Annotated in this window: 48 protein-coding genes and 1 pseudogene; 11 read left to right on the top strand and 38 right to left on the bottom strand. The window is 56.1% G+C overall.

The genetic code is table 11. The features are described 5' to 3' along the window. The 3 genes from ACIOVB_RS16950 to greB all read left to right on the top strand — a co-directional run. Positions 1 to 649: ABC transporter ATP-binding protein (locus ACIOVB_RS16950; RefSeq protein WP_401269589.1), on the top strand; the 649-nt coding region annotated here is incomplete at its 5' end. Beyond that, the gene (locus tag ACIOVB_RS16945) at positions 649 to 3,153 is read left to right on the top strand and encodes an ABC transporter permease (protein ID WP_187677686.1); all 2,505 of its coding nucleotides are present in this window, start codon (positions 649 to 651) and stop codon (positions 3,151 to 3,153) included. The genes ACIOVB_RS16950 and ACIOVB_RS16945, both read left to right, overlap by 1 nt. Before the next feature lie 34 nt (positions 3,154 to 3,187). Beyond that, complete coding sequence (greB, locus tag ACIOVB_RS16940; RefSeq protein ID WP_305439016.1) at positions 3,188 to 3,685, top strand: transcription elongation factor GreB; 498 nt, start codon at positions 3,188 to 3,190, stop codon at positions 3,683 to 3,685. Between the two features lie 6 nt (positions 3,686 to 3,691). On the opposite strand, the gene ACIOVB_RS16935 is transcribed toward greB, so the two are convergent. From ACIOVB_RS16935 to ACIOVB_RS16925, 3 genes are all read right to left on the bottom strand, one after another. Then, the gene (locus ACIOVB_RS16935) at positions 3,692 to 4,000 is read right to left on the bottom strand and encodes a class I SAM-dependent methyltransferase (protein WP_305439018.1); all 309 of its coding nucleotides are present in this window, start codon (positions 3,998 to 4,000) and stop codon (positions 3,692 to 3,694) included. A 249-nt stretch (positions 4,001 to 4,249) separates the two neighbouring features. Beyond that, positions 4,250 to 4,684 carry a DoxX family protein gene (locus tag ACIOVB_RS16930; protein ID WP_187677689.1) on the bottom strand — a complete coding sequence of 145 codons (435 nt, stop codon included), beginning with the start codon at positions 4,682 to 4,684 and terminating at the stop codon, positions 4,250 to 4,252. Positions 4,685 to 4,792: 108 nt separating this feature from the next. After that, complete coding sequence (locus ACIOVB_RS16925; protein ID WP_187677690.1) at positions 4,793 to 6,214, bottom strand: transglycosylase SLT domain-containing protein; 1,422 nt, start codon at positions 6,212 to 6,214, stop codon at positions 4,793 to 4,795. 235 nt (positions 6,215 to 6,449) lie between these two features. Between ACIOVB_RS16925 and ACIOVB_RS16920 the strand changes: the two genes are divergently transcribed. The 3 genes from ACIOVB_RS16920 (at position 6,450) to ACIOVB_RS16910 (ending at position 9,400) form a co-directional block, all read left to right on the top strand. Further along, complete coding sequence (locus ACIOVB_RS16920; protein WP_401269584.1) at positions 6,450 to 7,259, top strand: TatD family hydrolase; 810 nt, start codon at positions 6,450 to 6,452, stop codon at positions 7,257 to 7,259. Positions 7,260 to 7,360: 101 nt separating this feature from the next. Then, positions 7,361 to 8,842 (top strand): methyl-accepting chemotaxis protein, encoded by a 1,482-nt coding sequence (locus ACIOVB_RS16915; RefSeq protein ID WP_401269581.1) that lies wholly within the window; start codon positions 7,361 to 7,363, stop codon positions 8,840 to 8,842. A 192-nt stretch (positions 8,843 to 9,034) separates the two neighbouring features. Next, a complete protein-coding gene (locus ACIOVB_RS16910; protein WP_401269579.1) occupies positions 9,035 to 9,400 on the top strand; it encodes a terminase in 366 nt (121 codons plus the stop codon). Between the two features lies 1 nt (position 9,401). On the opposite strand, the gene ACIOVB_RS16905 is transcribed toward ACIOVB_RS16910, so the two are convergent. The 4 genes and pseudogenes from ACIOVB_RS16905 to ACIOVB_RS16890 form a co-directional block, all read right to left on the bottom strand. Next, the gene (locus ACIOVB_RS16905) at positions 9,402 to 10,196 is read right to left on the bottom strand and encodes an acyl-CoA thioesterase (protein ID WP_401269576.1); all 795 of its coding nucleotides are present in this window, start codon (positions 10,194 to 10,196) and stop codon (positions 9,402 to 9,404) included. Positions 10,197 to 10,323: 127 nt separating this feature from the next. Then, positions 10,324 to 10,419 (bottom strand): annotated as a pseudogene (locus ACIOVB_RS16900) (metal ABC transporter ATP-binding protein); the annotation flags it as partial. Positions 10,420 to 10,435: 16 nt separating this feature from the next. Further along, the gene (locus tag ACIOVB_RS16895) at positions 10,436 to 11,200 is read right to left on the bottom strand and encodes a CHAD domain-containing protein (RefSeq protein ID WP_187677694.1); all 765 of its coding nucleotides are present in this window, start codon (positions 11,198 to 11,200) and stop codon (positions 10,436 to 10,438) included. A gap of 79 nt (positions 11,201 to 11,279) precedes the next feature. Beyond that, positions 11,280 to 11,558 (bottom strand): hypothetical protein, encoded by a 279-nt coding sequence (locus ACIOVB_RS16890; protein ID WP_401269573.1) that lies wholly within the window; start codon positions 11,556 to 11,558, stop codon positions 11,280 to 11,282. Between the two features lie 215 nt (positions 11,559 to 11,773). On the opposite strand from ACIOVB_RS16890, the gene ACIOVB_RS16885 reads away from it, so the two are divergent. Next, entirely contained in the window at positions 11,774 to 12,826 is a 1,053-nt protein-coding gene (locus ACIOVB_RS16885) for a patatin-like phospholipase family protein (RefSeq protein ID WP_187677696.1), read from the top strand. A 70-nt stretch (positions 12,827 to 12,896) separates the two neighbouring features. On the opposite strand, the gene ACIOVB_RS16880 is transcribed toward ACIOVB_RS16885, so the two are convergent. From ACIOVB_RS16880 to kdpF, 6 genes are all read right to left on the bottom strand, one after another. Beyond that, positions 12,897 to 13,595, bottom strand: a complete 699-nt coding sequence (locus ACIOVB_RS16880; protein WP_187677697.1) for a response regulator — start codon at positions 13,593 to 13,595, stop codon at positions 12,897 to 12,899. Between the two features lie 48 nt (positions 13,596 to 13,643). Then, on the bottom strand, positions 13,644 to 16,295 hold the full coding sequence (locus tag ACIOVB_RS16875) for a DUF4118 domain-containing protein (protein WP_401269570.1): 2,652 nt from the start codon (positions 16,293 to 16,295) through the stop codon (positions 13,644 to 13,646). A 130-nt stretch (positions 16,296 to 16,425) separates the two neighbouring features. Beyond that, positions 16,426 to 16,971: a potassium-transporting ATPase subunit KdpC gene (kdpC, locus tag ACIOVB_RS16870; protein WP_401269568.1), complete on the bottom strand. Its 546-nt coding sequence runs from the start codon at positions 16,969 to 16,971 to the stop codon at positions 16,426 to 16,428. 229 nt (positions 16,972 to 17,200) lie between these two features. Then, a complete protein-coding gene (kdpB, locus tag ACIOVB_RS16865; RefSeq protein ID WP_401269564.1) occupies positions 17,201 to 19,258 on the bottom strand; it encodes a potassium-transporting ATPase subunit KdpB in 2,058 nt (685 codons plus the stop codon). A 24-nt stretch (positions 19,259 to 19,282) separates the two neighbouring features. After that, positions 19,283 to 20,977 (bottom strand): potassium-transporting ATPase subunit KdpA, encoded by a 1,695-nt coding sequence (gene kdpA, locus ACIOVB_RS16860; RefSeq protein ID WP_401269561.1) that lies wholly within the window; start codon positions 20,975 to 20,977, stop codon positions 19,283 to 19,285. A gap of 8 nt (positions 20,978 to 20,985) precedes the next feature. Further along, positions 20,986 to 21,075 carry a K(+)-transporting ATPase subunit F gene (gene kdpF, locus ACIOVB_RS16855; protein WP_007899818.1) on the bottom strand — a complete coding sequence of 30 codons (90 nt, stop codon included), beginning with the start codon at positions 21,073 to 21,075 and terminating at the stop codon, positions 20,986 to 20,988. 400 nt (positions 21,076 to 21,475) lie between these two features. On the opposite strand from kdpF, the gene eat reads away from it, so the two are divergent. From eat to ACIOVB_RS16840, 3 genes are all read left to right on the top strand, one after another. Then, a complete protein-coding gene (gene eat, locus ACIOVB_RS16850) occupies positions 21,476 to 22,840 on the top strand; it encodes an ethanolamine permease (protein WP_401269558.1) in 1,365 nt (454 codons plus the stop codon). Between the two features lie 129 nt (positions 22,841 to 22,969). After that, complete coding sequence (locus tag ACIOVB_RS16845; protein ID WP_401269557.1) at positions 22,970 to 23,137, top strand: DUF2897 family protein; 168 nt, start codon at positions 22,970 to 22,972, stop codon at positions 23,135 to 23,137. Between the two features lie 136 nt (positions 23,138 to 23,273). Continuing rightward, a complete protein-coding gene (locus tag ACIOVB_RS16840) occupies positions 23,274 to 23,831 on the top strand; it encodes a TetR/AcrR family transcriptional regulator (protein ID WP_401269597.1) in 558 nt (185 codons plus the stop codon). On the opposite strand, the gene fabF is transcribed toward ACIOVB_RS16840, so the two are convergent. From fabF to ACIOVB_RS16820, 4 genes are all read right to left on the bottom strand, one after another. After that, on the bottom strand, positions 23,828 to 25,102 hold the full coding sequence (gene fabF, locus ACIOVB_RS16835) for a beta-ketoacyl-ACP synthase II (protein WP_401269555.1): 1,275 nt from the start codon (positions 25,100 to 25,102) through the stop codon (positions 23,828 to 23,830). The two genes, ACIOVB_RS16840 and fabF, sit on opposite strands and share 4 nt — an antisense overlap. Positions 25,103 to 25,134: 32 nt before the next feature. After that, complete coding sequence (locus tag ACIOVB_RS16830; RefSeq protein WP_401269552.1) at positions 25,135 to 25,929, bottom strand: SDR family NAD(P)-dependent oxidoreductase; 795 nt, start codon at positions 25,927 to 25,929, stop codon at positions 25,135 to 25,137. 210 nt (positions 25,930 to 26,139) lie between these two features. Continuing rightward, entirely contained in the window at positions 26,140 to 26,475 is a 336-nt protein-coding gene (locus tag ACIOVB_RS16825; protein WP_401269549.1) for a ComEA family DNA-binding protein, read from the bottom strand. A 110-nt stretch (positions 26,476 to 26,585) separates the two neighbouring features. Continuing rightward, positions 26,586 to 28,595: a polysaccharide biosynthesis protein gene (locus tag ACIOVB_RS16820; protein ID WP_401269546.1), complete on the bottom strand. Its 2,010-nt coding sequence runs from the start codon at positions 28,593 to 28,595 to the stop codon at positions 26,586 to 26,588. A 274-nt stretch (positions 28,596 to 28,869) separates the two neighbouring features. Between ACIOVB_RS16820 and ACIOVB_RS16815 the strand changes: the two genes are divergently transcribed. Next, entirely contained in the window at positions 28,870 to 29,865 is a 996-nt protein-coding gene (locus ACIOVB_RS16815) for a glycosyltransferase family 2 protein (RefSeq protein ID WP_401269544.1), read from the top strand. Positions 29,866 to 29,894: 29 nt separating this feature from the next. On the opposite strand, the gene ACIOVB_RS16810 is transcribed toward ACIOVB_RS16815, so the two are convergent. From ACIOVB_RS16810 to ACIOVB_RS16710, 21 genes are all read right to left on the bottom strand, one after another. Then, entirely contained in the window at positions 29,895 to 30,830 is a 936-nt protein-coding gene (locus tag ACIOVB_RS16810; protein WP_401269541.1) for a glycosyltransferase, read from the bottom strand. 138 nt (positions 30,831 to 30,968) lie between these two features. Continuing rightward, positions 30,969 to 32,195 (bottom strand): hypothetical protein, encoded by a 1,227-nt coding sequence (locus ACIOVB_RS16805; RefSeq protein WP_401269539.1) that lies wholly within the window; start codon positions 32,193 to 32,195, stop codon positions 30,969 to 30,971. Then, positions 32,170 to 33,570: an MBOAT family O-acyltransferase gene (locus tag ACIOVB_RS16800; RefSeq protein WP_401269537.1), complete on the bottom strand. Its 1,401-nt coding sequence runs from the start codon at positions 33,568 to 33,570 to the stop codon at positions 32,170 to 32,172. The genes ACIOVB_RS16805 and ACIOVB_RS16800 overlap by 26 nt, the downstream gene beginning before the upstream one ends. A 72-nt stretch (positions 33,571 to 33,642) precedes the next feature. After that, complete coding sequence (locus tag ACIOVB_RS16795; RefSeq protein ID WP_401269534.1) at positions 33,643 to 34,773, bottom strand: glycosyltransferase; 1,131 nt, start codon at positions 34,771 to 34,773, stop codon at positions 33,643 to 33,645. Next, the gene (locus tag ACIOVB_RS16790) at positions 34,770 to 35,717 is read right to left on the bottom strand and encodes a glycosyltransferase (protein WP_401269532.1); all 948 of its coding nucleotides are present in this window, start codon (positions 35,715 to 35,717) and stop codon (positions 34,770 to 34,772) included. Before ACIOVB_RS16790 ends, ACIOVB_RS16795 begins: the two co-directional genes overlap by 4 nt. A 12-nt stretch (positions 35,718 to 35,729) precedes the next feature. Further along, positions 35,730 to 36,824 carry an NAD-dependent epimerase/dehydratase family protein gene (locus ACIOVB_RS16785; protein ID WP_401269530.1) on the bottom strand — a complete coding sequence of 365 codons (1,095 nt, stop codon included), beginning with the start codon at positions 36,822 to 36,824 and terminating at the stop codon, positions 35,730 to 35,732. After that, positions 36,821 to 39,301 carry a glycosyltransferase gene (locus ACIOVB_RS16780; RefSeq protein WP_401269527.1) on the bottom strand — a complete coding sequence of 827 codons (2,481 nt, stop codon included), beginning with the start codon at positions 39,299 to 39,301 and terminating at the stop codon, positions 36,821 to 36,823. The genes ACIOVB_RS16785 and ACIOVB_RS16780 overlap by 4 nt, the downstream gene beginning before the upstream one ends. A gap of 364 nt (positions 39,302 to 39,665) precedes the next feature. Then, positions 39,666 to 40,289: a hypothetical protein gene (locus tag ACIOVB_RS16775; RefSeq protein ID WP_401269524.1), complete on the bottom strand. Its 624-nt coding sequence runs from the start codon at positions 40,287 to 40,289 to the stop codon at positions 39,666 to 39,668. Next, positions 40,289 to 41,053: a class I SAM-dependent methyltransferase gene (locus tag ACIOVB_RS16770; RefSeq protein ID WP_401269521.1), complete on the bottom strand. Its 765-nt coding sequence runs from the start codon at positions 41,051 to 41,053 to the stop codon at positions 40,289 to 40,291. The genes ACIOVB_RS16775 and ACIOVB_RS16770 overlap by 1 nt, the downstream gene beginning before the upstream one ends. Positions 41,054 to 41,055: 2 nt before the next feature. Continuing rightward, entirely contained in the window at positions 41,056 to 42,246 is a 1,191-nt protein-coding gene (locus ACIOVB_RS16765; protein ID WP_401269518.1) for an ABC transporter ATP-binding protein, read from the bottom strand. After that, positions 42,236 to 43,021: an ABC transporter permease gene (locus ACIOVB_RS16760; protein WP_401269516.1), complete on the bottom strand. Its 786-nt coding sequence runs from the start codon at positions 43,019 to 43,021 to the stop codon at positions 42,236 to 42,238. Before ACIOVB_RS16760 ends, ACIOVB_RS16765 begins: the two co-directional genes overlap by 11 nt. A 333-nt stretch (positions 43,022 to 43,354) precedes the next feature. Beyond that, positions 43,355 to 44,353 carry a glycosyltransferase family 4 protein gene (locus ACIOVB_RS16755; protein WP_401269594.1) on the bottom strand — a complete coding sequence of 333 codons (999 nt, stop codon included), beginning with the start codon at positions 44,351 to 44,353 and terminating at the stop codon, positions 43,355 to 43,357. Then, positions 44,353 to 45,315 (bottom strand): UDP-glucose 4-epimerase family protein, encoded by a 963-nt coding sequence (locus ACIOVB_RS16750; protein ID WP_401269514.1) that lies wholly within the window; start codon positions 45,313 to 45,315, stop codon positions 44,353 to 44,355. Before ACIOVB_RS16750 ends, ACIOVB_RS16755 begins: the two co-directional genes overlap by 1 nt. Beyond that, the gene (locus tag ACIOVB_RS16745) at positions 45,312 to 46,235 is read right to left on the bottom strand and encodes a glycosyltransferase (RefSeq protein ID WP_401269511.1); all 924 of its coding nucleotides are present in this window, start codon (positions 46,233 to 46,235) and stop codon (positions 45,312 to 45,314) included. The genes ACIOVB_RS16750 and ACIOVB_RS16745 overlap by 4 nt, the downstream gene beginning before the upstream one ends. Positions 46,236 to 46,291: 56 nt before the next feature. Next, positions 46,292 to 47,182, bottom strand: coding sequence for a glucose-1-phosphate thymidylyltransferase RfbA (gene rfbA, locus ACIOVB_RS16740; protein WP_401269509.1), 891 nt, complete (start codon positions 47,180 to 47,182; stop codon positions 46,292 to 46,294). After that, a complete protein-coding gene (rfbD, locus tag ACIOVB_RS16735; protein WP_401269506.1) occupies positions 47,179 to 48,072 on the bottom strand; it encodes a dTDP-4-dehydrorhamnose reductase in 894 nt (297 codons plus the stop codon). Before rfbD ends, rfbA begins: the two co-directional genes overlap by 4 nt. Then, the gene (rfbB, locus tag ACIOVB_RS16730) at positions 48,069 to 49,145 is read right to left on the bottom strand and encodes a dTDP-glucose 4,6-dehydratase (protein ID WP_401269592.1); all 1,077 of its coding nucleotides are present in this window, start codon (positions 49,143 to 49,145) and stop codon (positions 48,069 to 48,071) included. The genes rfbD and rfbB overlap by 4 nt, the downstream gene beginning before the upstream one ends. A gap of 226 nt (positions 49,146 to 49,371) precedes the next feature. Continuing rightward, complete coding sequence (locus tag ACIOVB_RS16725; protein WP_401269504.1) at positions 49,372 to 49,611, bottom strand: LapA family protein; 240 nt, start codon at positions 49,609 to 49,611, stop codon at positions 49,372 to 49,374. Between the two features lie 27 nt (positions 49,612 to 49,638). Next, entirely contained in the window at positions 49,639 to 49,935 is a 297-nt protein-coding gene (gene ihfB, locus ACIOVB_RS16720) for an integration host factor subunit beta (RefSeq protein WP_003189779.1), read from the bottom strand. A 142-nt stretch (positions 49,936 to 50,077) separates the two neighbouring features. Then, a complete protein-coding gene (locus ACIOVB_RS16715) occupies positions 50,078 to 50,356 on the bottom strand; it encodes a hypothetical protein (RefSeq protein ID WP_401269502.1) in 279 nt (92 codons plus the stop codon). A 205-nt stretch (positions 50,357 to 50,561) separates the two neighbouring features. After that, on the bottom strand, positions 50,562 to 50,904 hold a 343-nt coding region (locus ACIOVB_RS16710; RefSeq protein ID WP_401269499.1), incomplete at its 5' end, for a S1 RNA-binding domain-containing protein.

The raw sequence follows: 50,904 nt of genomic DNA, 5'->3' as shown, positions 1-50,904 counted from the left end.
CAAAGTGGGTCCCAGCGCGGAAGGTGAACTGACTATCCTGCACGAACTCAGCCTGGAACTGAACAAGGGCGACAGCCTGGCCATCGTCGGCGCGTCCGGTTCCGGCAAATCCACCCTCCTCGGCCTGCTCGCCGGACTCGATTTGCCTAGCAGCGGCGAAGTCATTCTCGCCGGCCAGGCGTTAAGCAATCTCGATGAAGACCAGCGCGCGCGCATTCGCGCCGAGCATGTGGGTTTCGTTTTTCAATCGTTCCAGTTGCTCGACAGTCTCAACGCGCTGGAAAACGTCATGCTGCCGCTGGAACTCGATGGCCGCAAAGACGCCCGCGAGCGCGCCACCGAGTTGCTTAAGCGGGTTGGCCTCGGCCAGCGTCTGACGCATTCACCGCGCCAGCTCTCCGGTGGCGAGCAACAACGCGTGGCGATTGCCCGGGCGTTTGCCGCCGAGCCTGACGTGCTGTTCGCCGACGAACCAACCGGCAACCTCGACAGCCACACCGGCGAACGCATCAGCGACCTGCTGTTCGAATTGAACAAGGAACGCGGCACCACTCTGGTGCTGGTGACCCATGACGAACGCCTGGCGCATCGCTGCCGGCGCCTGATCCGTCTTGAAGCCGGGCTGTTGGTCGCCCCTCTGGAGCCTTGATGGCACGCCTGCCGCTGTTGCGTCTGTTCAGTCTCGCCATTCGCCAACTCATGCGCGATGCCCGCGCCGGAGAATTGCGGGTGTTGTTCTTCGCTCTGGTGGTAGCGGTGGCGGCGAGTACCGCCATCGGTTACTTCGGAGCCCGCCTCAACGGCGCGATGATGTTGCGCGCCACTGAGTTTCTTGGCGCCGATCTGGTTCTGGAAGGCAGCTCGCCGGCCCGAGAGGAACAGATCAGGAGCGGTACCGAGTTGCGCCTGAACCACGCGCAAGTGGTGGAATTTTCCAGCGTCATCGCCACCGACAACGCCATTCAGTTGTCGAGTATCAAAGCGGTCGATCGCGCCTACCCATTGCGTGGCGAACTGAAGAGCGCTCCGGCGCCATTCGCCACTGAGGAGCCCGGCGGCGAACCACAACCCGGTGAAGCCTGGGTCGAGGCACGTCTGCTGACCGCGCTGGATCTGAAGATCGGCGACAGCATCGATGTCGGCATGAAGACGTTGAAGCTGACACGGGTGCTGACCTATGAACCGGATCGCGCCGGTAACTTCTATAGCCTCACACCCCGAGTGATGATCAACCTCGACGACCTCGTCGCGACCGGCGTGGTGCAGCCCGGCAGCCGGGTGAGCTATCGCGAACTGTGGCGCGGCGAACCGCAAGCGCTGGAAACCTATCGGCAGTTGATCAAACCCGGACTCGCGGCAAATCAGCGAATTCAAGACGCCCGCGACGGCAACCGGCAGATTGGCGGTGCGCTGGGCAAAGCCGAGCGTTATCTGAACATGGCCAGTCTGGTCGCGGTGTTGTTGGCCGGGGTCGCGGTCGCGCTTTCGGCAAACCGCTTCGCCAGCCGCCGCTTCGATGCCAGCGCTTTGCTGCGCTGCCTCGGTTTGTCACGCCGGGAAACCATGGTGCTGTTCAGTTTGCAGCTGACTGTCCTCGGATTGCTCGCCAGCCTCAGCGGTGCCTTGCTGGGCTGGCTCGCGCAACTGGGTTTGTTTGCATTGCTGAACGACCTGCTGCCGAGTGATGTGCCACCGGGCGGTCTGTTTCCAGCGATCGCCGGGATCGGCACCGGGCTGGTAGCGCTGGCAGGGTTCGCCCTGCCGCCACTTGCCGCGCTGGGTCGAGTGCCGCCGCTGCGAGTATTGCGCCGCGACATGTTGCCAATCCCGTCGAGCACCTGGATGGTTTACGGTGCCGCATTGGGCGCGCTCGGCCTGATCATGTGGCGCCTGAGCCTGGACTTGCTACTGACGTTTGCCCTGCTGGGCGGCGGTGTCGTGGCGGCAGTCATTCTTGGTGGATTGCTGCTGTTGCTGCTGAACAGCTTGCGCCGCCTGTTGGCCCGGGCTTCCTTGCCGTGGCGTCTTGGCCTCGGCCAATTGTTGCGCCATCCGTTGGCGGCTGCCGGCCAAGCGTTGGCGTTCGGTCTGATCTTGCTGTCCATGGCATTGATCGCGCTGTTGCGTGGCGAACTGCTCGACACCTGGCAGAACCAATTGCCGAAAAACGCACCGAACTACTTCGCTCTGAACATCCTGCCCGCGGACAAACAGGCCTTTACGGATCACCTGATCAAAGTCTCGGCTCAAGCGGCGCCGTTGTACCCGGTAGTGCCGGGCCGGTTGATCAGCATCAACGGCGACCCCGTACAGCAAATCGTCAGCAAGGATTCGGCGGGTGACCGCGCAGTTCAACGGGATCTGAGCCTGACTTGGGCTGCTGACTTGCCCGCTGGCAATAAACTGACTGCCGGCTCATGGTGGAGCTCGCAACCGTCGGACGAAGTACCGGGCGTGTCGGTGGAAGGCAAAGTCGCCGAGAGCCTCAAACTCAAACTCGGCGATCACATGGTGTTCAACGTCGGTGGAGTCAACCGTGAAGCAAAAGTCACCAGCCTGCGCGAGATCAACTGGGACAACTTCCAGCCGAACTTCTTCATGATCTTCCAGCCCGGCACTCTGAAGGATCTGCCGGCTACCTACCTCACCAGCTTCTATCTGGCCCCCGGACACGACCAGCAGATAGTCGAACTGTCGCGCACCTTCCCGGCTGTGACCATCCTTCAAGTCGAAGCCCTTCTTGAACAGCTGCGTAGCATCCTCGCCCAGGTCACCCTGGCCGTGGAATATGTGTTGCTGTTTGTTTTGGCGGCGGGGATGGCCGTGTTGTTTTCCGGATTGCAGGCGACGCTGGATGAGCGCATTCGCCAAGGCGCGCTCTTGCGTGCGCTGGGGGCGGAGCGGCAATTGCTGATCAAGGCACGGCGCATCGAGTTCGGCTTGCTTGGCGCGGTCAGCGGTTTGCTCGCGGCCATTGGTTCGGAAGTGGTGAGTCTGGTGCTGTATCGCTACGCATTCGATCTGCCGTGGCACCCGCATCCGTGGCTGCTGGTGCTGCCGCTGATTGGCGCAGCGCTGATTGGCGGCGCCGGCGTGTTCGGCACGCGCAGGGCGCTCAATGCAAGTCCGCTGACAGTATTGCGCGAGGGTTGATAGACTCCAGCCGTCTCTCTCACAAGAAGTTGCCATGAGCCGTTATCGCCCTCCCCGCACCGCCGGCACCGCGCTGATCACCCCAGAAGGTGAAGCGCGGATGCGCGCCGAATTCCATGAGCTGTGGCATGTGCGCCGTCCGCAGGTGACGCAATCGGTCAGCGAGGCGGCGGCTCAGGGTGATCGCTCGGAGAACGCCGAGTACACCTACGGCAAAAAGATGCTGCGCGAAATCGACAGTCGCGTGCGCTTTCTCACCAAACGCCTGGAAGCGCTCAAGGTTGTCAGCGAAAAACCCAGCGATCCGAACAAGGTTTACTTCGGCGCGTGGGTGACCATCGAAAACGAGGAAGGCAAGCAGTCGCGCTACCGCATCGTCGGCCCGGATGAACTGGATCTGAAGCTGGGCCTGATCAGCATCGATTCACCTCTGGCGCGCGCCTTGATCGGCAAGGCGCTGGATGCCGAAGTGCGCGTGCAGACGCCGACCGGCGAGCAATTCGTGTACATCGTGGCGATCGATTATCCGTAATCGGGATCAGCGACGAGTAATCAATCCCTGCCGCGCGACGCGGATCAGTTGCTTGATCATTTGCGGGGCGTCTTCCTGGCTGGGCGCCTGAATCACGGCCAGATCGAAACTGTCACTGGCAAAACGCGCCAGCGACTCACCGTCTTCAACAAACTGGATCAAAAACGCGGCAGGACCGCCGCTGCGCCGTGGCCAGCCATCGAGATAACGCAACAGCGTCGGCTGATGTTTACCGCCAAGGAGGATTTTTGGATTGCGCTGGGTGATATGTGCCGTGATCGGCGCGGGACGTGCTGGAGGGCGTAGTGCATTCATCGTGTCGTGTCTCAGCCTCAAAAAGTCTGCATGGCAGGTGAGAGGCAACACCGAACCAGCGCTTTAGCGGTATTTCGAAGCCCTGTTCCGGCTTCTGACGGCAACTGTTGAAGTCACCTGGCGCCCCGCAAGTAGCTGTTTAAATCGGCGCATGAGCAACATCCTAGAGAACGTGACCGATCAGTGTCAAGAATCGGCAGCAACAAAAAAGGCCCGCACAATGCGGGCCTTTTGCTTGAGCCAGAGCGGTCAACCGGCGATGGCGCGGTCCACCGAGAGCTTGCCGGCACCTTCGATCAATACCGCGAGGCTGCCACCGAGCAGTGCCAGGGCGAACTCGTAACCGTTGTTGGCCATGAACAGACCGTTGCTGATGTGCACGGTGAAGATCGCCACCAGCGACAGGAAGGTCAGACCCAATGCCGCCGGGCGAACCAGCAGGCCGATGATCAAGGCCAGACCGGCGAAGAACTCGGTACCACCGGCCAGTGTGGCCATCAGATAGCCCGGGGTCAAACCGATGCTTTCCATGTACTGCGCGGTGCCGGCCAGACCGTAGCCACCGAACATGCCGAAGAGTTTCTGCGCACCGTGAGCGGCGAAGATCACGCCGACCGCAATGCGCAGAATGGTCAGGCCGTAACCGGCGCGGGTAAACAGTACCTTGTTGATCAGAGTGCTCATTGTGTATTCCTTGTTTGGCGAGAAGTGTGTGTTGGTTGGCCGCTATATTAATCAGTTAATTTTATGTTAAAAGCGCAAATAATGCGCCATAACAATCAATTTATTTGATCATTTGCGTGAGACAACTTTCTGTCCCCGGGGCTCCAACGACTCTCGCTCCCGGTCGAACGCCAAGTAATACTTGTTCACGCTATTAACATAGCTGACGGCGCCCATTCCCACCTGCTCCATGGCAATGCGCTCGACCTGAAAAAACCACTGATTGGGATTCAGCCCCCGCCGCCGCGCTTCGGCACGCATGCCTTGCACCCGCTCCGGGCCGATGTTGTAGGCCGCCAGCGTGAAGGCCATGCGTTCGCGCTCATTGAGCTTGGGACTGCTGAAAAACTTGCGACGGATCATTGCCAGGTACTTGGCCCCGGCCTGCACGTTCGCATCAAGATTCTGGATGTTATTCACGCCGACCCGTTGCGCCGCGGATGGGGTGATTTGCATCAGCCCGGTCGGGCCGCTACCACTGCGGGCATTGGGTTGCAGGGCGGATTCCTTGAAAGCCAGTGCGGCCAGGTTCAGCCAGTCCATGTTTTGCGCTTCGGCATGTTTCTGCAGGGTTGGCCGCAGCTTTTCCAGACGCTGGCGATCGGCCTTGGCCAATGGATAGTGAACTTGATAGAGACGGCGATAGATGCGCAGAAACGCTGCGTCTTCGTTCGAAGGCTTTTTGTAACCCGTCAGGAAGCGATCAATGCTCGCCCGCAGCATCGACGCATCACGGCGCACAAACCAGTACTCCTCGCCGGGCTCGCTGATCATCAACTGCCGATCAAAGCGCAGCTTGGGCAGGATCTTGCCCCAGCGTTCGGCAATCGGTTGCTCGACGATGGTCAGGTGGAAGATCCCGCCCTGGACCATTTCCAGTACATCTTCGACGGCGAGCGTCGGATCGACCCATTCGATGTTGATCGGTGCCAGTTTGTGCAGCGCCAGTTTCTGGTTGATCTGACTGACCGCGTCCCCTGCTGCACTGCCGGTTGGCAACGCGAGGGTTTTCCCGGAAAGTTGCTCAACCTTTGTGTAGCGCCGCTCGCCCTTGATCCCGACCAGCACTAACGGAACATTGCTGGCAATCGGCTCACTGCTGACCACCGCATAACCCGGTTGCAGTTGCAGTAATTCGCCAGGCGCAACCAGATCCCCCTCGCCGCGCTGCAAGGCGCCGAGCAGTTGATCCTTGGCTTTGGGAATGATCTTGAGGGTGACTTCCTGACCGTCACGGGCGTGGCCATTGAGGTATTGCTCGAAGGCGCGCAGGCGATGGTATTCGACGCCGATGGCCTGACCCTGGACTTCGCCGGAGCTGTTACGGCTCTGGTTGACCAGTACGCGCAACACCCGGCTGCTGCGAATCTCCGAAAGGTCGCGCACTTTCGCCGCCGGCACGGCTTGCAACGGCCCGGGCAAGCGCGCAACCGCCGTCATCGGCAGCAGCAACGATCCACACAACAGCAACAAAACCGAGGGACGAATCATCCACTCTCCGGAAAGAATGCGGGGTGAATTCACCATTGAACGGTCGAAATCACCGACGAAAACAGAGCGCCTGAGCGCTGATAAAGTGCGAGAGACTGGCACAGTGATGGCCATTACGCCAACACGAGCGGTCTCGCGGCCTCAACAGACAGTCATAAGCCGTTGTAGTTCTTGGCTTTTCTTATGAATCTACAGCTCTGGTATGCTTCCCGGCCTTCGGCCCGAGGTAGCAACCATGCAACTCATCGATATCGGCGTCAACCTGACCAACCCAAGTTTCGCCGACAAACACCAGGCCGTGCTCGACCGCGCCTACGCCGCCGGGGTCTGCCAACTGGTGCTGACTGGCACCAGCGTCGAAGGCAGCGAACAGGCTCTGGAGTTGTGCCAGCAACTGGATGAGAGCGGCCAACGACTGTTCGCCACTGCCGGAATTCACCCGCATTCGGCCAGTGACTGGAACGCTGACAGCGCCAGACGTCTGCGCAGTTTGCTGAGCGAATCGAATGTGGTCGCGGTGGGTGAATGCGGACTGGATTTCAACCGTGATTTCTCGCCGCGCCTGCAGCAGGAAAAAGTCCTCGAAGAACATCTGGCGCTGGCCGTTGAGTTGCAATTGCCTGTGTTTCTGCATGAGCGCGATGCCAGTCAGCGCCTGCTGGAGATTTTAAAGGACTTCCGCGATCAACTGCCCGCCGCCGTGGTGCATTGCTTTACGGGCGAGCAAAAGGCGTTGTTCAGCTACCTCGATCTGGATCTGCACATCGGTATTACCGGCTGGATCTGCGACGAGCGCCGGGGCACGCATTTGCATCCGCTGGTCAAGGAGATCAAGCGCGGACGACTGATGCTGGAAAGCGATGCGCCGTATCTGCTGCCACGCACGCTGAGGCCGAAGCCGAAGAACGGGCGCAATGAGCCGGCGTACCTGACTGAAGTGCTGCGCGAAGTGGCGTTGCATCGGGGCGAGACCGAGGAAGATCTGGCGGTGCATACCACCGTGTGCGCCCGCGCGTTCTATGGCCTCCCCGATCTTCCAGTGTAGGACTACGTTGCCTGTTGACCCATATCAAGTTCTTCCTCGTTGCATAGCGGCACAATGCTGGCACCTTGCCAATGCTTTTTCCGCTATCAGAGAAAACCTCCATGGGTGCCTGGCTTAGCAATATCTCGCTGAAATACAAATTCTGGGCGGTCAATGCGGTCGCCTTCGTCACCACCCTGCTGCTGGTGTTGTACGCCGTGCAACTCGAACAGCAGGCTCGCAGCCACGCCGCACAAGCCTCGGCGCAAGCCCAGGCGCAATTGCTCAAGGTTTGGCCGGCCGGGGCGGTGCTGCCCAAGACTGATCAGGTGCTGACGTTTAAACGCGGCGAAGCCCCACGTCTCAATGACCAACCTCTGCTGGAGATCACCGACAGTAACGGCTGGAACGAGATCAATCACCTGCCACTGTTCGGCGATAACCCGCTGATGGGCGCCGAAGTGTTCAGCCGTGCCGACGGCCAACAAGTAGCGGTCATCGCTTATGGACCAAGCCTGACGCAAGTGTTCGGCGAGCGTTTTGCCAATTATGCGGTGGCGGTATTTATCCTGATGTTGGCGATGCTCGGCGCCTCGCAACTGCTGATCCGCTTCCTGCTCAGCCAACTCAACACGCTCAAGGACGTAATGCTGCACGTCGAGAAAAGCGGCGACTTGTCGGCCCGTGTGCCACTGGCCGGCAAGGACGAAGTCGGGCAGATGGCCAATGCGTTCAACGCCATGCAAGCGGGTTATCAGCGAGTGGTGACTACCGTCGCCAACACCGCACGGCAACTGGATATCGGTGCGGCGCGCCTGGCGAAGAGCATGAACGAAGTGCGTCACGGCATGCTCGGCCAGCAAAGCGAAACTGATCAGGCCGCCACCGCGATCAACGAGATGACCGCCACCGTTTACCACATCGCCCAACACGCTGGCGCCACCCGCGATTTATCACAGACCGCCGACGGCCTGGCCGGCAGCGGTCAGCAGGTAGTTGCGCGGGTGCAGCATTCGATTGCCGGGCTGTCCAGCGGCGTGCAGCAAACCGCCGAGATGATTCAACGGCTGGCCGAAGACAGTCAGAAGATCAACGGTGTGGTCAGCGTGATTCACAGCATCGCCGAGCAGACCAACCTGCTGGCACTCAACGCCGCCATCGAAGCGGCGCGGGCCGGCGAAATGGGCCGGGGTTTTGCGGTGGTCGCCGATGAAGTGCGCAATCTTGCCAAGCGAGTGCAGACGTCGACCGATGAGATAACCACCATGGTCTCGGCGTTGCAGGCCGGCACCCGCGATGCGGTGGATTTCATGCAGGAGAGTTCGTACAAGGCCGACGACTGCGTGCAGCAGGCGCAGGAGGCTGGTGAGGCGCTGGCGGAAATCACCGGAGCGGTGGCGCAGATGCGCGAGAGCAACACACAGATTGCCGTGGCGGCGGAGCAACAGAGTCAGGTGGCCGAGGAAATGAATCGCGCAGTGGTGAGTATTCGCGATGTGACCGAGAACACCGTGCAGCAGACGGTGGATTCGGCGACGACCAGTAATGAGCTGGCGACGTTGGCTGGGGAATTGAGCAAGGCCATAGGGCAGTTGAAACTCTGAAGATCAAAAGATCGCAGCCTTCGGCAGCTCATACATTGGAATGCGAACCTGGAGCTGCCGAAGGCCGCGATCTTTTTGGACAATCACACCTATCACACCTATCACACCTATAGCCAACCTTGATTCGCCGCCCTCCCCGACCCGGCCTATTCTTCACACCATGTGTTCAACATGGATCGAGGAGTAGTCAACATGGGCAAACGTCACCCCAACCTTCCCGCGTGGCAATGGCGCGCGTACCCGAACAACCACCAGCATCCGACCAATCTGGTATTGCACCTGATTGCCGTGCCGCTGTTTATCGTCGCGTTTCTGCTGATCGTGTCCGGGGTGTTCAGCCTGAGCCTGGCCAGTGTGGCCATCGGTGTGATCGGTATCGTCGCGGCGCTGGGGTTGCAGCGCCACGGTCACCGCCTGGAGGTGCAAGCCTCCGAGCCGTTCAGTGATCGCAAAGATGCGGTGTCACGCCTGCTGGTCGAGCAGTTTCTGACCTTTCCGCGTTTCTTCCTCAGCGGCGGTTGGTGGCGCGCCTGGGTTGAGCGCCACCGTCGACACTGACTCAGGCAAAGATCGTGACGGTCTGGCGACTCATGGCGATCAGCTCTCCTTCAGCGCTCCAAAGCTTGGCGGCAGCATGGCCGTAGCCGTCGACGGCGTACTCGGTTTCAACCCGATATTTGCACCAGTCCAGCGTGCTCACATCGCGCAACGGCTGAACGAATTCGATAGTCCAGGTCAGCGTACTGCCCGCTGCCACTTTCTTCAGGTGCGGCAACAGTGACGGCGGCCAGGCATCCACCAGTGCCAGAATGTGCGACTCAGTGACCGGCTCTTCTTTCACGTCCCCACGCAAACGCACCCAACCACCCATATCACGCGACGTGTTGCCCGTAAATGGCAGTCCGCCCATACTCCAGCGCATTGCCAAATGGCGCATGAACTCCGGGGTCACACCTTTGATATACGGCAGTTCCTGACAATCGTCCCAAGGCTTCATCTCGGGAGCAGGAAACGCTGGCATAGCCACTTCCGATGGGCGCGAGGCGCCAAAACTGCCTTGCACCAGTGTAACCACCTGACCATTCTGCATCGCCCGGCCCATCACTTGGCTGACGGCTTTGCCTTCACGCAACACGTCGACCTCAAAACTCACCGGCACTTCTGGCTCGACCGGGCCGACAAAGGTGATCGCCAGCGAACGCACCGGGCGATCCGCCGGCACCCTGGCGCGCATGGCTTCGTATTGCAGCGCGGCGACCAGGCCACCGAAACTGGCGCGGCCCTGCGCCCATTCGGCGGGAATGTTCAGCTCCGGTTGGCGGCGGACGGCATCGAGCAAATCGCAAAAGCGCATGGCAACCTCAAAAAGCGAAAAGTGAATGCGAGGATCTTAACCAGCCCTGCGAAGCGCCGCAGCGTCTATTCCGGTCAAATGGGCTGACAGATAGGCCTTACGCCAATTTCAAACCAAATGAAAACCACTGTGGGAGCGAGCCTGCTCGCGAATGCGGTGGGTCAGACAACAATGATGTCGACTGACATGACCTCTTCGCGAGCAGGCTCGCTCCCACAGGGATTCAGGGCGATTCGAGATTATTTGAAGCAACTGGAGCTGAGCTTTTCCAAGACCCGATCCGCTTTGGTTTCAGCCTTGACCATGGTCGCCTGCCACGTCGCGACACACGGCTGCAGATCTGTTTCCAGCTCAGCCCGAGCCAGCCACTGCCAGCAATCGTGCCAGTCGCCCAACGCACCTTGTGCCGACTTCAAGCGCTCCAGCGCCGGCTTCGGTAAGCGATCCAGTTCGGGATAGGCCTCGATGCCGTAACGCACACGCTTGATCAGCAGACGCAGGCGATGCCGGTCGTGGGCTGGATCGTGCAGTGCCTCATCGAGTTTCTGCCATTGCTTGCCGAGGCGTTTTTCGATGCGCTTATCCAGCCCTTTGAGCAAACCCTGACGCTGGGACGCACGCAGGAAACGCGGGAAAGCGTCGAGGATCATCAGCAGCGAAACCACCTCGTGACTCGCCGCCAGCGCTGGATAGGCTTCGGCCATTTGCGCCATGCGTTTTTGCGCAGCTTCGGGTTGAGCATGCTGGAGCAGATACGCCGCCAGCACTTCGCGATCGCGCCACGGCGTAGTCAGTTGGCCGACCGCCGACGCCGCGCCTTCCAGTTGCTCGACACCCGGCAAACCGCGCAACGGCCGCAACAGACTGCGCAGCCGCCGCACCGTGGTGCGCAGATCATGCAGCGCCTCGGGATCTGTGCGCGCTGTCATTCGCGCCTGACAGGCCAGCAGCCGCACTTCCAGGCTCAGGACATGAGCCACCAACCGGTCAACCAACGCAGACATCACTTGCTCCTGATTCAAATGGCTTCAGAGATGAGTCTGCAACTTCGCAGCCTCAGCCCGCTTGCGCTATGTCAGCAGCTTAGCGACCGGCGCGAGATTCGCGAATGTAGAAACGCGCCTTCTCGGCCTTGCTCGCGCAACCTTCGAAACCTTCGAATTGCTGCTGGGTCTTGGCTGCCGTCAGCAACGACAAGGCTTTGGAATAACTGACAGTGCCGGCAAAGCCTTCGGCCTTGGCCAGGTCCAGCTCATGCCACGCAGTGTCGAGCTGGCTGCCGCAACTGTCACGGTAGGCGGTTTTACCGGCGCAACCGGCCAATGCCAGGGCCATCAACGGCACACAGATCCAGGCTTTCATCACTTACACCTCAAAATAGGTCAACAGTCGTGCAGGTAAGACGGTCGGGCGGCGAAAAAGTGCCTTGCCCCTGCCTGAATCTGCGGTGGCAAGAGGATAGCGCCGAGCGGCCATGGAGTATCGAAAAAACGACGTCACCGGCGCACAGGGCGACCTTGGCGATTGAGCCGTCCGCTCGATGGGTGCATTGTGCAACCTTGTCGGGAGGAAGTTTGATGAAAAAGCGTGTCGCACTGGTGCTGGGTTCCGGAGGTGCCCGGGGCTACGCCCATATCGGCGTCATTGAAGAACTGGAACGCCGCGGTTACGACATCGCCTGTATTGCCGGTTGTTCGATGGGCGCGGTAGTCGGCGGAATCTATGCCGCCGGCAAGCTCGATGAATACCGCAACTGGATCGAAAGCCTGGATTATCTCGACGTGCTGCGCCTGGTGGACGTGAGTTTCCGTCTCGGCGCCATTCGTGGCGAAAAGGTCTTCGGGCAGATCCGCAAAATCGTAGGCGATATCAACATTGAGGATCTGCGCATCCCCTACACAGCGGTCGCCGCCGACCTCACCAACCAACAGGAAATCTGGTTTCAGGAAGGCTGCCTGCATCAAGCCATGCGCGCCTCGGCGGCGATTCCCAGCCTCTTCACTCCAGTGATGCAAGGCAACCGGATGCTGGTCGACGGCGGCATTCTCAACCCGCTGCCGATTGTGCCAGTGGTGTCGAGCCACTGTGATCTGATCATTGCGGTCAATCTCAACTCGACCAACCAGCGGCATTACAAATTGCCAGTGATCCAGCGCCCGCCAGCCTTTCGTTCACGCTTCGACAGCCTGATCAGTTCGCTCGGTTCGAAGATGCCGTTCCGTCGCACCCAGGCCGAACAATTACTGCGCCTGGAACAGGAAGCCCTGAGGGCCGAAGCGGCGGCCATCAATCCGTGGCTCGAAGGCGCCGAGCCTGAAGCCCAGCAACCCGCCGCCGCCCCCGAACGCGAAGGCGAAGGCGCACCGAAATCCGCCACCGGCTCGTTCATCATCGATAACGTCGGCCCGGCCTCTTTGCTGGACTTGATCAACCAGAGTTTCGAGGTGATGCAGACCTCGCTGGCGCAGTACAAGATTGCCGGGTATCCACCGGACATCCTGATCAACGTGCCGAAGCGGGTGTGCCGGTTTTTCGAGTTTTACAAAGCGCCGGAATTGATCGCGCTGGGGCGGGAGATTGCTCGGGATACGCTGGATCGGTATGAGAGTGAGCAGAGCAGGGAGCCCTGAAGATCACGGCTGACTGATATGGCCTCATCGCTGGCAAGCCAGCGATAGCGTCAGTCTGGTCGACACAAGACTAAAGGCTGTTCTCGCTAATCAGCCGATACCCAACCCCCGCTTCCGTCACGATAAACCGCGGCCGGGTCGGATCATCCGCCAGTTTCTGACGCAAGTGCCCCACCACAATCCGCAAGTAGTGGCTGTCCTCGGTATGCGTCGGCCCCCAGATATCCTTGAGCAATTGCTGCTGGGTGATCACCCGCCCCGGATGCCGCGCCAGTTGCGCCAGCACGGCGTATTCCTTGCGGGTCAGCGCCACTTCGACGCCATCGAGCAGTACCCGCCGATAAGCCAGATCGACCGTCAGCGGGCCGAAATTCAGCGCCGCCTGTTGCGCCTCTCCCGCCGGCGCCTGACGCAACAACGCGCGCACCCGCGCAAGAAACTCCTGAATGCCGAACGGCTTGGTCACGTAATCATTGGCACCGCCATCCAGCGCTTGGACTTTCTGCCCTTCGCTGGCGCGCACCGACAGCACCAGCACCGGCGCCGTGGCCCACTCGCGAAACTCGCGCAGCACTTGCTGGCCGTCCATGTCCGGCAGACCCAGGTCGAGCACCAGTAGATCCGGTTTGTTCAGCGCCGCCTGGGCCAGGCCTTCGGCCCCCGTGCCAGCCTCCAGCACCTTGTAGCCTTGTGAAGCGAGGCTGATGCGCAGGAATTTGCGGATCTGCGGTTCGTCGTCGATGACCAAAATGGTCGCGGTCTGGCTCATGAATTCACATCAACAGAAAAGATTGGCAGGAGAGTAGCGCAGTCAGAATCAAGCTTCATCGTCCATCCCCGGTTGCGCCTGCAACGGCAGGTGCAAGGTGATGCAGGTGCCGCGCCCGTCGATGCCGTCGGCGACACTGATGCGCCCGCCGTGAGCGCCGACCATGCCCTGACAGATCGCCAGCCCCAGACCGGTGCCCTGGCCGCCGCGATCGCCCCGTGCAGCGGTGTAGAACATGTCGAAAATCTTCGCCCGCTCGTCTTCCGGAATCCCGGGGCCTTCATCGCTGACCGAGAAGAAAATCTCTTCGTCATTGGCACCTGCGCTCAGTTCCAAGCGCCCGTGGGCGGGTGAGAAGCGCGCGGCGTTTTCCAGCACATTGACCAGCGCCTGCTCGATCAACGCCGCATGCACGAACAGCAACGGCAACTCCGCCGGCACATCGGTAGTGACCTGCAACGGCGCCAGCACCGCGCGCAGACGATTGAGCGAACTGCCAACGATGTCGGCTGGCGACACCCAGTCCCGCGCCAGCTTCAGCGCGCCGTGGCCGAGGCGAGTCATGTCGAGCAGGTTCTGGATGTAGCGGTCGAGGCGCTCGGCTTCATCGCGGGTGCCTTCGAGCAGTTCACGACGATCCTCCAGCGGGATCGCTTCGCCCAAGGCCAACAGGCTGTCGATGCTGCCGCGCATCGACGTCAGCGGCGTGCGCAAATCATGGGATACCGAGGCCAGCAAGGCGCTGCGCAATTGCTCGGTTTCGCCGTGCAGGCGCGCAGCCTCCAGATCATCCGCCAGTTGCGCACGGGCCAGCGCTTGCGCCAACGGCTGACTCAACGCCGTGAGCAAGCGACGGCGCTGGCCGCTCAAGGTCTGGCCTTCTTTGGCGCAGACGCCGAGCAAGGCCAACGGCCCGTCCTCGACGGAAAGCGGCCACCACCACCAACGCCCGAACGGCAAGGTGCCGGTGCCCATGCCGGCCGGTTGATCGTGCTGCCAGGCCCAATCAGCGGCAGCACGTTCAGACTCGGTGAACTCCAGCGGCCCGCCGGTCTCGACTTTCCAGCCGCCCTGCCCGTCGCGGTTGAGCAGGCACAGCTGCAAATCGCTCCAGCCGTTGAGGTGTTGCGCAGCGGCGCTGACCACGGCTTGGCGGTCGGTGGCGGCAGTGAGTTTGCGCGACAGATCGAGCAGTTCGGTGGTCTCTTCCTGAGTATCGCGCAGCGCCTGCAACTGCCGGCGCTGACGTGCCGCGAGGTTACCGGTGAGCGCCGCCATCAGCAGGAAGAACAGCAAGGTCAGCACGTCTTCTTCACGCTGGATGGCGAAGGAAAAATTCGGCGGGATGAACAAAAAGTCGTAGGTCAGAAACGACAACGCCGCACACGCCAGCGCCGGGCCGAGGCTGCTGCGCACCGCCACCAGCAACACCGCCGCGAGGAACACCAGCGAGATGTTCGGCAGCGGTAACACACTCGACACCGCCCACGCCAAAGCGGTGGCCAACAACGTGGCGACCAGCGCCAGCGCATAGTCGAACCACACCAGCGTCGGCGCTGATCGTTGGCGCGGCTGATGCTGCTCTTGATCGCTGTCGAGGACGTTGATTTCCAGACCGTGGGCCTGACGCAGCAACCGTGCAGCCAGACCGCCACCGAACAGGCGACGACGCAGACCCGGCCGGGATTGCCCGACCAGCACCAGACTCGCGCGACGTTCGGCGGCATGCTGGATCAGGGTTTTTGCCACCTCACCGGCGCGCAGCAACACCACTTCGCCGCCAAGGCGCTCGGCCAGTTGCTGGGCGCTTTGCAGGCGCAGACGCGATTGCTCGTCGCGCACCGTGCCGTTGTCGACGTGTACCAGACTCCACGGCAGATGGCGCCGTTGGGCAACGCGACTGGCGTGACGCACCAGGCGCTCGGCGTGGGCATCGCCATCAACCCCGACCAGCAAACGACCGCGCACGGCTGGCGCGGCTTGGCCGAGTTGGCGATAGCCTTGGGCGAGGTCGTTATCGACTTGCGCCGCCGCGGTTTGCATGGCCAGCTCGCGCAGTGCGGTGAGGTTGGTCTGGGTGAAAAATGCATCGATGGCCGCCCGGGCCTGCTCCGGCACGTAGACCTTGCCTTCGCGCAGACGCTCTAGCAGTTCGCGCGGCGGCAGGTCGATCAGCAGCAGTTCGTAGGCTTCTTGCAGCACCCAGTCCGGCAGGGTTTCGCGTACTTGCACGCCGGTAATGCCGCGCACTTGATCGTTGAGGCTTTCCAGATGCTGGACGTTGACGGTGGTGAACACGTCGATGCCAGCGGCGAGCAGTTCCTGAATATCTTGCCAACGTTTGGCGTGACGGCTGCCGGGGGCGTTGCTGTGGGCCAGTTCATCAACCAGCACCAGTTTTGGCTTGGCGGCGAGGATGCCGTCGAGGTCCATTTCTTCAAGCATCACGCCACGGTATTCCGAGCGCACCAACGGCTGCTGCGGCAGACCGCCGAGCAGTGCTTCGGTCTCGGCACGGCCATGGGTTTCGACGACACCAGCAATGACTTTCACGCCTTGGCGCAGTTGGGTGTGCGCGGCCTGGAGCATGGCGTAGGTCTTGCCGACGCCGGGCGCGGCACCGAGGAAAACCTTGAGCCGGCCACGGCCGTCGCGGGACAGGTCTGCTAACAGCGCGTCGGCGCGGCCGGAATCGCTCATGCTTGATGCTCTCTCTTCCTGATAGTTATGCGGTGTTCTTTCGGCCCTCTTCGCGAGCAGGCTCGCTCCCACATTTGGAACGCGTACAGCTGTGGGAGCGAGCCTGCTCGCGAATGGCCGCGCCGCCGATTCAGAGTTTTTCCAGTGCCATGTTCAGCTCCAGCACATTCACCACTGGCGGCCCTACCAGCGGCTGTTCGATATGTGCATCAAGCAACTGCTGCACGGTCGACACCGGCAGATTGCGTGCGGCTGCAACTCGCGCCAGTTGATAGGCAATTGCCGCCGGTGGCAAGTGCGGATCGAGGCCGCTGCCGGAGGTGGTCAGCAACGCCAACGGCACCGGGCCTTGCCCAGGAACTTGCAGTTTGTTGGCTTCGTCGATCACTCGCGTGGCGAGTGCCGGGTTGCTTGGCGCCAGGTTGCTTGCGCTGCTGGACACGGTAGCAAATGCGCCCGCCGAAGGACGCGGATGGAACCACGCATCGCCGACGAAATCCTGTGCGATCAGGGATGAGCCGCGGACTTTGCCGGCGGCGTCCTGGACCAGACTGCCATTGGCTTGAGCGGGGAACGCGACTTGCGCGACGCCAGTGACTACCAGTGGGTAGGCGACGCCGGTGACCAGGGTCATCAGCACCAGCAGGCTCAGGGCCGGACGTATCATTGTGGACATTTCAAAATCCTCTAATTCGTTGGGCAAACTTTTGCGGGGTGTCAGGGAAATCTTTCCCCCTCACCCCAGCCCTCTCCCCCAGGGGAGCGAGGGGGAAAGGGAGCCGATCTTTTTTCAGTTCAAAACCTGAGTTCGGCTCGATTTTTCAGGTCGGTGTACCTCAAACATTCAACTCGATCAGTCCCCTCTCCCCCTGGGAGAGGGTTAGGGTGAGGGGCTCTTCACAGCCTCAAACCAGATGCAACGCCGTGAGCAACATATCGATCGCCTTGATACCCACGAACGGCACCAGAATCCCGCCCACGCCATAGATCAACAGATTACGGCGCAACAACGCCGCCGCACTCGCCGCCTGCACTCGCACACCGCGCAGGGCCAATGGAATCAGCACCACGATGATCAAAGCGTTGAACACAATGGCCGACAGAATCGCGCTCTGCGGACTGGTCAACTGCATGATGTTCAGCACGCCCAGTTGCGGATAAATCGAGGCGAACAGCGCTGGCAGGATCGCGAAGTATTTGGCCACGTCGTTGGCGATGGAAAAGGTCGTCAGCGCACCGCGAGTCACCAGCAATTCCTTGCCGATCTGCACCACGTCCAGCAGCTTGGTCGGGTCGCTGTCGAGATCGACCATGTTGGCTGCTTCACGCGCGGCCTGTGTGCCGTCGTTCATCGCCATACCGACGTCAGCCTGAGCCAGTGCCGGGGCGTCGTTGGCGCCGTCGCCGCACATGGCGACCAGGCGACCGTCGTTTTGCTCGTGACGAATACGGGCGAGTTTTTTCTCCGGGGTCGCTTCAGCCAGCACGTCATCCACGCCTGCTTCAGCGGCGATGGCGGCAGCGGTCAGCGGGTTGTCGCCGGTAACCATTACCGTGCGAATCCCCAGCTTGCGCAGTTCGGCAAAACGCTCGCGAATACCAGGTTTCACCACGTCCTTGAGGTGGATCGCACCGAGCAGTTTGCCGTCGACGCAGACCAGCAACGGTGTGCCACCGCTCTGGGCGATCTTGTCGATTTCTCGCGACAACGCCGGGGCGAGATCGGAGCGTTTTTGGCCGATGAAACTCAGCAGCGAATCCACTGCACCTTTGCGATAAACGCGGCCCTGATAGTCGACACCGGACAAGCGGGTTTCAGCGCTGAACGGCACGGCAGTCAGGGTTTCCGGCGACGGCTCGGGCTGCGGATGCAGACCGCGCAGGTACTCGACGATCGACTTACCCTCAGCAGTATCGTCAGCCAGCGAGGCGAACAGCGCCCCCTCGGCCAAATCGCGACCACTGACGCCCGGCGCGGCATACACCGCGCTGCAACGACGGTTACCGAAAGTGATGGTGCCGGTCTTGTCGAGCAGCAGCACGTGCACGTCACCCGCCGCCTCTACTGCACGGCCAGACTTGGCGATCACGTTCAGGCGCACCAGACGATCCATCCCGGCGATACCGATCGCCGAGAGCAGACCGCCAATGGTGGTCGGAATCAGCGTGACCAACAGCGCCACCAGGAACACCAGCGGCAGGCTGCCGTTGGCGAAGCGGGCGAACGGTTGCAGGGTCACGACCACGACTAGGAAGATCAGGGTCAGGCCGATCAGCAGGATGTCCAGCGCGACTTCGTTTGGGGTCTTTTGGCGCTTGGCACCTTCGACCAGCGCGATCATGCGGTCGAGGGTCGACTCACCGGGGTTGGCGGTGATCTTCACCAGCAGCCAGTCCGACACCAGTCGAGTGTTACCCGTGACCGCAGAACGGTCGCCGCCGGACTCGCGAATCACCGGTGCCGATTCACCGGTTATCGCCGCTTCGTTGACCGCCGCGATGCCTTCAATGACTTCGCCGTCACCGGGGATCATCTCCCCCGCTTCGACGCGCACCACATCGCCTTTGCGCAGACTAGTGGCGGGCACGACCTGAAAGCTGCCATTGGCCTGTTTGCGTCGTGCGCTCAAGCCTTCGCTGCCAGCCTTGAGGCTGTCGGCGCGGGCCTTGCCGCGACCTTCGGCCAGTGCCTCGGCGAAGTTGGCGAACAACACGGTGAACCACAGCCACAGAGCGATTTGCGCGGCGACGAACGTCGGCACATCAGCGTCCGGAATGAAGCACAGCACGGTGGTGAAGATCGCGGTCAGTTCGACCACCAGCATCACCGGCGAACGCTTGAGCTGCCGTGGGTCGAGCTTGACGAACGCTTGCACCAGCGCCGGGCGCCACAGTGCCGAGATCGCGGTTTTCGCTTGTTCCGGTGCTTTTGCAGCAGCGGGTTTGATTGCAGGCATATTCATGATGCAGCTCCTAAATAGAGAGGCTTAGAAGCCCATGCTCAAGTGTTCGGCGATAGGGCCGAGCGCCAGAGTCGGCAGGAAAGTCAGGCCGCCCACCAGCAAAATGGTCACGGTCAACAGGGTCACGAACAGCGGGCCGTGAGTCGGGAAGCTGTTCTGGCCGATCGGTGCGGTTTTCTTCATCGCCAGGCTGCCGGCCAATGCCAGAACCGGGAGGATGTAACCGAAGCGACCGATCAACATACCCAGACCGAGCATCAGGTTGTGGAACGGTGTGTTCGCACTCAGACCACCGAACGCCGAACCGTTGTTGGCACTGGCCGAGGTGTAGGCGTACAGCAACTGACTGAAACCGTGCGGGCCAGGGTTGCTGATGGTCGCTGCCGGGCCTGGCAGGACAGCGGCAATCGCGCCGAGCACCAGTACGCCAACCGGCATCACAAGCAGGGTCACCACCAGCAATTGCACTTCCCGCGCCTGCAGTTTCTTGCCCAGATATTCAGGTGTGCGGCCGATCATCAGGCCGGCGAGGAACACCGCGATCAACACGTTGAGCAACATGCCGTAGAGCCCGGCACCGACGCCACCGAAGATCACTTCGCCAACCATCATGTTGACCAGCGCGACCATGCCGCTGAGCGGGTTGAGGCTGTCATGCATGGCGTTGACCGAGCCGTTCGACGCCGCAGTGGTGGTCACCGACCACAACACGGTGGCGGTGGTGCCAAAGCGCGCTTCCTTGCCTTCCAGCGGCGCGGTCTGTTCGACGGCGGCGTTGTTAAGGGTCGGATTCGGTTGATATTCGGCCCACAGAGAGGTCGCGCCGCCAATCAGGAACAGCGCCAACATGCAGGCGATGATCGCGCGGCTCTGACGCAAGTCTTTGACGTAGTGGCCGAAGGTGAACACCAGCGCGACCGGGATCAGGATGATCGAAGCGACTTCGAACAGGTTGCTCCACGCAGTCGGGTTCTCGAACGGGTGCGCCGAGTTCACGCCGAAGAAGCCACCACCGTTGGTGCCCAATTGCTTGATCGCAATCTGGCTGGCGGCCGGGCCGAGCGGAATCACCTGATCAACACCCTGCATGGTCACAGCGTTCACATACTGAGCGAAGGTTTGCGGCACGCCCTGCCAGACCAGATACAGCGCCAGCAGCAAGCACAGCGGCAGCAGGCCGTAGAGGGTGGCACGGGTCATGTCGACCCAGAAGTTGCCAAGGGTCTTGGTCGACTTGCGACCGATACCACGGCACAGCGCAACCAGTACGGCGAGGCCAGTGGCGGCGCTGACGAAGTTCTGCACGGTGAGGCCGACCATTTGGCTCAGGTAGCTGAGGGTCGCTTCACCACTGTAGGACTGCCAGTTGGTATTGGTCATAAAGCTGACCGCGGTGTTGAACGCCTGGGTCCACTCCTGGCCCGGCAGGTTCTGCGGGTTCAGCGGCAAGTGATCCTGGAACAACAGAATCGCGAACAGCAGCAGGAAACCGGCGAGGTTGAACGCCAACAGCGCCAGCGTGTATTTCTGCCAGCTCTGCTCAGCCTGCGCATCGACACCGGCGATGCGATAGCAACCGCGCTCGACCGGGCCGAGAATCGGCGTCAGCCAGGTGCGCTGACCTTCCATCACTTTGTAGTAGAAGCGCCCGAGGAACGGCGCCGGCAACAGAACCACCGCGAAAAACGCGAGGATCAGCCAATAATCATAACTGTGCATAGCCGCTCCTAGTTCCGATCCGCGCGCAACAGCGCAACCAACAGATAAATGAACAGCCCCACTGCCAATAGCAGTGACACCCCGTCCAGAACGCTCATGGAAGATCTCCGTGTTACGGCGTATTGCCGCGTGTGGAGGCATTGTCGGAAAGGAGGCTGTAAAGGAACGAGACCGAGGGGTGTGGCGGGGCATAAAGAAAGCGTAAAGAGTGGGTTTATGCGGGCTTTACGGGCGATTTATGCGGTGTTTGGGCTGGCCTCTTCGCGAGCACGCTCGCTCCCACAGGGGGAACGCATTTCATAATGTGGGAGCGAGCCTGCTCTCGAAGGCGGCGGCGCAGACAACATCGCACTCAACTGGCGCACAAAACCCATGCATCCACCGCCAATCATCCCCCCTGCGACAGCTTTGAACTCATTACGACTTGTTTCAGCGCGATGGCACGCCCACTGCACACGCCCTCCCCCGAGCTTTCCAAACCGTTCAGGGAGCAAACGCATGAACACACAACTCAAACCCACGCTGGGCACGCTGCACCTGTGGGGCATCGCCGTGGGGCTGGTGATTTCCGGGGAATACTTCGGCTGGAGTTACGGCTGGGGCGTGGCCGGAACGCTGGGTTTCCTGGTGACCTCGTTCATGGTCGCGACCATGTACACCTGTTTTATCTTCAGCTTCACCGAACTGACGACCGCGATTCCTCACGCGGGCGGGCCGTTTGCCTACAGCCGTCGTGCGTTCGGGGAAAAAGGTGGATTGATCGCCGGGCTGGCGACGCTGATCGAATTTGTCTTCGCACCACCGGCAATTGCCTTGGCCATCGGCGCCTACTTAAATGTGCAGTTTCCGGCCCTCGATCCGAAACACGCAGCAGTCGGTGCGTATATCGTCTTTATGGGATTGAACATCCTTGGGGTGAAACTGGCGGCAACCTTCGAGTTGATCGTCTGCGTGCTCGCCGTCGCCGAACTGCTGGTGTTCATGGGCGTCGTCGCACCAGCCTTCAGCTTCAGCAACTTCGCGCTCAATGGCTGGGCCGGTTCGGATGTGTTCGGGGCACCCGCAATTGCCGGGATGTTCGCCGCGATTCCGTTTGCGATCTGGTTTTTCCTGGCGATTGAAGGCGCAGCGATGGCTGCCGAAGAAGCCAAGGATCCGAAACGCACGATTCCCAAGGCTTACATCAGCGGCATCCTGACCCTGGTGCTGCTGGCTATGGGCGTGATGTTCTTTGCCGGTGGCGTCGGCGACTGGCGCACCCTGGCGAACATCAACGATCCCCTGCCGCAAGCCATGAAAACCGTGGTCGGCGACAACTCCGGCTGGCTGCACATGCTGGTCTGGATTGGTCTGTTCGGCCTCGTGGCGAGTTTCCACGGCATCATCCTCGGCTATTCGCGCCAGTTCTTCGCCCTCGCCCGCGCCGGTTATCTGCCCGCTTCGCTGGCCAAGCTGTCGCGCTTCCAGACACCGCACCGGGCGATCATCGTCGGCGGCATCATCGGCATTGCCGCGATCTACAGCGACGGCCTGATCAACCTCGGCGGCATGACCCTCACTGCCGCGATGATCACCATGGCGGTATTCGGCGCAATCGTGATGTACATCATGAGCATGCTCAGCCTGTTCAAACTGCGTAAATCCGAGCCGAATCTGGAGCGCACCTTTCGCGCACCGTGCTACCCGCTGGTGCCGATGATTGCACTGGTGCTGGCGGTGGTGTGCCTGGTGGCGATGGCGTGGTTCAATGCGTTGATCGGGCTGATATTTCTAGGCTTCATGGCGGTCGGTTTTGGCTACTTCATGCTCACCGGGCAACTACGCGCCAACGCGCCAGCCGATGCGATGCTGACCGGGCGTTAAGGGACTTCGGGTGCACAGGGCATAACGGGCCTAGAATGGAACCACTGCGAAGCCGCTTCGCTCAAATGTGGTATGCAGCATCGCACGGCGAAATCCTCGTCCGTCGATCTGCCATTAAGGAGAGCCGTTATGCCTTGGTATGCTTGGTTGATTCTGGTTGTTGCAATCGGCTCGATCGTTGGCGGATTGATGATGTTGCGAGACACCGCCAACAAGGTCGAACTGACCGATGAAGAACGTAAGCGCGTTGCGCAACGCAACTCGGAAATGGATGCAAAAGAAGCACAAGATCGTTAACAAAAACCCCGCCTGATTGGCGGGGTTTGTTTTTCAGATCCGTATCGGCGTTTCCGCACGCTTTTTAGAAGTAGAAGTACAGTCACCATTTAATTTTCCTTGGTTAAGATGGCGGCATTGTTGCGGAGAGTTCCCGATGCGTTACTCGCAGGATCATAAAGCCCAGACCCATCAGCGCATTATCAAGGAAGCGTCGGCACGATTTCGCAAGGACGGGATCGGTGCAACCGGACTGCAGCCTTTGATGAAAGCCCTGGGACTGACCCATGGCGGCTTTTATTCGCACTTCAAATCCAAAGACGAGTTGGTCGAAAAAGCACTGCAAGAGGCAAGCGATCAAGTCGATGGGTTATGCGCTGAAATTTTTGCGCAGGACAATCCGTTGCAGGTGTTTATCGACACCTACCTGTCAGAATGGCATCAGACATCCCCTCATGAAGGCTGCCCCCTGCTGACCATTTCCTCGGAGCTGGGACTGCGCGGACAACCCAGTCCAACCAGCGACGCCGTACTCAACGCGCGACTGAGCCAGATCGAGAACACCCTGCAAAGTGACAACAGCGCCGACCGAGCCATCGTTATCATGTCGACTTTAGTTGGCGCTCTGTTACTGTCGCGCAGTGTCGCGGATGCCGGGTTTGCGCAGCGCATTCTCGACATCACCCGCGACCATCTCAAGCAAGCAGAAGGCTAAGCCTGCCATCGCTTGAACAACACGCTGGCATTCACCCCACCAAAGCCAAAGCCGTTGGACAATGCATATTCGATCGGCATTGATCGGGCCCGGCCATGGACGATGTCCACGCCTTCACTCGCAGGATCGGGGTTGTCGAAGTTGAGCGTCGGCGGTACCACCTGATCACGTATCGCCAACAGCGTGAAGATCGCTTCGAGCCCGCCGGCAGCGCCGAGCAGATGACCGGTAGCGGATTTGGTCGAGGTCACGGCGATTTTGTTCTGCGAGCCGAACACACTTTTGATTGCTGCCAGCTCGCCAAGATCACCCACCGGTGTGGAAGTGGCATGAGCGTTCAGGTGCTGCACCTGATCCGGCGCGATACCGGCCTGCGCCAAGGCCAACTCCATTGCACGCCGTGCACCGCTGCCATCTTCAGGGCCGGCGGTCAGATGATAGGCGTCGGCGGTGGTGCCGTAACCGACCAGTTCGGCCAAGGGTTTCGCACCGCGTGCCAAGGCGTGTTCCAGAGACTCGATCACCAGCAGGCCCGCGCCTTCGCCCATGACAAAGCCGTCACGACCGCTGTCGAATGGACGTGAGGCGCGCTCCGGGGTGTCGTTATAGCCGCTGGACAGAGCTCGTGCCGCGGCGAAACCCGCAAGACTGACCCGGTCAATCGCAGCTTCCGCACCACCGCACACGGCGATATCCGCTTCACCAGCCCGAATCATTCGTGCAGCGTCGCCAATCGCCTGAACCCCGGCGGCGCAGGCAGTTACCGGCGCGCCCAATGGACCTTTGAGGCCGTGCTGAATCGACACGTGACCGGCTGCCAGATTGACCAGAAAGGATGGAATGGTAAACGGCGACAGACGGCGGGGGCCGCGACTGTCAGTCGTGCGAACGGCGTCGGCTATGGCACCAAAGCCGCCGACACCGGAACCGATGATCGTCGCTGTGCGCTCCTGATCCCTACCCTCTTTTGGATGCCAACCGGCCTGCTCCAGCGCCTGTCGGGCCGCCTCCATGGCAAACATGATGAAGCGGTCCATCTTCTTCTGTTCTTTGGGTGGCGTGGCCCGATCAGGATCGAACCCCGCCTCGGCATCGTCTTCCAGGGTTGGCACCGCACCACCGATTTTTGCCGGCAAATCAGCGACCACCGCATCCGGCAAGCTGCGCAATCCCGAACGCCCGGCGAGCAAACGCTGCCAAACGACTTCGACGCCGCTGCCCAAAGGTGATACCAGGCCCATGCCCGTGACGACTACTCGACGCTGATCCATACCGCGTATACCTCTCACCGATTCAGAAGAACTTATTTGTAACGACTGGCTGCCGAACTGCGCGACAGATTCGGTGCCATCACGTGACGCGCTGCGACAAACGCATGCCACTCGTCTGCATCCGGCAAGGAAGGGATGGTAATGAGTTCGCCTTGATCCAGACCGGCCAGCGCTGCATCCACCATCTCGCCGGCCTCCATCACCATGTCTGCCGGGATGCCGCTGGCGTCGATACCGGAGCGCTCCCAGATTTCCGTGCGGGTGACGCCGGGCAGTACCGCTTGCACCTTGACCCCTGTGCCGTCGAGTTCGGCATTCAGCGATTGGGTGAGGCTCAACACGTAAGCTTTGCTGGCGCTGTAAGTGGCATTGAAGCGCTCAGGAAACAGCGCCACCACCGAGGCGATGTTGATGATCGTGCCGCGACCAGCCTTGGCGAAACTCGCCGCAGCGGCCGATGCCAGTCGGGTGACCGTGGTGACATTGAGCTGGATCAAACGCTCCAGATTCTCCAGATCGGCGTTGGCCAACAGACCGTCAGCCGCAACACCTGCGTTGTTGACCAACAGGCTGATGCTCGAGTCACTGCGCAGGCGTTGCTCCAGTTTGAGCACGTCATCTTTCTGCGTCAGATCCGCCTTCATCACTTCGACCTGAACGCCATGAGCCTCGCGCAAATGGCTCGCGGCGTTTTCCAGGCGTTCCAGATCACGGGCGACCAACAACAGATCGAACCCACGCGCTGCCAACCGCTCAGCGTAAATCGCACCGATACCGGAAGATGCACCCGTGACAAGAGCCGTACCTTGGGCTGCAACCGAATTCATGACCGTACTCCTGAAATGCTTGAGGGATCGCCTCTGAATCCTTTTGATGCAGAGCGCGTGGAAATTATTATAGGCATAATCCAAAGCCAATATGATAGCCGTAATTTTTTGCTATCCGACGAGCGTCCCCTTCGCCTTCCCTGCCAAACTCGCGAACAGAAAAACAAAAAGGCCGGTCAATGACCGGCCCCTTGGCGTTGAACAATCAGCTTAGTTCACTTCCAGCTTATCGCGATTGCGATCCAGGATCGCCTTGCCGATCCCCTTCACTTCCAGCAACTCATCGACCGAGGAGAACGGCCCGTTTGTTTCGCGATACGTAACAATCGCTTTGGCCTTGGCCTCACCTACGCCTGACAGTTCCTTTTGCAGCGTCGCCGAGTCGGCTTCGTTGAGATCGATTTTTGCAGTCTGGGAAGATACCGCAGCGTCCATCACGATCGGCGCCTTCACTGGCTCCGACGGCGCAACGGGCGCTGCAATCGCAGCAATCGAGGCACTGGTGAGGAAGGCAAAAACCAAGGAGTAGAAGTAACCGGTACGCATAAGTGACGCTCCATCATCATTTGAGAAAGCAGCTTTTCCGAAGCTGCTCCTCAAAAGTAGGTGATGGTTGGCGCATGTCAAAAATGCGTGCGTTACAGGATGTGAAACAATCAGGGTTCGAGACGTCGCTGTTGATAGATCCAGTCGACGATCTCGCCATCGGGGGTGTAGCCGCTGACGGTTTCTCGGAGGAGTTGGCGGACGCGGGAATAATCGTCTTTCTCGACGGCTAGCAGCAGTTCGCCCAACCGGACCTTGAGAACGTCCCATGAGAGGTGATCTTCATTGGCCGACATGATCATCGGATGCGGCGTGGCCGACACGTTATCGCCGATCAACAGCTCCTCGTAAAGTTTCTCTCCAGGACGCAAACCAGTGAACTTAACGGAAATATCACCGTGCGGATTACGCTCTGATCGGATACTCAAGCCTGAGAGATGGATCATCTTCTCTGCCAGTTCGACGATTTTTACGGGTTCTCCCATGTCCAGAACAAATACATCGCCGCCTTGCCCCATCGAACCTGCCTGGATGACCAATTGTGCTGCTTCCGGGATCGTCATGAAGTAGCGGGTGATTTTCGGGTGAGTGACCGTCAGCGGGCCGCCAGACTTTATCTGACTGTGGAATAGTGGAATTACGGAACCAGAAGAGCCCAAAACGTTACCGAATCGGACCATGGTAAAACGGGTTTTGTTGACTCGAGAGATATTGGCCTTATCACCGAACAATACCGGAGCAATCTCCCGACTGAGCGCCTGCAGCGTCAATTCGGCAAGCCGTTTAGTACTGCCCATGACATTGGTAGGACGCACTGCTTTGTCGGTGGAGATCAGGACGAAGTTTGCGACACCCGACTGTAGCGCAGCCTGAGCCGTGTTGAGTGTACCAATAACATTGTTCAGCACGCCCTCGGCAATGTTGTGCTCAACCATCGGAACATGTTTATAAGCTGCCGCGTGGTAGACCGTGTCCACTTTCCAGGTCTTCATCACGTCCAGCAGCTTCTCCTGATGACGAATGGACCCCAGAATCGGCAGCAATTGAACATCCACTGATTCCCGGCATCCCCGCTGTTCCAGTTCCGAAAGGATGCTGTAAAGATTGAATTCACTGTGCTCAAATAAAAGCAATGTGGTTGGCCCGAGCAAAAAAATCTGTCGGCACAACTCTGAACCTATGGACCCCCCCGCACCTGTGACCATAACGGTCTTTCCCTTGATACAACGCTCAAGCAGATCAGGCTGTGCCGGTACAGCATCCCGTCCCAACAAATCAGCGATGTCAACCTCCTGAATGTCTTCGACTTTTACTCGACCACTGGCCAGATCGGTAAAGTTTGGAACGCTGCGGACATGCAGAGGAAAACCTTCAAGCAAATTCAGGATCTCCCGACGTCGCGCCCGGGTCGACGATGGTAGCGCGAGCAAGATTTCCTGGGCCCCCGTGACATCGATCATTTGCTGAATGTGTTTAGGCTTGTAGACCTGAAGCCCGGAGATGGAGCGATCCGCAATACTTGCATCATCATCGATAAAGGCCACAGGACGCATCACACGGCCCATGCGAAGTGCAGCAACCAACTGATTACCGGCAACACCCGCGCCATAGATCGCGACCTTGGTCAGGCCATCGTCGCGGCTGGTGAATGGGACATGTTTGGCTGCTGTGAACCAGTCCCCCATGAAATACTGGCGCATGCATAACCGCAGCCCACCGATGATGACCAGACTTAACCACCAATAATTGAAGATGATGGAACGCGGCACCACAGTTTTGTGATTGCTGTACCAGAAGACCACCAAAGCGAGGAGAAGCGCTGACAGGCTGACTGCTTTGATGATAGCGATCAGCGCATCATTCCCGAAATAACGCATCACGGCGCGATACATGCCGAATCGAATGAACAAAGGGATGGAGATCAGCGGCGCACTGATAAAAAGCCAGAGGTGCGTCTCGATGGGCTGAGTGACGTTTTCGATTCCCAACCGAACCACAAACGATCCCCAGAGCGATATCCATACCAGAAAGACGTCCATGATTACCTGAATCAGACGTTTTCTTTGGCGAGGCATTCCAAGCAGGAATATTCGCATCTTATCCATTAACCATCCGTCCATTCATATCGATTACTCCAAAGGAAGCAGCAATTACGCACCGTCAAGTATCATCTTTGACAAGTCAACTGACACCTTCGTGCGAAACCGAAAAAAGCCATCACCAAAAGCCGTATTAAAACGCAAAAAACTAGAGATTAAACCTGCCGGACAGATAAAATGCACGCCCTGTGCGCATCCCGTTTCCCGCTCTGGATTCCATGAGCGATATCATGAGGCCACCAACCTGTTTTTTAACCACTGCTAACGCAATTTCTAACTCAAAACGTGAGGACGCATGGAGCAGCAAACGCCCCGAACCGGTCAAACAGGTTCTGACCTACCCGTTGAAGCCCCGATGAAATCGCTCTCTCAGTGTAAAGTCGCAATTCTGATGTGTACGTACAATGGACAAGCCTATCTCAAGGAGCAGATCGATTCGCTCATAGCGCAGACCCATCAAAACTGGACGCTGTACATATCCGATGATGGCTCCACCGACGGAACACTTGCGTTATTGAAAAACTATCAGGAACTGATCGATTCACAACGTATTCATTTATTCAGCGGCCCTCGCGCCGGATTTGCTGAAAACTTCATGTCATTGGTACGCAACTCGAACATACGTGCAGACTTCTATGCTTTCAGTGATCAGGACGATATCTGGTTCGATAACAAGCTGTATAGAAGTATCCGACATTTGGAAAAACTACCTTCCCACTTGCCGGCGCTGTACTGCTCACGTACACGTTTGATTGACGAAGACAGAAAAATTACTGGGTTTTCTCCAGCATTCACGAAGCCCCCTGAATTTCAGAACGCATTGATTCAGAGTATTGCGGGCGCTAATACCATGCTGCTGAATAATGCAGCCCGCGATCTTTTGAGAAAAGTGCCTGACACCACAACTATCGTGGCACACGACTGGCTGAGTTATCTGCTGATAACGGCTTGTGGAGGGCATGTCATATATGACTTGAAGCCTACTCTCGATTATCGACAGCACAGCGCAAACGTCATCGGTGCCAATTCTGGCCTGATGGAACGACTGAGCCGAGTGGGCAAGTTAATCGACGGTCGCTTCAGAAGCTGGAGCGACTACAATCTCCAGACCCTTGAAGCCGTAAAGAATGAATTGACTTCGGCGAATAGCCAAACCCTGCAGAATTTTCGTCAGGGTCGCCTCAGCCCATTCATTCAACGGCTTCGCCTCATGAAAAGATCGGGAATATACCGTCAGTCAGTACTGGGTAATATCAGCCTAATCATTGCAATCTTTCTGAACAAAATCTGATCAAACCCGCTGAGTTGATAACGTACGCTCTACTGACTTTTTGATTCAAATTTTGCAATGATGTAGCGACACAGACGCAGGTAATAAAGAGTTCTGGTTCTCAGACGTCCCAGGATTTTTTTACCCAGCGCGTGGTACGGGGCCACAAAGAAAAGATCTCGCATAACAGCAACCACACTCAACTTGCCGGCTTGGTCCTCTCCGGAGTCAAGCTGGGTCAAGAGTGTAGGCCTGACATGGCGCTGCCTGATTTCCCGGACGAGTTCATCACGGCTGATAAATCCGCTGGCGACGGCCCGTCTCAAACACGCCATCCAGACGTGACCATTCTTGTTTTCGAGCGACACCCAAGGCTGGGTGTTCATATCCGTATAATGCAGCAATGCAGTCTCTCCCTCCCTGAAGTGTTCCAGAGAGTTCCAGATCACCGGGACCGAGTAGCCGATCTTTTGGGCAACAGTCATCTCGAACATAAGCGTTCGATATTCAAGTTTGCCGCTATCCAGATCGGAAACGATGTCCTCAATCCTCCAGTTGAGTCGCTCGCAATCCAGAACCATCACACTGAACTGCGGACGACGCCCTTCGCCCCCGCTTGCGACGGTCAACAAGTCATTATCGGAGAATGGCTGATTCCATAACCCCTCGATATCCTCAAAAACCTGCATGTCCGCATCCATGTAAATAGCGCGGCCATTGAACTGACACAGTTCAGGTATGAGAAAGCGCTGAAAGGAAAACGGCGTACGTGCTCTGTTTTCCATACCTTTGGGCTGTGGAATCTCGCGCTTGTGGCTGTAAATCGCAGACAACTCGACTGGCAACGAAGTACGCTCCCGGATCGAAAACTCCAGAACCCGCATTGGCAGCCACTCGGCCGGAGTCGCGGCAACAAAGACACGAACAGGTGAAGTTGCACCATATGTATTCAGTGGCTCACTTTGTTCATCGGCCCGTAAATTCATTTTCGTCCCCAACCCGACTTCAAATCGGCAAATTCTTTATTGAGCCAGCCATTCGGATATCAAACACTGGCCCGTCAAGCACACAGCCTGTAAATTATGGCCCTCGAGAGCTTCTCTTTTTAAGCTCTAGAAAAGGCCTCAATTCAGACAGGATTCGAGGTCTTTATTCTTTTCTTCCTCAACCATCGATCGCTTTATGACTGGCTGTAGATCCTGCTGTTGTTCATAGCGCTTGACGCCGGCGTCTACCGCCAGAATCAACAACCCGCTACCAACGCACGTTTCCAAATGATCTTCATCACTGAACAAGCTCCAGTCGTTGATATAACCTAACTCAGGCTTATCCAGATCGATAAAGGGAATATTGTATTTAGAAGAGACTCTCTGCAGATCTTCCACATGTTGCTGGAGGCCGTACTTGACCTGATAGGCGTAAAGATCTGATCGAACCGGCGGCTGAAACATAACGATCTGAATCCCATGTTTCTGCCCCCAACGTGCAAACAAATCAAACAACCCATCCCATGGCGCGTTGCTGGAAATGTTACGCATCCGCTGAACCTTGACATTCTCATTAGCCACTTCAGGAAGCATTTCGTTCTTTGCAATCAAGGCATTGAAACGGCCTTTTTTTTCACCGTTTGATTCAAGATGTGCGAGTAGAGGATCCTGCTTTACAGGAGTTGAATCATCGGAGTTCGCCAATAACGAAGTAAGCCGCAACTCGCTTCTGTGGAGACGTGTTTCAGGCTTCCAACTGATCTTGCCTTGCTTGTCCAGTTCCGCGAAAACATGCTGGCAACCGGGGACTTCGTCCGAGCACAAAGGAGCCAGCGTTTTTAACAAGGGCAGATACTTGATGTGATCAGGTGCTACATTCAAGTTCGCAGAGGTCCTGAGCAAGAAAGACGTTTCAACATAAACTCGCTTCAGATTCGGAAACCTCAAGCGAAGAATTTCTGCCTGAAGCAGCAATCCATAACTCATCTCGTTATAGGAATTCCCTGCACCCACGATGGCATTCTGATGACCAAAACGTCTCGGGTGCAGAATTTTGCTACGAGAGGTCCCTACATACCCCGAAGTTATTTCCAGTGGCTCAGGATACTGGCTAAACAAAGTGACATTCTGGATCAATAACTGATTATTCAGCTCTCGACCTGAGACTGTCATAGTGGGCAAAGCGGCCATCAGTTCCGCGGCGCTTTGAGATACATCCGGCTGCTTGAGCGTTTCTCGAAAACGAACTGCAAATTCCAGGCACACAAAGCCGCCCACCACCATCAAGGCAGTCAATACGTAAAGCTTGAGCAACCGGGAGCGAGTGAGCTTCTGGCTCTCAGAATTGAAAGTATATGAAGTCATTTCCGTCTACATAATAAATGTAAGAGAAAAGTGCTAACGCAGCAAAGCCCATTGCCGCCTGCCATGGAAAGGCATTGGTAATATCGCGCTGGTAGGTTGTGCGATGAACGAACCATTGCAGCGGAACGTACAAGACGAGCAGCTCGAAAAACAGCGGAGTCAGTTTTGTCTGAAACCACTCTGTCGACGGCATCAGGATCCGCTCGATCATCATCATTGCATCGCCGGCAGTTGCTGCACGGAAAAATATCCACGCCACAAATACCACCACCATCGTCAACAACCACGCGACAGGCAAATACTGAAACGGACGCTTGATCGACGTGGGCAACTGACTGTTCTCGAACCATCGATTGATCGCGAGCGCGCCACCGTGCAAGCCCCCCCAAATGATGAAGTTCCAGCTCGCACCATGCCAGAGCCCTCCGAGCAACATGGTCAATATAAGATTTCTCTGAATTTTCCACTTGACCTGATTACGCGAACCACCAAGGGCGATATAAAGATAATCCCTTAGCCAGTTGCTTAGAGTGATATGCCACCGCCGCCAGAATTCCTTGATTGACAACGAGGAGTACGGCGCATTGAAGTTGTAGGGAAGCACATAGCCAAAGAGCAGCGCGGCCCCCAATGCCATCAACGAATACCCCCAAAAGTCACAAAGTATCTGTACGCCGAATCCGATCACGGCGAAGAGGTTGTCAAATCCCGAGTACTGCTCCGGCGCTTTGAAGATCACGTTAATGAACGGCGCAATACCATCTGCGATTCCACACTTAAGCGCCAACCCAGCGATAAAGTAATACAGCCCATTGTAGAAGTGAGCACCTGCCAGACTCTGCTTCACATGAATCTGTGGCATAAACTGGCTGGCACGGCAAATGGGCCCGGCAATTAAATGCGGAAAAAATAATACGAATATCGCAAAGGTCAGCGGATCTTTTTCATGTGTGTACTTCCCTTGATACACATCGACCTGATATGAAATCAACTCAAACACATAAAAGGAGATACCCAGAGGCAAAATAACCTTGAGCAAACCAATCTCATATGATGGGTCTTCAAGCCTGGCGATGTACTCAATGTTCTCCAGAAAGAAGTTCATGTACTTGAAGTAACACAACAAAGCAAGGTTGAGTACACAGGAAAGAACAAGCCAGCCTCGCGACTTGGTAGTGGATACCTTGCCGCCAATCAACCAATTGACGGCAATTACCCCCAGCAGCATGAGACCGAATGTTTTGCTCCAACTCATATAGAAGTAGAGACTAGACAGAAATACTATCCACTGGCGGCCACGCAAAGCAGGGCATAGCCAATAACAAGCCAGTGTGACACTGAGTAAAATCACATACTCTATGGAGTTGAAAAGCATTGCTATTCATTCCCCTTCATTTGATCACCAACATTGCTTCTCCAACATTCGGACTTTGACTACTGCAACTTTTTAAGACTTCAGAACTCGTTCAAAAACTGTTCGCAATTGCTGCTCCAGCCTGCCGATCGAGAAATGAGATGCACAATACTCCTGAGCAGTCGCAACCATCTGCTGCCCCAAAGCTGGAGTGTCGAGATGTTCACTCAGCGCCTTGAACCAGTCTTCATGCACCAAAACCCCACCACCTTGCGGAATGACGTTGCTGTAGACCGGTATGTCGGACGCCATGACGGGTATGCCCGCCGCTGTGTATTCAATAAACTTGGTCGGAGCCTTGCAAAGATTGAAGTCCTCATTGACCAACGGCGCCAGTCCGATGTCCCAGTTCAGTCCGGCCAATACGGATAGAAACTCCGCATAGGCTTTATTAACCTTGTGACTCTTAACCCGATCGCCGAAGCGCTCAAGGGACTTGGGCATCTGAATAGTGCCGAAAACTTCAAAACGAAGTTGTGGTCTTTCATCCAGGAGGCGCTCAAGCGCGGGCACTACCAGGTCGAGATCTTCCTGATGCCCCTTGGACCCCATGTAGCCCACAGTTTGATACTGACGTGGCTGTCGGGAGATCGCTACCCTTTCGCCCATGAAAGGTGCGTACATACCATGATAAACGGGCTGGTGCGCGAACAGCTTGCCCAACAATCCCGCCAGATGAGGCGTGGAAGCGTAGATAAGATCACAGTGCGCAAGCTGATATCGACGCGCTTCGATGACATCCTGAGCGCCTTGGCGCTTTTGGATTTCCGCCCCCAATGAATGCGGTATCTCCAGCAAGTTGTCATCAATGTGGTAGACCACCGGGATATTTTGGGACTTGAAATAATCGACGATTTGCTCGCCGAATGGCTGCCCATACCGGGTTATGACCACCAGCTGCGGCTTGAATGCTTCATTCCATTGCTTCCAGCATCCATCGCCCTTGCGGGCGACCAGATTTTGGGAAACCACCGCAAAGTTGACCTCCCCGCGCCGATGCATTTCGCGCAGGGGAATATCAAAACTGATGAAATAGGTGGCATTCACATTCTCGGTAAAAATCAGAATGTTGCGGCCATCAGGGTTACCGTCAACGCAAACGTCGAAATCAGTCGACGTTTGCGCAACACGCGGTTTGAACAGCGACTTGAGAAACGCAATCATGCGTTGGAAGCCTTCTTGTTGATTGCATCCTGCTCAGCCTGCATCTTGGCTTCATAGGCCTTGATCACTTTCTGACGGTGACGCTTGGCCTCATATACAGCCTTGTGTGGAACATATCCAGACAGCTTGTCAGCAGCGGCGTTCTTCTTGTCCCATAACCCATGGAGGAACGACGGGATCATGTGACGGTATTTGATGTCACGAATGAGCGAAGGGCGGAAATAACCGAGATCGATTTCCTTCTGGATCGCCGCTTGGGTCAACGTACCATCCGCCAGCATCAACCTTACTTCAGCGAACCACGGCCAGGCGTTTTTATTACCGCACGCTGACCACGGTTGGGTGTACACGTCGGTGTAGTGAATCAGCCGGGTATCGGTATCCCAATGCTCCAGGCTATTCCACTCGAACGGCACACCGTACTTAACGTGCTCTTCGTCCAGAATAATCAGTTCCGACATCAACTGGTCGTAATCGTAAAGCCCTTCATCCATGCCGTTGACGATGTTTTCAACGTCCCAATCAAGGCGCTCGCAATCCAGCAGCATGACCGCGCACTGTTTCTTGCGGGTCTTAGGCGCGCCGACTTTCTGCGTCGACTCATCGGCGAACTTTACTTCCTGCTGGATGATGATCTTGGCGCCATCAAACGGAATGTTCCACAGCTCACGAATATCACGGAACACCAACATATCGGCGTCCATATAAATCGCCTTGCCTTTGTAACCACTGAGCTTGGGAATGCAAAAGCGGCTGAAAGAGAAGCCGGTACGCTGTCCGTTACGCGGGTCCTTGGGTTCCGGCACCGGCAGGTCAAGCATCGGAATGACCTCCACCTTCGCGGTGGTGTGTCGTTTGATCGAATACTCGAGTACAGGAACAGCCAGTAGCTGCGAGCGATCAACACCCACATATACCCGAATCACTTCATCATCGTGAACCATTCGAATTCCCTCTTAAACGTTAGCGTTCTTGAATTCTACCTTCGCCCACTCGGCCAGAAGTTCGACACCCGACTGAATGCTCACGTTCGGGGTCCAGTTCAGGGCGCTTCGGGCGGCGGTAATGTTGGCGCACGCATAGCGAATATCACCAATCCGGAACTGGCCGGTGATTTTATAAGAGGTATCGTTCACACCCAGATTGCGCATCAGCATCCGGGCCATGTCGAGGATGGAAACCGGCTCTCCACTGCCGATATCGAGGATGGTGCCATGGGCTACATCGGCGGCTTCAGCTTTGACCAGCGCATCTACGATGTCATCCACGAAAACGAAATCACGAGCTATATCACCATCTTCAAAAATCGCGAGCTCTCCACCGGCAAGCAGCTGACGAGCGAAGATAGATAGTACGCCCGTGTAGGGATTACGTAGAGACTGACCTGGGCCGTAGACATTCTGGAACCGCAGAATGGTTGCTTTCCAAGGGGCGCCGTCACCAGCCTGGCAGAGCAGGTATTCCTGCATCAACTTGGTCGACGCGTACACCGATGCGGGTGCCGGCGGCAATCCGGCATGGCTGGCGATTGGTCGGGCTGGAAGTAATGCCCCTGCCGGCAGGGGTACGGTGAAGTCGCCCGCTGTCATGGCTTCTGGTTGGCGCGGCAACCCAACGTATTCGACCCCACGGGCATCGGCATATCCACCCTCGCCGTAGACCGCCCGCGAAGCAGCCAGAATCACCTTGCGCACATTTTTCTGCTTGCGCAGCGCTTCGATCAGGTGAGTCGTGCCCAGTACGTTCACCGAACAGTAACGGGTCGGCTCGTCATAGGATTGGCCAGTACCTGTCTCGGCAGCCAAGTGATAAACCAGCTCCGGATCAGCCAGCGACACCGCCTGTCCAAGTGCTTGGCCGTCAGCTACGTCGCCACGGATGAAGTGCACATTCGAAGGAAAGATCGGATCAGCAGCATCAGCACCATGAACCTGAGGATGCAGGTTGTCGTAGACCCAAATAGTACGAGAAGCATCTTCCTTGAGCAGGGCCTTGACCAGACGGCTACCGATGAACCCGGCACCGCCAGTGATGAAAATACGCTGTGTCATTGATTTGTTACCTGGGAGTGTAGTGATGTTGAACAGACCAAGTTGTCTACTATTCCAGCGGCGGCTTCATCTTGCAGTACCATACGTCTGGCGAAGCGCTCGGATAGCTGTTCAAGCTCTGGTTCATGACTATGATCCAGTACACGCTCAACGAACGTGGACCAGTCAGCCATCTGTTCGATGGCAAAAAGCGGGTTATATGTCTCCGTTTCGAGAGAGCGCGTTACCACCGCCACTGGCAATCCACGCATGGCAGCATCCAGCGCAACGGTAGAAGGACTGGTGATGACTGCTTTAACGCGCCCCAACAATCCGCCAGCTGTATAGCGCTCCCATTGCGCCTGTTTAGGGTCGGCAATAATCAGGTTTGAAGCCACAGGCTTTTCACCTTGATAACGGGAGGTCAGCCATAACCCGGCGTGGTGTGGTTTGATCAGAAATATGACATCGGGAAAGCGCTCAGCAAGGGCGGTGACGCCGTCGAGGAAGAACTGCCGATAGTCTTCGCTATATCGATGCCAGTGCAGGTTCTCGAACACACCAACGACGCATGCCTGCGGATCAATCAAAGCACTGAGATCGGCAGTTTCTACCTGATTGATTTTGGGGCAGCCGATGGGTACACATTTCATTCGAGTGGCATTACTGACTTCAGGATGCAACGTGTCGAGCCCACCCCAAAGATAGATTTTATCTGCTGCAAAGTTGACGCGATCTACCGACTGAATCTTGTCGCTATAGGTCAGCCCTACGTTTTCAAGACCATGTTGCAAAGTCGCCGTCATGATGCCAATAGCTTTCGCCGCTTCGGTAAGTGAGCGAGTAAAACGATGAGGGCTGAGATTGGTCTCCGAGACCGATAGCAGTGCTTTGGTTCGTGGGCCGAAACGGAAAGAGGTCAACGGATCAGTCGCGGGGAGCACCCTTATATTGATGCCATGCTGCGCAAAGGTTTTCATGACTCGCGGAGATGCTTTCAGCAACACGTGGCTGCAGATTACTTGAAACGGAATTCCCCGCTGCTTGAGTTCGAGAACGATAGGCAAGGCCAAATCCAGATCCTGAATCAGATGCAACACCACGACGATCTCGGCATCGCTTTCGGCCGAAGTATCGTCGGGTTCAGCTAAAGCGCTTTGCAATACCATCGCCCATAGGTCACCTATCACTGGAGCGCTAAAGTGCTTGTCTATGAGCTTTTTCGCCAGCGCTATATCCCTTAGCCCATTTTTTTTGTCGGAAAGATAACGACGCATGCCGATAAGAAAATCATCGGTGGCCAAACCGCCCGCTAAAGGTGCTAGTCCCGGAGTTGCAGTGGCAACAACAGGAATGCCGCACATCAGAGCGTGAACCGTCCGGTTTGCGGATTTACAGACACTGAACGGATCGCAGGAGTTCGGAATCAGCACGACGTCCGAAACGGCCATCCATTGATCAACCGCGGAGATTGACCACTCGACATAGCGCGATGCGATCGCCATCGGCTTGATCATTTTTTCATATTTGTCTTTGTTGTTGCTGATTACAACCAGTTCGACTGGATACTCCAGTGCAATCGTCTCTAGGGCTTCACGGATCAGCAACAAATCTAGAATACCGAAGTCGGCATAATCAGCACCGTGATTACCGAACCACAGCAAATACATCTTGGAAGAGTCAATGGCCGGCATGGCGATAACCGCAGCCGGGACCGCTATGGCAGGCTGCTTAGCTTCGGGACGCGCAACTTTCAAGTGGCGTTTGATTCTGCTAAGAAGAGCAACACCCTGAGACCGCATCAGATTCAGAATGGCAACACTCTTTCGCCACAACACACGCAGGATAGACTTGACCGTCGCGACCGAACCATCCCTGCCACGTTTCTTCCTGACGCGGTGTATCTGCTTCTTCAACAAGCGCTTAGCAGTGAAAATACTCCCCGAATCCCGGATTTCATTCAGCAGATTTTTCAAACGAGTACGGAACAATGAAGTTGCTCGACTTCCTTCAAGTACCTTGGCTGCATTGATCAGTTGAGCACCTTTGCGTGCCGCAGAGTCGGATACCAGCCCATCGGGGATTACATGCACTGCCACATTTGGCGCGTGGGCTCTCACCACTTCTGCAAGCGGCTCGGTGGTAGTGACGATAGCGCTGGCATACTGCGCCATCGTCACCAGCATCTCCCCCGGCGGCACGTTCATGCTCTTGCCATATCCGGGCACGAAGACGTTGTCGCACAAATCGATGATGACAGGAATGCCCAGTGCTCGCGCCCGCTGGATCAATGCAAGGCTTTCCATCGAAAAGGTTTTTACAATGACTAGCGCATCAAGCCCTTCAAGATCCATGGAGGATTGAGGACTGAACAGACGGCAGATAAAACCTTTTTTTTCCAAGGCCAACAAAGGCAGCAGAGCACGATAGCGCACACTCGCAATATCAAGTGACAGTGAAGATACGCACCAACCGACTTTTATCTGACGTTTGCTCATAAATCCTTCCATATCTGAACGCTTCCTCCCTCTCTGGTCCATATACCTACAAACGAGCCAAAGCTGATAAACAAAAATAAAAACAGATAAATGGGGGGTAAGCGGCTCGCACCATGCCGAAGTACACACCGTCACGGGCGGCACAACCGCCCCGAACATTGACAAACACCAGCTTTGTCGATCACTTGGGCTTAACGTCTCATTCTACCGAACACCCGTTGTCGAGAGGCATTTTTTCGACGTCGAACATTCTGGATGATAACCACCCTGGGAGCATGACCTGCATCAAGCTACCTTGCGCAACACGCACCGCGTAAATCCGTGTGCAACCCGAATAATGGGATTGAGCGCGCAAACAATAGAGTTAATCCTGAGCCTCGAAGCCTGGGCGGTACTTGATTACGCGGGCAGGTACGCCACCTACGATGGCACCCCGACAGACACTCCTGTTGACAACCGCCCCAGCAGCAATTACTGCGCCGTCCGCGATGGTTATACCATCCAGTATCCGGCAGCCTGTTCCAATCCAGATGTCGTTACCCATCCGAATGCCTTCACGGGTGAGACCTTGTTTGGCAATCGGCAGTGTCGGATCATCGAATATATGGTTGGCAGGGATTACGACTGTATGCGCAGCAATTCGAACATAACTTCCTGTCTGGAACCCGCCATGTCCATACAAAACACAATAAGGATTCACTGAGTTCGACCGCCCCAACTCAATGCACCCGCCCGGGCCGGTATCTAGGATTGCACCGTGGCTGATGATACTGCCGTCACCTATGACAATCCTTGATTCCAGGTTTGTACAAATGAGCCGCGCGCCAGATTTGATGACGACTCGTTTGCCGATGACAATATTCGAAAGACACCCCTCGAAACTGGCATCTTTCGCAATTTGTGCACCTTCGCCAAAAGAGACTGACGGCCCCTCCTCCACGTTCGGGGATGAGAACAGTTGCCTGATCCTGGAGAAGAAAGCCTTCATCAGTATTTCACTATGTAGGCTTTCGTTCTGTTCGGCGCGTCATTCCCATAACGGATCTGAGCCAAGGTCTCAGGCTTATCAGCGAAGAACTGATCAATCGCCTTACCTGCCATCGGGTAATTGATGGAATTGTAATCATCAAAAAAGATTACCCCGCCAGGTACCATTCTCGGATAGAAATATTCAAGGCATTCGATATGCGGCTCGAATAAGTCACAATCGATATTGACGTAGTGATATTGCTGCTCCTCCAGCAATGGCAAAGACTGACTGAAGAGCCCCTCGCGCAACTCCACGAACTTCGTCAGCTCAGCTCGATCCACTAGTGCCTGGACACCAGCAAGGGACGTTTCAGTAAATAGCGTTTTATTCAAATAGGTGGCATCAGCAGGCGCGAACAACTTGTCCTGCTCGGAAAGCGGTGGCAAACCGCTGAAGGTATCCAGCCCCGTCATCTTGAAAGGGATGCCGCTCTCATGAGCATATCTGGCGCAGGCCACAAGGCTACTCCCAGTGAAAACACCGCACTCCACCGCATTGAACCGATTCAGACGCCGAACACCTCTTTTCCAGAAAAAATCACCCCACATGTTTTGCTTTTTTTTCTGCTTTTCAGTGCGCAAAAAATTCGCGATCGCGAGCTGAAACGCATGAAGCACAGGAATGCGCTCAAAGAAAATTTCCTGAAACGGAGGGACATGCGGAAACTCGAGCGAAGCGTTGAATTTCAGTTTCTTTTCTTTCACAGGTTTTTCAGTAGACACTTTTAGATCCTCGAGCTCGAGAGGGCCAAGCCCAAGTCAACAATTCCGGTCTGGCCAGAGACTGCCGCCACATCGAAATTAAAAAAGTTTTGCGCCATTTCCAAGGGAACCGTGGCGTCGCCTACCACTTGATTAACTATATAACTCAAAAAATACTTCCCACCCAATAAGTGGTTATTAAAAGAAAACTCCAGACTGTACTCATTCCCCTCAATCACATCATGCAGAAGCGGGCCCGTTTCCGAACCATCTATCGCACATACTGTAATTCCGGAACTGTTTCTGATACCAAAGTTAAAAGCCACGCATTCAGCTGAACTTGCAGCTATAAAACTGGCCCTGAACACATACTTATTAGCACTTTCGTCATACTCCAGAGCAAACTTCTTTAGAAGTTCTGGAGCCTTTGCAACCTTACCTGCCTTGGCTTTGGCCGGCATGTTGTCGCTACGGACATTTTTGTAAACTTCAATACCCTCGAAAACCGAACCATCATGAATTTTCTTTCCACCCTCGATTACCACGGCACGAGTGCAAAAGTTTGCCAGCAGATTCTGATTGTGTGTAACAAGCAAAAATGTCTGACCCGAATCACGCATCGCGCGGATACGGTCATAACACTTCATGCGAAAACTCGCGTCACCGACAGCCAAAGTTTCATCAATGATAATGAGATCAGCGTCAACATGGACCGCACATGCGAAGGCAAGACGCGACTGCATTCCTGATGAATAGGTGCGCAAGGGCTGATCGAAATACTCGCCCAGATCAGCAAACTCTATGATATCCGCTATTCGACTATCTGTACCTTGCCTGTTGATCCCCTGAATGCTGCAAAACAGGTAAGCATTTTCTCTGCCTGTGAAACTCATGTTGAAACCGGCAGTAAGACCCAGCAATGTTGCAATCCGACCATATCGGCTTACTTGCCCCTCCGTGGGTTCTATCACGTTACCCAGAATACCAAGCAGTGTCGACTTACCGGCACCATTGCGCCCGATTATGCCGACGGTTTCACCGCTACGGACTTCCAGGTTGATCCCATTCAGGACTTTCTTCCCACCCACTGCGGTTGACGTGCGCTTCAGCAACGCGTCAAAAAAGACTGTCATTGGTCGCAGGGCACTAGCGTAGGATTTACTTATGTTCCTTGCTTCTAGCAACAGGTGGTCGCGTTCAATATTAGACGACATCGGCGACTACCCCTTTGATCCTGTTAAACAGCCAAACCGAGAACACACTCAGTAGCAGCGCTGAGCACAACAAAGACATAAAAACCACCATCGAAGGTCCTTTGCCGAACACCAATGCCTCTCGCAAAGGCTCAACAATAATGGTCAGGGGATTAAGCCATAAAATGAACCGGTACGCTTCTGGGGCCATGCTCACAGGGTATGAGATCGGCGCCGCGTAAAATAGCACTCGCATCAACAGCCTGACCGCCTCTGATATATCACCTATAAACGGCCCTACGACAGACAATATCAACGATACCGCCGAGATGATCGTCAGCGACAACAGCAACAAGACAAAAGCCCAACCTACGTTGTGCATTCCAACGACAGAGAACACCACGCACAAGATCAATACCATGACGGCATATATCACGCCGTGAACATAAGCACGCATAAGATTGGCGAGCCAAAGCACCCACAAAGGAAATGGTGATTTGACTACATAGGTTCGCTTACTCGCAAATACAACCGTAGATGAATTGATAACGTCTGATATCAACAAATAAATTGAAAGACCGATAAAGAACGGCAAAACAAAACCGACAGAAACATCAGACCCCGGCTCATTCCAACTTACTTTGAGTATCCCACCAAAGACAACGGTGTAGACACACAACAAACAAAGTGGCGTCAACACCATCCAGAAAACGCCAAGGAATGATCTTTTATATTTAGCTTGCAGGTCACGCCTTGCCAAATCCCAAGCCAACCTGAAACATTCTGCAAACTTCATAAAAACCCCAAAAAAAGATACAAAACAGTATCCAGTTCAAATATTCACAGGCGACGGAGTATAGGGAAGCGCCACCCAAAAAGCGAGCAGCGAGACTGCCAATACCCTGCCACATCCAACCCCCGCTTGAAGAACACCACCAACGGACGAATCGGATGCCACCCCTAAACGACCGGGCCACACACTGCCAAAACCGGCCTACAGGTTCTCAAGCTCACGACTCGGGATCAACCTCCCTCCCACTCGTCGTGCTCACAGAAAGGAAATCTGCAAACAACCCACTACCGGCGCAATACTTCATTAAAAAGCGCTAATTAAAGCGGCCCTTCAAACTTACGCCTTGCCCGCTTTCAAAAAACAGGCAATCATCAACAATGGCATGTAAGCCAGCGCTACTCCGGACACATCACTGATACAGCCTAGTGACACCAGCATGGAAATCGGCAACAAATAAAAGACATTAATAAGAGCTACGCCAAGCGTCACCCGTCCATGCCCCCAGCGACGCGCTGCATTCTGATATGCGTGACTACTATGAGCTTGATAAACCTTATCTCCGCGAATCAGCCGTCGAACCAGAGTAAATGTAGCGTCGACGACAAAGACTCCCAGCAAAATCAGCCAACCCCATAAAAGCTCCGGATTACTCCAAGCGGCCAACAGCGCCATTGAACCGATAATCAAACCCAGGAATCCACTTCCTGCATCACCCATGAAGATACGCGCAGGCGGGAAGTTCCAGTAAAGAAATCCACTAACGGCAACGGCCAACATCAGTGGAGCCCAGATCAAATCTACAGCCCCCACTGACCAATAGATCGCGCACATTCCCAGGCAGGCCGTGATGGCTTGAATACTCGCCAGGCCATCAATTCCGTCCATGAAATTATAGAGATTGAGCATCCAGACAAGAAAGAACGCACCAACAACCAAGCCTCCATAACCAAGACTCAGCATCACGCCCCCCACCTCGACTGGAGCAATCCCTCCAAAACATAACAGCACCCAACCTGCCGCCATGAAGTGCCCCAATAACCGCCACCTTGCTGCGATATGCCCGTGATCATCCGCGAATCCGATGATCGCTATCAGCAACCCTGCGCCAGAGAACGCAGCCAACGCCGGCAGCGACAACGCTCCCGCAAATGCAAGCCCCGGGAGCGAGATCAAAAAGGCGACGACAATCGCTACACCGCCGCCGCGTGGCGTCGGAGTTGAATGTGCACTCCGCTCGTTGGGAACATCCATCAGACTTCGGGTAAGTGCATAACGCCGCAAAAAGCCTGTCAACCATAACGAAATAGCGAATACCGCTACCCATAAAACAGCCATCATTTTTTATATTTTTCCAGATAATAGTCGGCAGTCTCCCGGAACGCCTTTTCCGCACTCAACGGTGGCTGCCAACCCAGCATTTTTTGAGTTGGCCCAATGTCAACTTGCAAGGACCCGCATAACCGGTCGATAGCACTCGATTTGCCGAATGCGGAACCTAATAATTTTAAAAGAACTGTTGGAACCGGCAACAGTATTGCAAGCTTGTCCATCGCCCGCGCCATATGCAGTAATAGTTGCGAAGTCGATAAGTCTTCGCCATCACTGACCAGAAACGTTTGATTTGCAGCAGCAGGATGCTCGATACAGGTGACTATCAGATCTGCGAGGTTACCCAGCGAAACAAGACTACGTCGATTGTCCAGCATACCGAAAGGTAGAGGTAACCCTCGATCCAACCATCGCATCATCACCAGAAAATTGGCCTTGACCCCCGGCCCGTAAACCAACGGAGGGCGAATGACGACGACTTCCATTCCAGTTTTCGCACCGATTCGCCGCAAAGCCACTTCGGCTTCGCATTTGGAAATTCCGTAGGGGTCAAGAGGCGCAGGTTCATCATCAGCTCTGAAAAGGGCACCGCGGCCAGTCGATTCTCCGTTGACCTTGATCGAACTTATAAAGACAAAACGCTTTACGCCACAGCTAGCCGCCTGCCTGGCGAGCCAGACTGTCCCTTCGACATTTGCTTGGCGAAATGCACTAAGACTATCGATGGCCGTCTCATTCATGACATGCACCCTGGCGGCACAATGAATCACGACATCAACGCTAGACAGGACAGGCATACTCTCGGGCCGACATAGATCAAACGGCACGACCGGACACAAACCATTCAACCGCGTACTAGCACGCATAGCTGCGATGGGGGTGAACTTCCCATCCAGCAATAACCTGAAGATCACAGCTTCGCCGACAAATCCCGACGCCCCCGTCACCAAGACTCGTCTTTTTTTCATCTGGACCTACTTCCGATCAAGGCAGTCACCCAACAAACCAGGAAAAAAAAAGCCTTATCTCTATTGCGCCTGCGACAACTGAAAGCACTGAATGAAAGCCGCAACAGATCGCAAAACCTGAAATGGTGCCAACTTCGAACAAATGGATCCCTGCCCTTGCCAATCAGACGTGCAATAAGCTGAACCTGGGAAAACCACCAACCGTCATGGATGGTTTTATAACGCGCCACAAGAGAACCCAAGCCAATGTTGGCACCGACCTGATTTCTTTCGTGTTGACGGTACTGCATCGTGGGAAGTGGATCGATGTACCACTTGAAACCATGGCTACGCGCAAAAGCATAGCAATACCAGTCATGCAGACTGACACCTTGTAAACTCTGCCAGTTGCCCAGCATCGCTTCTTTCAAAGGCTTGATTAACTTTTTACTCATAACGTAAGTGCAGCCTGGGCCCGCCGCCTCGAACAGATAGTCCCACGCCACCTGAGGCTGCGCCTTGTCCAGCAACCGGGTTTTACCATCAGGCCAAAATGCTGTGACATTGCTGGAATAAGCATCGACGTCACGTTGCATGATTGCGTCAACCGCACGTTCCAGCTTATCGACGTGCCAGATGTCATCCTGATCAGAGAAGGCAACGAAGTCGTACCCACTAAGATCGACATCACGAATAAGCCTGAAAAAGTTGCGAGAGGCACCGCCAAAAGAACCGGCGGGCGGTAACAGTTTTACGGCGGAGTGACGGGCGGCATAAGCCCTGCACAAGGACTCTGTGTCGTCAACCGAAGGATCAACGCTGATATAAACAGTTACGTCGATGGCTGACTGGCAGAGAATCGAAGCCAACTGCTCTTCGATCCACTGCATACCGTTATAGGCCGCCAGCAAAACTGCAACTTTCGGATATTTTCCTGGCATGCCATTCCTGCTTGCACTGGTTAAACGCAACTGCTCGAAAGGGTCAAGCCCTTATCTCAGTGAGCGGGCGAGTCCAGAAGTTTCTGCAGATATTGGCCATAGCCAGTCTTTTTCAATGCATCAGCTTGAGCCTTCAACTGCTCGGAACTGATCCAGCCGTTGTGATAAGCAATCTCCTCCAGGCAAGCCACCTTCAGGCCTTGGCGCTGCTCGATGGTATGGACGAAGTGGCTGGCTTCCAGCAGGGAATCATGAGTGCCGGTGTCCAGCCAGGCAAAGCCACGCCCAAGCATCTCAACCTTGAGCGTCTTGCGCTCAAGGTAAGCGCGGTTGACATCTGTGATTTCCAGTTCGCCACGCTCGGAAGGCTTGATGTTCTTGGCGATATCAACAACATCGTTATCGTAGAAGTACAACCCGGTTACTGCGTAATTGGACTTAGGCTTCAGCGGCTTCTCTTCAATGCTTAGCGCTTTACCTGCCGCATCGAACTCAACGACACCAAAACGTTCAGGATCGGAAACGTGGTAACCGAACACCGTTGCGCCGCACTCTTGAGTGCTGGCGGCACGCAGGTTATCCGAGAAGTGCTGACCGTAGAAAATGTTGTCACCCAGAATCAGACAGCACGGATCATTACCAATAAAATTTTCACCAATAATGAATGCTTGGGCTAGACCGTCAGGAGTCGGTTGCTCGGCATAAGTGAGCTTGATGCCGTAAAGACTGCCATCCCCCAACAACTTGCGAAACAACGGCAAATCTTCAGGAGTCGAGATGATCAAAATCTCGCGCATCCCCGCCAGCATCAATACCGACAGCGGATAAAAAATCATCGGCTTGTCGTAGATCGGCAGCATCTGCTTGGACACACCGAGAGTCAAAGGGTGCAGACGAGTGCCCGCCCCCCCGGCGAGAATGATGCCTTTACGATTTGTCGCGGTCATTTGTCTAGAACTTCCCTAAGCATTCGGGTTACACCACTCTGCCAATCCGGCAAGTGTAGAGAAAAATTTTCACTCAGCTTCTGAGTATTCAAACGTGAATTCAGTGGGCGACGCGCAGGTGTTGGATAGGCAGTCGTATCGATAGGATTGACAGAGATCACCGCCAACTCTTCACCTTGGGCCTTGGCGAAATCGATCACGTGACAGGCATATCCATGCCACGACACTTTTCCCGCCGCAGCCAGATGGTAGAGACCCGCTAGCTCCGGACGCTTGACCACTTGCTGAATAGCCAGCGCCGTAATGTCGGCGATCAAATCTGCACCCGTCGGCGCGCCGACCTGGTCAGCGATGACGTTGAGGGTTTCACGATCCTTGGCCAGGCGAAGCATGGTCTTGGCGAAGTTGTTCCCTCGGGCACCGAATACCCAGCTTGTGCGAAAGATCAGATACTTACAGCCGGACGCGATAATTGCCCGCTCACCGGCAAGCTTGCTGGCACCGTAGTGATTGACCGGGGCAACGTCATCCGCCTCCCGCCATGGCGTATCACCTTGACCACTGAAAACATAATCCGTCGAGTAGTGAATCAGCCATGCGCCCAGCGACGCCGCTTCTTGCGCCATGACCTGGCTAGCCTGACCGTTTACACGGCTGGCCAGCTCGGCCTCTGATTCGGCTTTGTCGACGGCAGTATAGGCCGCGGCATTCACGATCACATCTGGCCGAACTGCCCGAATCGTGGCGCGCAAAGAATCCAGATCGGACAGATCACCGCAAAGACCATCAACGGAATGACGATCCAGGGCGACCAGCTGCCCAAGCGAAGCAAGGGAACGCTGAAGCTCCCACCCCACTTGGCCATTCTTTCCTAACAGGAGGATCTTCATGCCTTGTCCGACCGGTCAGCGTAATTCTGGTCAATCCACTGCTGATAGCTGCCGCTCTTAACGTGAGCCACCCACTCCGTATTACTGAGGTACCACTCAACAGTCTTGCGGATGCCAGTCTCAAAAGTCTCTTCCGGCGTCCAGCCCAGTTCGCGCTGGATCTTGCTTGCATCGATCGCATAACGCTGGTCATGACCCGGACGATCCTGAACATAGGTGATCAAACTCGCGTGTGGACGATGAGCGGAATCTGGACGCAACTCATCCAGCAGTGCACAAAGGGTATGCACCACTTCGATGTTTTGCTTTTCGTTATGACCGCCGATGTTGTAAGTCTCACCAATCACACCCTCGGTCACGACTTTATACAACGCACGGGCGTGGTCTTCGACATATAGCCAGTCACGAACCTGATTACCCTTGCCATAGACCGGCAGCGGCTTACCTTCCAGCGCATTGAGAATGATCAGCGGGATCAGCTTTTCAGGAAAATGGCATGGACCGTAATTGTTCGAGCAGTTGGTGACGAGGGTAGGCAGGCCAAAAGTGCGGGCCCAGGCGCGAACCAAGTGATCAGAGCTCGCTTTGCTTGCCGAGTATGGCGAGCTTGGCTGATACGGCGTGGTTTCGGTGAAGAGGTCTTCCGGACCTTCGAGGTCTCCGTAAACTTCATCAGTCGAAATGTGGTGAAAGCGGAAGTTAGCTTTACGCGCATCATCCAGCGCCGCCCAATAATGGCGCGCGGCTTCCAACAGTGTGTACGTGCCGATGATATTGGTCTGGATGAACTCGTAAGGTCCAGAAATCGAGCGGTCAACATGGGACTCTGCGGCCAGATGCATGATCGCGTCCGGCTGGTGCTCACGTAGAACACGGTCGATCTGATCGCGATCACAGATATCCACGCGCTCAAATACGTAACGCGAATCCTGACTGACTTCTGCCAACGACTCCAGATTACCGGCATATGTCAGCTTATCGACGTTAACGACGGCGTCGGTAGTATTGGAGATGATGTGACGGATGACTGCCGAGCCGATGAACCCGGCGCCGCCGGTAACTAGAATTTTCACGCGAAACCATACCCTTGAGCTGCGGACGGCGCCATCAACGAGCACCGTCTAATCCATGAATGCAGAAGCCATCAAATCCGAGGCTTCCGTCAGAGTCAGTCTGAATCGAACGTGCAATCAAGGCACTGTCGAACAAGGGCTGCATTTTACAGCTTAACGAACGTTTTACTAATGGATAAAGACAGGCAAAGAGGCAATTTCGACAGATGCCCTGCACCTGTCGTTTTCAGACAAGACGTTTGCGCCCTGCTCTGGACGAGCGTCCCACAAACCAGCCAATCATCGGCCCAATCAACATGCCGATGAGCAATGCGAAAACCACTACGAGTGAGACTGGCAATTGAGGCCCGGACAAACCCAGAAACAACAACGATACCGACTGCTGATTCTCAAGCACAAACGCCAGAATCACCAACACCAGCAAAAGAATAAAAACGCCAAGAAATATGCGCTTGAGGTTACGCATGAGTAACCCCTTGAAAGATAGCGACTGTCAAACCCCCTCCTCCTCTTCCTCGTTTACCCGATCACGCAATTCCTTTCCCGGCTTGAAATGCGGAACGAATTTACCGTCCAGACTCACAGACTGGCCAGTCTTTGGATTGCGCCCGACACGTGGCGCACGATAGTGCAGGGAGAAGCTGCCGAATCCACGGATCTCAATGCGATCGCCGGTGGCCAGACATTGGGACATTTGTTCAAGCATGGTCTTGATGGCCAGCTCTACATCCTTGGATGAGAGCAGCCCTTGATGGGTGACAATTCGTTCGATCAACTCCGACTTCGTCATATTTTTCCCTTCTTTTTCAAGCAGCTAGATCAGCGCTTGAAAGGTTTTAGCACGCCCGGAAGATTTTGAACAGCCCAGGGATTGACATATCTTCCTCAGCGTCAAAACGCCCATTTTCAGGGCATAAAATCAACAAACAAGCTCAACGACAGATGACCAGCATGGTTCGCGTCACATAGCCCGCTGGATTGAAGCCAAAAGGAAACTCATCTTCATCCTTGGCATCATCAGATCGGGTAATGACTTTATACCCAGCCCCTTTGCACTCCTTCGCCGCGCGCTTCTGGCACTTCTCCCAACTGGAGCCCAACCCAGAGCAGTCGACTTCGATACCGCTGACACCGCGCACCGCATGGGTCTTGGCGCTGGTGGTGCAGCCTGCCAAAACCAATACAGCCATGAGGACAATAAACTTGTTCATCCACTTCCTTATGCCAGGCGACGCCCGACTACCACACGCTTAAGACCAAGCTTAGTCGCGAATAGGCGATTGATCCGATTAAAGAAACAGACAACTCCGGAGTGAGATTGGTTTCACCACAACCCTCCACAGCACACGCAACTCACCAAATCGCAGGCACAAAAAAGGGCGACCGAAGTCGCCCTTTTTAATGATCAAGCAGAACTTAGTTCTGTTTGGCCATTGCCTGGCGCAGCAATGCCGCCATGGTGGTGTCGCCGGTAGCAGCTTCCGGAGTCTCTTTCAGGCTCTGGATAGCTTCTTTCTCTTCAGCATCATCTTTCGACTTGATGGAGAGTTGGATCACGCGGCTCTTGCGATCAACGCTGATGATCTTGGCTTCTACTTCCTGGCCTTCTTTCAGAACGTTGCGCGCGTCTTCAACGCGGTCACGGCTGATTTCGGAGGCTTTCAGAGTCGCTTCGATATCGTCGGCCAGAACGATGATGGCGCCTTTGGCGTCAACTTCTTTCACGGTGCCAGTAACGATTGCGCCTTTGTCGTTTACC

Origin of the sequence: Pseudomonas sp. NPDC087639, assembly GCF_044743385.1 — a bacterium.
Taxonomy (GTDB): domain Bacteria; phylum Pseudomonadota; class Gammaproteobacteria; order Pseudomonadales; family Pseudomonadaceae; genus Aquipseudomonas.
This window is presented reverse-complemented; position numbering and strand designations above follow the sequence as displayed.

What these genes read in the sequence shown, in the direction of transcription:
- ACIOVB_RS16945 (WP_187677686.1), top strand. Translation starts at nt 649, where the DNA reads ATGGCACGCCTGCCGCTGTTGCGTCTGTTCAGTCTCGCCATTCGCCAA.
- greB (WP_305439016.1), top strand. Translation starts at nt 3,188, where the DNA reads ATGAGCCGTTATCGCCCTCCCCGCACCGCCGGCACCGCGCTGATCACC.
- ACIOVB_RS16935 (WP_305439018.1), bottom strand. Translation starts at nt 4,000, where the DNA reads ATGAATGCACTACGCCCTCCAGCACGTCCCGCGCCGATCACGGCACAT.
- ACIOVB_RS16930 (WP_187677689.1), bottom strand. Translation starts at nt 4,684, where the DNA reads ATGAGCACTCTGATCAACAAGGTACTGTTTACCCGCGCCGGTTACGGC.
- ACIOVB_RS16925 (WP_187677690.1), bottom strand. Translation starts at nt 6,214, where the DNA reads ATGATTCGTCCCTCGGTTTTGTTGCTGTTGTGTGGATCGTTGCTGCTG.
- ACIOVB_RS16920 (WP_401269584.1), top strand. Translation starts at nt 6,450, where the DNA reads ATGCAACTCATCGATATCGGCGTCAACCTGACCAACCCAAGTTTCGCC.
- ACIOVB_RS16915 (WP_401269581.1), top strand. Translation starts at nt 7,361, where the DNA reads ATGGGTGCCTGGCTTAGCAATATCTCGCTGAAATACAAATTCTGGGCG.
- ACIOVB_RS16910 (WP_401269579.1), top strand. Translation starts at nt 9,035, where the DNA reads ATGGGCAAACGTCACCCCAACCTTCCCGCGTGGCAATGGCGCGCGTAC.
- ACIOVB_RS16905 (WP_401269576.1), bottom strand. Translation starts at nt 10,196, where the DNA reads ATGCGCTTTTGCGATTTGCTCGATGCCGTCCGCCGCCAACCGGAGCTG.
- ACIOVB_RS16895 (WP_187677694.1), bottom strand. Translation starts at nt 11,200, where the DNA reads ATGTCTGCGTTGGTTGACCGGTTGGTGGCTCATGTCCTGAGCCTGGAA.
- ACIOVB_RS16890 (WP_401269573.1), bottom strand. Translation starts at nt 11,558, where the DNA reads ATGAAAGCCTGGATCTGTGTGCCGTTGATGGCCCTGGCATTGGCCGGT.
- ACIOVB_RS16885 (WP_187677696.1), top strand. Translation starts at nt 11,774, where the DNA reads ATGAAAAAGCGTGTCGCACTGGTGCTGGGTTCCGGAGGTGCCCGGGGC.
- ACIOVB_RS16880 (WP_187677697.1), bottom strand. Translation starts at nt 13,595, where the DNA reads ATGAGCCAGACCGCGACCATTTTGGTCATCGACGACGAACCGCAGATC.
- ACIOVB_RS16875 (WP_401269570.1), bottom strand. Translation starts at nt 16,295, where the DNA reads ATGAGCGATTCCGGCCGCGCCGACGCGCTGTTAGCAGACCTGTCCCGC.
- kdpC (WP_401269568.1), bottom strand. Translation starts at nt 16,971, where the DNA reads ATGTCCACAATGATACGTCCGGCCCTGAGCCTGCTGGTGCTGATGACC.
- kdpB (WP_401269564.1), bottom strand. Translation starts at nt 19,258, where the DNA reads ATGAATATGCCTGCAATCAAACCCGCTGCTGCAAAAGCACCGGAACAA.
- kdpA (WP_401269561.1), bottom strand. Translation starts at nt 20,977, where the DNA reads ATGCACAGTTATGATTATTGGCTGATCCTCGCGTTTTTCGCGGTGGTT.
- kdpF (WP_007899818.1), bottom strand. Translation starts at nt 21,075, where the DNA reads ATGAGCGTTCTGGACGGGGTGTCACTGCTATTGGCAGTGGGGCTGTTC.
- eat (WP_401269558.1), top strand. Translation starts at nt 21,476, where the DNA reads ATGAACACACAACTCAAACCCACGCTGGGCACGCTGCACCTGTGGGGC.
- ACIOVB_RS16845 (WP_401269557.1), top strand. Translation starts at nt 22,970, where the DNA reads ATGCCTTGGTATGCTTGGTTGATTCTGGTTGTTGCAATCGGCTCGATC.
- ACIOVB_RS16840 (WP_401269597.1), top strand. Translation starts at nt 23,274, where the DNA reads ATGCGTTACTCGCAGGATCATAAAGCCCAGACCCATCAGCGCATTATC.
- fabF (WP_401269555.1), bottom strand. Translation starts at nt 25,102, where the DNA reads ATGGATCAGCGTCGAGTAGTCGTCACGGGCATGGGCCTGGTATCACCT.
- ACIOVB_RS16830 (WP_401269552.1), bottom strand. Translation starts at nt 25,929, where the DNA reads ATGAATTCGGTTGCAGCCCAAGGTACGGCTCTTGTCACGGGTGCATCT.
- ACIOVB_RS16825 (WP_401269549.1), bottom strand. Translation starts at nt 26,475, where the DNA reads ATGCGTACCGGTTACTTCTACTCCTTGGTTTTTGCCTTCCTCACCAGT.
- ACIOVB_RS16820 (WP_401269546.1), bottom strand. Translation starts at nt 28,595, where the DNA reads ATGGACGGATGGTTAATGGATAAGATGCGAATATTCCTGCTTGGAATG.
- ACIOVB_RS16815 (WP_401269544.1), top strand. Translation starts at nt 28,870, where the DNA reads ATGGAGCAGCAAACGCCCCGAACCGGTCAAACAGGTTCTGACCTACCC.
- ACIOVB_RS16810 (WP_401269541.1), bottom strand. Translation starts at nt 30,830, where the DNA reads ATGAATTTACGGGCCGATGAACAAAGTGAGCCACTGAATACATATGGT.
- ACIOVB_RS16805 (WP_401269539.1), bottom strand. Translation starts at nt 32,195, where the DNA reads ATGACTTCATATACTTTCAATTCTGAGAGCCAGAAGCTCACTCGCTCC.
- ACIOVB_RS16800 (WP_401269537.1), bottom strand. Translation starts at nt 33,570, where the DNA reads ATGCTTTTCAACTCCATAGAGTATGTGATTTTACTCAGTGTCACACTG.
- ACIOVB_RS16795 (WP_401269534.1), bottom strand. Translation starts at nt 34,773, where the DNA reads ATGATTGCGTTTCTCAAGTCGCTGTTCAAACCGCGTGTTGCGCAAACG.
- ACIOVB_RS16790 (WP_401269532.1), bottom strand. Translation starts at nt 35,717, where the DNA reads ATGGTTCACGATGATGAAGTGATTCGGGTATATGTGGGTGTTGATCGC.
- ACIOVB_RS16785 (WP_401269530.1), bottom strand. Translation starts at nt 36,824, where the DNA reads ATGACACAGCGTATTTTCATCACTGGCGGTGCCGGGTTCATCGGTAGC.
- ACIOVB_RS16780 (WP_401269527.1), bottom strand. Translation starts at nt 39,301, where the DNA reads ATGAGCAAACGTCAGATAAAAGTCGGTTGGTGCGTATCTTCACTGTCA.
- ACIOVB_RS16775 (WP_401269524.1), bottom strand. Translation starts at nt 40,289, where the DNA reads ATGAAGGCTTTCTTCTCCAGGATCAGGCAACTGTTCTCATCCCCGAAC.
- ACIOVB_RS16765 (WP_401269518.1), bottom strand. Translation starts at nt 42,246, where the DNA reads ATGTCGTCTAATATTGAACGCGACCACCTGTTGCTAGAAGCAAGGAAC.
- ACIOVB_RS16760 (WP_401269516.1), bottom strand. Translation starts at nt 43,021, where the DNA reads ATGAAGTTTGCAGAATGTTTCAGGTTGGCTTGGGATTTGGCAAGGCGT.
- ACIOVB_RS16755 (WP_401269594.1), bottom strand. Translation starts at nt 44,353, where the DNA reads ATGGCTGTTTTATGGGTAGCGGTATTCGCTATTTCGTTATGGTTGACA.
- ACIOVB_RS16750 (WP_401269514.1), bottom strand. Translation starts at nt 45,315, where the DNA reads ATGAAAAAAAGACGAGTCTTGGTGACGGGGGCGTCGGGATTTGTCGGC.
- ACIOVB_RS16745 (WP_401269511.1), bottom strand. Translation starts at nt 46,235, where the DNA reads ATGCCAGGAAAATATCCGAAAGTTGCAGTTTTGCTGGCGGCCTATAAC.
- rfbA (WP_401269509.1), bottom strand. Translation starts at nt 47,182, where the DNA reads ATGACCGCGACAAATCGTAAAGGCATCATTCTCGCCGGGGGGGCGGGC.
- rfbD (WP_401269506.1), bottom strand. Translation starts at nt 48,072, where the DNA reads ATGAAGATCCTCCTGTTAGGAAAGAATGGCCAAGTGGGGTGGGAGCTT.
- ACIOVB_RS16725 (WP_401269504.1), bottom strand. Translation starts at nt 49,611, where the DNA reads ATGCGTAACCTCAAGCGCATATTTCTTGGCGTTTTTATTCTTTTGCTG.
- ihfB (WP_003189779.1), bottom strand. Translation starts at nt 49,935, where the DNA reads ATGACGAAGTCGGAGTTGATCGAACGAATTGTCACCCATCAAGGGCTG.
- ACIOVB_RS16715 (WP_401269502.1), bottom strand. Translation starts at nt 50,356, where the DNA reads ATGAACAAGTTTATTGTCCTCATGGCTGTATTGGTTTTGGCAGGCTGC.